Here is a 56,090-nt window from a genome sequence, read left to right as displayed (position 1 = left end):
CACCAACCTTCTTAAATTTATCGTCTTACGAATTTAAAGCACCATGCCTCGTCACGAACAATTCTTAACTCTCCATTTTCATCGATATATGAAGCCTCTATAAATTGAATTTTAGGTATTTCATTCGTTGATTCTGCATATATAGTTGGAATAACTCCAACCACATTAAATACTTGTTCTTTATAAATCATTTTGTAATTACTCATATCAATTCCCATAAAATTAATTCTCCTTTTCTTCTTACTTTTTATAAACTACTTTTGATATTAGCTAAATAAAATCAATCGATTTAGTTCTCACTATTGTTCTCTTGCATCCACACATATATTCCGCAACTAAAACATAATCTAAAGTAAGTCTTGCAAATTCTATTTTTGCCATTTTCCCACAGTTTTTGCACTTGCATTCTTTTGGCACTTTTATCTTTATTATTTTATTAAACATTTACTGCACACCCTTTCTACAACTACCGTTCCTCTTAGTATTGAGAACTATATATCTATCTTTTGTATGTGAGATACTTTAAACAAACAAGATACACAGTTTAAATTTTCATCTACTACAAAATAATAATTTTTAGGAATAAACAAATTGGGATTATTTTTAAAGTCATCTTCTCCACTTTTTCTCAAACGACCTTCAATTTCTTCTCCATCAAATAATCTTATCCTTACTTTCTTTTTTAAATATTTTTCTAATTGTTCTCTGTTCATTTTACTTCACCCTTTTTACAAATTATTAGTATGACGTATTAACCACATGCACTTGATGAAGTAATATATTGCTTTTTACTTTCAACTTTTTTTATTTCTAATTCAATTCCAACAAGCTCTGTGCTTAATGCATCTTCCATTTGAATAGTTTCTACTTCTTCAAATCCATTTTCCACTAACAACCTTAATATATTATTTTGTATATCCCAAAACTTATCTTGTGGAATATTCTCAACTACTACTTTCATTGCACTACTGCTCCTTTATTTTTTTAAATTTACATTCACCTTCTATACATTCATTGCATATATTTGAATTCAGCTTTTCTTTATGTTTGCAATGGTCGCATGGTGCTTCATCAGTATTATTGTATTCACATTTTTTAGAACATCTATTGCACTCCATACTCTTTGCCCCTTCTACATACTGAAATACTTTTTTATTTGTTCACCAACCCATTTTCCCATAGGTACTGCAACTGCATTACCTACCTGTTTATATATTGCTCTATCATTCCCACTAAATTTAAAATCATCTGGGAACCCTTGAAGCCTTGCCCATTCTTTAGGAGTATAAGGTCTTATATTATTACCATCTTTAATTAACCTGGTACTTAAATCCTTTGAATAATGAGCTACACACGTTGGTGCTAAATCATCTAAGTTTGGATCACTTATTATTGGCTTATCTCTGTACTTTCCGTTTAATCTGCTATAGACATAATCAGGAATATCTATAGCAGCATCTTTTTCAATAATATCTTTTAGCCTTATTGGCTTTGTAGCTGGATATTCTAAATCATCAAAAGGCTTTTTACTACCTATCACAACTAACCTTTTTCGCTCCTGCGGCAGCCATATGTTTGCATTTACTGGACATTCAACTCTAACATAATATTCAGGAAGTTTAGTAAGAGCTTCCATGACTACTCTAAATTTTTTCATCCCTGGAACATTCTCAACAATGTACATTTCAGGCCTTGTTAATGCTACATGTCTAAAGAAATGCAAGAATAAATCATCACCATTTCTAGTCCCATGAATATCAGCTATAGCTGAATATCTAGTGCATGGAAATGTACCAACATAAACATCTGCATCCTGCTGATCTAATACTGTAATCTTACTTATATCTGTCTCATGGACTTCATGAGAAAAGTTATTTCTTAAAGTTTCACAACAAGTTTTATCAATCTCATATGATTCTAGAATGTTTATTCCTGCTTGTACTAATCCTAAATCCATTCCTCCAGCTCCACTAAAATAACTCTTTGCTGTTATCAAGATTTTCACCTAACTTTCTATTTTAATTTCCTCTAGTGAAATTGTTATTATCTCTGTATCATATTCCGTTCCATTCTCTGAGGTATTTTCAGTTAAACATTCCAGACATGCTTCCTTGTATCTTCTACCTTTTAGCCTTTCTGTTGATTTGATATTTCTATAAAAAACTGGCTTTTCTCCATATCCTTCATTTTCACTAACTAAATCAGCTTTATTCCTATTGAATAACTTTTTAAAATATCTCTTAGCTTTCTTCAAAGATGTAAAATATTTTGTATCTCCTGAATATCCCATCATATCCGTTTCTTGAACTTTGATTACTCTAACCATTCACTACACCCTTTTTACATATCACGAGCAATCGTAATGTTATTTTTTAATGGACATTCACTATTATGTCTATCTACTCTTTCATTATTGAAAATCATCTTATCTCGTAACATGCAATAAGATTCTTTTCTATGAATAACACATGTCCCACTAAGCTTATCAATGCTGTCTACATTTTCAAAATGTATTTGTTCCTTCCTAAAAGGACAATTTAAACAATTTTCAACCTTAAATGGTAGCGTAAATTTATATTCAAATTTTTCATTCATTTTACTCACCCTTTCAATTTAACTTCTACAGATTCCATACTATTCCCAGTTAATCGCTTGACCATAATCTTCACAATGATTAATTATTAGCTTTTTTCAATCTATAGCTTATGCTCAAATGAGTTTTATTTAATATCTGCGCTATTGCATAGTTGTCATAACCTTTATTATGAAGTTCTATCATTAATGCATTCTCTTCAGAAGTCCATTTTACTTGATTGTTTATCAGTAGTCACATTCATACACATTTCTTTAATATTTTTGTGCCACGCTCTAAATTTAATCTCTCTACTCATTTATTTACCTCCACTTTTAGTATTGCGTAGGACTAGCTTTGCATTATTTCATCAATTAACTTATCTAAAGCACCAATGCCATAGAACTTTTTAATTTCTTCAAAGTCCTCTCTATCTCTTAAATCATCTAATTCACATACTGTCTCATATTCTCTTCTAAAATCATCATCCATATCAATTTTTACTCTTGAAAATTCTTGTGTTTCTTCATCATAAGTTGGCAATGTATATGCATCATATGGTTTTGGATATCCATATACAACTCCTTCATCAAACCAATATGATTCTATTTTTAACAATCCAGTTATAGGACAAACTTCTGGAGCTTCTTCAACTCTTTTTCTTGCTTCATCTTCTGGTAATTCACTTAAGTTTATAAATTTATCTATTTCAAACATTTCTTTTCTGCTCATTGCTCTACCTCACTTTCTATAAACTATTTACTAATTGGCACATAATACTGCATTCTTCCATTACTTCATCTTCAATTCTGCCAACGCCAGGATCTAATTCATCTAGGTAAATCCCTTTAATACATGTATGTCCAACTTCTCCCTTTATTTCTTCATCATTAAGCCTTTCCAATTGAGCAAATAAGTGATTGTTTAAATCGCCTAATGTATTTTTCATATTTTTTCACCCTCCAAATTATTTAATAACTTTTAAATCAGGTTTATTCTTTTCCTTTTCATAGCCTTCTGAAAATTCATTAATGTAATAATCATAGTTACATTTAACCTTTAATAAGCCTTTTCTTTCATCCCAACTTAGTCCATATATTTTATTAATTTTTATTTCTGTATCATTTCCATAAAGGGTCCATCCATCACTCCACATATTTAGAGGAGGAATTTCTCTATACAAACTAAATGGAATGTTTGAATCTTGGTTTCTTATACAACCCCTTTCATCCATTGTAAAAAATAAGCATCCTTCTTCATTCCTATTTATACTTTTACCTTGGCACTCTCCACCATGTTTATTATTTCTTTTACAATAAGCACATTCTAAGCGGTTAGGCAAATCATTTGGTCTATCCATCTCTAATATCCCTCTACTCTATATAAATCGTGGTAAAAAGTTATTTTCCATCTTCTTTGATGATCTACTTAAATTACTTTGTATACCGCATATATCATGAGTAAAATTAACATCGTCAGCATTTAATAGATCATTTAGCCTTAAATTAAATTCTTCATGTGTATACTCTAAATCCATGATAAGCGATATTCTATCAAACCTAAGTAATCCTTTTTGTTCTGCTCTTTTTGCAATCTTTATAATAACTTCAACATCATCTTTCTTCATATTTCACTTTCTCCTCTAATACTCATTTTTTGTTTTTAACGAGGGGAAAACTCCCCTCATGATTTGCAGTAACCTTAACATTAGCAATTTGTAATCCCTGCCAACGCTCCTAGTCCTGCAAGATTTAAACTTTAATCATATGGTTTAGCTTCAACCTCTACTTCATCACTATCATTTTCATTATCTAGATCTATGTCACAAAATGCTTGTTTTATCTTCATCATATAAATTTCAAAACTTTTTAAATATCTTAATGATTCTAAGTCATGCTTTTCATAATAATGCAAATCAAAAGTCTTCTTATTTGATTTTTTCCATCTTGATATTTCGAACTCAAAATTTAACTTTTCATCCTGCTCACACTCAAAGGTAACCATATACTTTTCATAATCACTCCATGATGAACTAACATCTTCACATGACATACGTACTTCTAAATATTCATATTCTCCGCAATCTTCTTCTAATTCAGATGTATCAACTTCTTTAGCAGCATACTTTTTCCACTCATTAAATATATCTGACATTTTAATTAACTTAGGTATTTCTTCATTCGTCATTAGCTCCTTAAAGTTTTCTAGTAATTTTTTATTATCTAATGCTGAATTTTTTAATACTTCAACCAAAACATTATCTAACTTTAATAAATATTGACTATAATCATAGTTTTCAAGGTATGGAATCATAACATCTTTGACTTTACCTTCTATTACCTTTTTTACCTCTCCACCATAACTAAATAATCCCTCAACAGCTTTTCCAACACATTCTTCTAATTTCGCTGCAATTACTTTTTCAATTACACCTTTTTCTAGTTCATTTGATATACAATCTTTTAATTTATCTTCTAAATTCATTTTTCATTCCTCCAAGAATCCAATTTGTAATCCTTCTTTAAAATACTTTTTACACTTGTCCGTTCTCTGCTTATAAGCACCAGTAATTCTGCAATGTCCACGACATAATTTAATACTGTTTTTATATTGTGGCTGATAGTTCATGCAAAAGTGGCACCTGTGCTTGTCTGTTAAAATCTTTCTTGAGGTATCCATTAAAGTTCTAACTCCAAAATTTCATCCTCTGTGACCTTCTTATCTGCCATACATTTAATAATTACATCTTCCCTAGCATATTTACCCTTATGCATTGTTATACTCTTTAAGAGCCTATCTAAAGGCTTATCTTTTATCTCTAAAACTGCTTTTATTTCTTCTCTAGTTAAATAATCTTTTAAAAGGTGCATTTCTAAATAATTCTGAAATATCAACCTATACTTTAAATACAATTTTCTATTATGATGAATCCCTGTTTTATGATCTCTATGGTGGTTATAGCAAAGATTCACATGATTATGCTTACAATCTTCTAATGGTTTAAGCTGCTTTCTAGACATTATGTGATGCAGTTCTACTCCATAGCTTGTACCACATTCATTACAATACTTTTCACTCATACAATCACCTTCTCATAATCCATAAAGGCTGATTTTACTTTTTGAGCAATTCTTTTTTTTATTCTTGATACTTGAACTTGAGTCGTATTTATCATTTCCGCTATTTCTTTTTGAGTACGCTCATTTATGAAATATAAATTAAATACTTGTCTTTCTCTTATATCAAGTTTTTCTATAACTTGGCTTAAAGCTGTTCTGGTAATAAGGACATCTTCAAAGCTATCTGTTCCAATCCTGCCCTCTAAATTTCCGCAATCATATTCAGCTTCATAGGATAAGAATTTATATTTATGAGGTACTCCTTTATTTTCATTGAACTGTTTATCACGAGATATAAAATTCAATAGTGCTCCTCTTATTGATGGAATAGCATATGTTGAAAATTTAATATCTTTACTCTCATCAAAATTTTTGCCCGCTTTTACTAGTGCCAAATAAGCAACTTGAACTACATCTTGAAATTCATACTTTAAATTTATTTTGGGATATATTCTCTTAGCTTCTGTATAAGCTAACCCCATGTGTTCTGTTACATCAATCATCTTCTTCACCTCTCAAAGCTTTTATAACTCCACTTAATCCTTGTAATTTATTTAAATTTCTTTGTGCTTGTAGTACTGCAGCTTCTATAGTTAAAGTTCCGGTCATATCATTTTGCTTAATCTCTGCTGCTTGCTTGGCTATTTCTAAGTTAATGTTTGCCCCCATAATGTTTTCTCCCTCCTACCTTAATCTATAATTATTTTCTATTCCTTCTATTTCTACCAAAAAGTTTTTAGACATTTCATATATCCTACTTCCTATTGCTTCATCAAAACTTAATAATTTTTCAATTGTGAACTCTGTACTAACTATCATTGGCAATCTATTTAAGTATCTATAATTAATCAGTTCAAACATTATGTTTACGTCTGTTTCATTTACTTTTCCTTTATATAAATCGTCTAGCAAAAGAATCTCGCATGTTTGATATTTGCTTAAAGTCTTTTTGTAATACTCTTCATCTATCATGTTTTGCTTAAGACTTGTAACTACATCCCTATAAGGCATATATACAACTCTTATATCTTTTTTTAAGAAATTATTTGCAAGTGCCAGCGCAATATGTGTCTTGCCTGAACCTGGATTTCCACAAAGTAAAATTGAATTTCTTCTTTCTGCTCTTATAACATTAAATGCTTTATAGTATTCAATTGCTTTATTTTTCATTTCCTTTGACTTATTAGACCACTCATCAAAGTTTCCAAAAGATTTATCTAAATCATCAGTATTAATTCCACTATTAATCCATAATCGCTTTACCTTTTCAACTTCTAAGCATTCACATGGAGTCATTAAAGGTTGACTATGTTCTTGGTGCTTAATTATATATCCTGTATCTTTACATAAATCACATTTAAAATGGCTCATCGCCTGTTGAGGTTCTTTCGCTTGGAGTCCATTCTGGGATTGAGACGTTGTATTTTTTACTTGTGCTAGAATTCTTGTTAAACTTACTGGCAGATCCATTATTTTTTTCCCCCTTAAGTTCATATATGCTTTGCCAACTATTCTCTATAGATTGATTTAGTACTGCTATTTTAACTTCATCAACATTCTTAGATATATTGGTGAGTTTTGTTAACATTAGCTGCAACGCTTTAACTGTCAAAGGTTTTTTAATCAACTTACGCATTTTTATAAATTCATAAATTGTATCTTTTAATTCTTGATAGTTAGTATAAGAATTAACTAAATCGTCATATGATGTTGCTTTCTTACTTTCTTTCTTATTATCCTTACCTATACTATCCTTACCTAACCTAACCTGTGTATCCATTTGTGTAACCATTGGTATGTCATTTGGTATGACATTTAAATCATATTGACCATTTTCTTCAGTTAACTGATATTTTTCATCTTTATAAATTGTTTCTGTATATCTGTCTGGTCTTATATAATTGTGTATTCTCCAATGTTTGATCACACATACTCCACTTTCAAAAGGTATAATAAACTGTTTGGCTAATAGCAATTTAAAATCATCATCAGATGCGCCAACCATTCTTTGAATTTTTTTAGGTGATGATACAAATCCATCATCATCCGCCCTCATAGCTAAGTCGTAATATAATAGCCTTGCACTCATAGGCATATCCAAGAATAGATCTGTATCTATAATTTTCAACGAAAACATTCTTCTTTGAGCCAAAATATCACTTCCTTTGTTGAATATTTTTGTGAAATTTGAGCATAATAAGAATATGATATTTATATATGCTCATTATTTTGTGTGCCCCTATGACTAGGGGCTCATTTAATTTACTCTTCTTGAAATGGTGAACCGTCATATATATCTTTTTGCTCTTTATTAGGTGTTTCTTGATACTCAGCATCAACTATGTTTTCATTATTTTCAGAGTTATCAATATATTCTGCACTCGAACCATCTATATCTGAATTTGATTTAAGTACATCTTCTTTTACATATGCCTGATCCATGGTAACTGCTTTTTGCATTTCAATACTTAACGGTCCATATTTACTTAGTAATAACTTAATTACTGTCTTAGTCGCCATTGAATCAAAATCTGTATTCCATAGACTTGCTTTAACAACCCAATCTTTATTGCTCTTATATGATTGGCTATATTTCTTACCATGTGCTTCTAACTGTTCTCTAGTCATATATAACGCTTTTTCAAATCCATTGAGTAAGCTAAAATATGCTATATATCCTACTACCTTAGTTGATGGCTCTGGATTATCTTCAAGTTCAATTTCGCCTGTTAATCTATTTACTTTTTTTATTTCATGTTCATATACTTCTATTGCATTAATTGTCTTATATTGACCACTTCTTTGAGCCAATTGAATAAATCCCTTATATCCCATTTGAAATTGTGCTATTTTCCCTTTATTTTTGTCATTGTAAGGTACTATATAGGCAAATCCTAGGTTTGGATCAATAGGTAAATCTAATGTGGCTGCAACTACTGCAGCACTGACTATTGATTTGGGTTCACAATCTTTTAAGCCTACTGAATTAGATATATTAATAACTGAACTGATAAAGCCTTGCGCTTTCTTACCTAATATTTCTTCAAATCTTTTCTTATAATCAACATTTGCTAATATACTTTTTACTGTTGTTTGTGGACTTCTAGCCACTTGATTACTATTATTAGCAACTAAACCTCCATTAACATTTGCCATCTATTATCATCCTTTCTATTTACATTTACTAATTCTTAAATTTACAAATTCTGTTGTACCTTTTAAAAACGATTCATAAGTTACTGGGTATAATTCTTTAAATCTTTTTGTATCAAAACTATCTCTTTTAACTTCGAATCTGCTAATATTGAACAATCCATCTGTACCTTTTTTTGAATTACCCATTTCTAAGAAAATCTCTTGTTTTATTCTTTCTTTTTCAGTTTCTAGCGTTTTGATTTCGTCAGATATTTTGTTATACTTAGATAATTTATTTTCAGATATGTTAACTTCATCATCATCCTCTAAACTTTGTTGATAGTTTATATCCTCAGTTTCTTTAGCATTTCCTGTTGGAGCTGGCGGAATCTTAGTTAATATATGATTGTTCCAAAAGGCTTTACCTATTTCTCTTAGAGCTTCTATATCTCCATCATTTCTAGGAATCACTTTCCAATTCACCTCTTTACCCAATAAGTAAATTATTAAGAAATACTTTAATCCTGTAACCCCCATATACCATTGGCATTGACAATAGTAGCTATCTGGAATTTCTTCACATGCCCACATCTTTTTTAAGAACTCTGAACCAGTTTTAATTTCGAGTCCAAATAACTCATTGGCTGATATATACTTTACTTCTCCTGTATCCCTATTTTCCCAATAAGTATAGTTATCTTCTAATATGCCAATACCATCAATATTGGCACTGAAATACTCAATTTCTTTGTCTACCATCATGTAAGGATACTCATAAGTCTTTAGCTTAATATTTGTAGCTTTTTCAAAATCCTCCTGGATCCATTCCCTTATGTGTGGTTCCATTCTATTGCCGAATATTGTATGAATATTACCTTGAAACTTCTTGCCTAATCCTAATTTGTCATTGAATACCGTTAATGAACTTCCATACTTATTAAACCCAGCGATTGAACCTATCTCAGAACCTCCAATTGAGTTAGTTCTAGTTTCTAGCCACTTAGTTCTTTCCTCATTATCTGTTCTAGTATCAAAAATCACCTTTGCAGTAGAAAATAAATCTGTATTTTCTATAAACTTTACTTTACCTTCACCTGTTAAATTTAAATTCATATAAATTCACCTATCCTATCTTTTCAATTTCTATTTCACCATTCTCTGTAGCTGCAACCTCTGTTACAAAGTATTGATATTCATCCTCTGTCATTTCCTTTAATAATACTTCCTGTGCTGATGTATCTAGTGACTCCCACTTATCCATGCAGATAATTTTCAAAGATCCACATTGTGCCTTAGCAACTCTCATAGCTAGTTCTAACTTTTCACCATCACTTAATCCATCAATAAGGGTTCCATTGATTCTCACATTACCATTCTCGTCAACGCTAATACCTTCTATCGGCATCTTAGCGGTCTTAAGCAATTCACTTGGCAATGTTCTAGCCTTTTCTATTTTTACTGTAAGTTCCTCTGAATAACGTTCTTTTGGTGCTAATTGGTTATCTCTAATTTCAATAATCCTATCCCAATCCCTTAAGTAGGAAACCATTTCTTGAACATGATTAGCTTCTTCTTGAAGTGGAGCTATATCAATTTCCTCATGTTCCTCTAAATATTTAGCTGCCTTTCCAATTCTGATTTCTTCTTTTTCAATATCAGATTTAACTTTTTCATCAACTGACTTTTTCTCTGTTTCTTCTTTTTCAACTAATCCAAGTAACTCTTGATGTTTAACTGCAATTTTATTTTCATTTATAGAAATTAAGTCTTTTTGTTCCTCTATTTTTAAAGCTGAACCTTTCTTAGCTGCTTCAATACCTTTTGATAGACTTTCCTTGAGAAATTCAACATTAGAACTGTAAGTTTTAGTTATCTCTTCTTTCTTTCTTTTAAATTCTTCTTCAAGATCTTTTAATGCATCACTGTAATTTTTAGCAGCTATGTTTTCTTCTGAAACATTATAGTTGGTTAATTCTTGTATTTTAATTTCAAGTTCATGATCCGAATTTGTTATAAAATCTTTTGCTTTTTCTATCTTTGAATTAGAAAGAGTAATAATATCGTTTATATCTTCTGTTTCACCTTTGTATTTAAGTGTTATCCTAGCTTTTTCTGATTCAGCATTAGCCTTAATACTTTCAACTTTAGAATTAAAATTCTCCTGAAGTGATTTAGCTTCGGATATCCATTTATTAATATCCTGCGCTTCTTTAACTTTTGCATAATACTCTTGAACATTTTTATCTTTCCATTCTTCACCGTTGTATTCTGGTGGTAAATCAACATAAATGCTATCTATACGTGCTCTAAGTTCCTTAACTTCCCTATTGACTTCTTCACGTGTTTTATAGTATTTTTGTTCTATACTCTTTAGAATGAGTAGAATGTGTTGTGAATAGTCGATATCGTCTACCAGGTCGCCAAACCAGCTTACGATATCTTCCTCACTCCAACCAATTTCTAACATACTAAGTAATGACTTTGTTTGCTCTTTAGAACTTAAGTTAACCCAATCTAAAGGCCTAAATATGTTTCCGTTAACCAACGAACTTATAAACTTTTCTGTGCTATCCGCACCTTTTCCATCCTGCCTTACCTTTATGTAATTACCTTTTTCATTCCTTACTCTTCTATCAATGCTCAAACCATCATCTAATTCAACAAACATTGTAGCTTCATCCTGACCATGCTTAATTACTTCTGTTCGCCTGTTCTTATTAGTGAAAGTTTTTTCTATAACTTCAAGTACTGACGTCTTACCTTTACCATTTGGACCTTTGAATATATTAATCTTTGATGCTTCAAGTTCCATTTCATCTATTCCTAAAAAATTACTAACTCTTAAAAAATTTATTTTCGACATCCTTCAATACCTCCTATTAGTTCAAAATTACTTACTCCATTTAAAGCTTCATTCCAGCATCTTTTACAATCTAATGAAAAGCCACAAACTTTATCTTTCTTTTCAACCTCAATTTTCATATCACTAGGACATAAAATACTTCCAGCTAATGCTTTGATGAATGCATCTTTTTCAATTTGCATCAATATCCCTCCTATTTGACTATTCTTAAAATCGGAAATTGCTTTAGATTAATTTAAAACTCATTAATTGCTAAAAATGAATCTCTATAGATTTTTCTAATTTCCCAATTCTCACCTTTATGCCTGAAACTTCTTCCTATTTCTAAGCAGAACATTAGGTATAACTCCTTTCCTTAATTGCATCATTTTCTTATCTTTGGTTCTACACTTAGGACATACATATCCTTCGCTAGGTATTTCGGTTTTAATACTTATGTTCCAAATCAATCCGCATTTACATCGAGCAACCATAAATCATCATCCTCTGTTTATGTGCAATAAGCGGATCTAATTTCTGACTTAACTTAACTGTTTCTTCTGATGTAAGGTTTGGATTCTTAGCAATACTCATTTCCATCTCTGCTCTGGCTTTTTCGATAGCTGCATCAATCTTGTTTATAGCTTTTTCTTTAGATTCATTTGCCTTAAAATTAGTCATAAATCCTTTCATTCTCCCATCCCCCTTGGTTATAATATTTAATTTTCAAAGACTAACTTTCATTTGAGGTAATTCAGCAACATTTTTCGCAGACAAGCCATTTTTTTAAGGCTTATCGCCTTTTGAATTATTTTACATTTATTACCAACACATTTTTACAGCATTTTTCGCAGACAAGCTATTTTTTAAAGGCATTTCTGCCTTGCTATCATAAGTTTTTAGTTTACTTCTCTTGCTTTGATTCCTGAAAGATCATAAACATATATTCCTTCTTCTTCATTTAAGAAATAATACTCCATTTCTCTTTGTGAATATTCTATTCTTCCAGATATCCAAACATCATCATAAAATATTTCAATTCGCTCTCCTGATGTAAAATAAGTTACCCCTGGTATCTCATATCTACCTTGTGAATTATGTTGTAAATACCCTTCTCTCATATATCCTCCTTGCCTTGTTTTTCTTCAAGATACTTAATAATTGCTTCTACTTGTTGAGGTGTACATTCTCTAATGATTTTTTCAGCTTTAAATTGGTTCATCTTTTTATATATTTCTGTCATGTCTTCTGGTAAATGTACCTTAAACTTCAATCTGCTCACCTCGATAAAAATTCATACTATTTTATTCATTTGCTTTAAATTTGGTTACTGTTTAAATCTGATACAATTTCTTTTAATAATGTTGTTATAAAAATACTTGTGATTTCAATACCTTCAAGCTCTGTCGATATTGTTTCTAATATCTTTTCTTTAACTTTTTTTCTTTCTTCATAAGTTACAGTGGATTTTGATTTTTCCATATTCTTCTCCCTTCTCCCTTTACATATGGTAAAATTATGTTGAAAGGGGGTGTATTTTTATGGATAATAACTTTTTGAATTTTAAACAACAATGTTTAGAAAAATTCATGCCAGAAACTCTTAATAAAATGTCTCAAGAAATTAAAGAAAAAATTAAAAATGCTAATCCAAATGAATATAAGGATTTAGATCCTTTAGAATTTCAAGCTTATATGATTACCCTAGTAAATAAACCTACTGTATTTAATTCACTTATGGCTAATATCAATCTACTTGAGAGTTATCATGCTTGGTTAATTGAGAATTATGATTTGACTCCGAAAAAGAAGTAGCTAAATAATCCAGTGCCTTTTCTTTTTCAATTAGCTGCTCTTGAACTTGCTCTTCAAGCACAGCTATTCTATTTTCTAGCTCTTTTATTTTTTCTTCCATATTTTCATCTCCTTTACTAAATAATTTTAAGTTCTGAATAAATACTTAAAATAGTTCTAGTATTTTCTCTTAAATCTTCAAGTTCACATTCTTTAGATTTCTCTGCAAGCAACTCCACTTGTTTGTAGAGAATTTCTTCAATATCGCGTAGTGTTTTAGGTGTATTTTTTTTATTTTCCATTTCTACCTCCCATTTTTTAAAATAAAATTTTGTCGATTGTACAAACTAATTATGCGGTATCTAATAAGCTAGTTACTTCTACCCCTAAAGCATTAGCAATTTTTTGTAGTACATTTATTGATGGATTTTTTGATATTCCCTTTTCAATGTAATATAAATAGCTAGGACTTATATCGCTTTTAACAGCTAATTTTCTAAGAGATAAATTATGATTTTCCCGTTGTTGTTTTATTTTATCTCCGACCATTGCCTCACCTCCTGTTTATATTTTATTCTAAATATCGAACACTTAAAACCTGTATTTGTTCTCAATATAGAACATTAGAAGTAAATATCTTTATTTTTCTTTAATTCTCTTGAAATCTCTTACAATTTTAATTATTATTAAATATATAAAGTGTTCTATATATATAACATTTGAAAGGAGCTTATACTTATGGATATTGGTACTAAAATTAAAACTCTAAGAGAAACTGCTGGCATTTCTTTAAGAAAACTTGCCGAGCTTTCAAATATTGCTCCTTCACATTTAAGCTATATTGAAAGTAATAAAACTAATCCAACCATTGAAAAACTTGATTCAATATGCAAAGCCTTAAATATATCATTGATTCAATTTTTATCTGATAATGAACTCGAACCAATTGCACTTACTCCAGATCTTAAAGAGCTTTTAGAAAGTGCTAAACATTTATCATCTTCCCAAATTGAAGCTTTAAAAATAACTGCTAAAGTTTTCAAAGAAGGGAGGTGATTATATTGGATAAAAATCAAATTCATGATTTAACAATGCTGTATTTAGACAAATCTCTTAATATGAGTGATTTTCAAAATCCTAGTGACTATGTTGCTAAATACAACGAAATATTTTCCGCAATTAGTTCTGAAGCAAATAAAAATCAACAAGCACCAGTTTTTCCATCAACTGATATGGAATTTGACTTTTAAAATTACCCAAAATCACTCTTTTATTAAGACACTTAACTAGGTGTCTTATTTTTTTACTCAAACATAGACACTTGACTAGGTCTATCCAACTTTATAATCCTTATAGATTCATCGATTATATTCAATGACTCTTTTAGGGTTTCAATAGGTATATCTTCCCATTTCGTAGCACCAAGTTTAATTAATACTCTTTGCTTAACGCTTTCATACTCTTCATCAGCTCTTAAAATACCAAGTCTTTGCTTTATATATCTGGCAATATTTGATTTTTCAAAACTGGAAGGTCTATAATAATTGGAGCATTTATCTTCTATTTCATTTATTTTAGATTCAACTAAATCGTTTATTTGAGTTTCAAGTTGAACTTTAAATTCATTTATTGAAAAATTATTGTTGATTACCTTTTCCATCATTGCGAATTTATCCATGTACCTATCTGTGAATAAATTACCTTTAGTTCCTGTGGTCTTATGTGCTAGGAATTCACAACCTCTTTTGGTGATTAAAAACTCTCTATAATCTTTATTGTTTCCTTCAACTTTATAAGTGCTTTCTATCCAATATTTTTGAAAACTGATTTTTGAGTTTTCAAAATCCTCATTAATAGCATCTATTTTAGCTAGTAAATTTGTGTGCTTAACTTCCATCATTTCAGCAACTTCTCTTGATGAAATTTTGTTTTCTAATTGTTTATTCATTTTTTCTCCCCCATTTTTGATTTGCATTGGTAAATTTTCTTCAATTGGTTTTTCAATAATTTTATTTTCAGTAAATCTTTCATTTACAACTTTGATAGCATCATATAAAATGCACCTCATTAGTAATCCAGTACAATTAACTGTTCTAAAATCTTTAATTGTTTCTTCATATTCTCTTTCAACTAAACCTATTATCTTTTCTATAGTTTCTAATTTCTTCTCAGGAGTAAAAGAATTTTTAGATTCTTTCATATTCCCTCCATGAATTTATTAATTTTAAAGGTTTCTGTAAATATTTGTAGAATATACCACCTAAGGAGGTGATATTTATGAATTTAAGGTCTGTTTCATCAAGTCGAATGAATGCAGTCGGTTGGGAAAACAACACAATGTATATTAAATTCAAAGATGGTTCTGTTTACGCATACATGAATGTATCTGAATCACAATACATTGATTTTATTAATTCTCCATCTTTAGGATCTGCTTTAGCTCGATTTGATAAAGTACATCCTTACCATAGGGTTTAATCTCTTAGTGGTGGCTAACTAGTACTTAGTCATCACTTCCTACTGGAATGCCAATTTCATCTCTAACTAATTTAATATGATTATCTGTGATAACCACTGTACAATGTGGGTCTAAATTCTCTTTTAAATAATCTGCTACTGGTTTACACAATTTTTCTAGTTCTTTAATTTTATTTTCCATCTCTTCCTCTCCTTCCTTAATAATTTTTGATTTACTGGACAAACTAAATTAAACAACTTTAGTTGTCGTTATGACGTCCAAATCTTTAAAAAAAATTTCTTCCAACGGTGTGCTGTATCTTTGTGATATTTTGTAAGCTTCTTCTAATGTAAACTTATACTTACCATTTTCCTTAAAACTTAAGGTATTTACTGTAATTCCTAAAAATTCAGCTAAATCTCGTTGTGTATCTCCATGTTTTGCTCTAAGAGATCTCAATACCTTATTCATATTTCCCCTCCCTTCAGTTGTCGTTTTGTTGATTGGTATATTTATATATTAGTCGTCATTTTGTAGATTGTCAATAACTTTTTCAAGATTTTTTTAGATTTTATATAAAAATAATCTACATTTTGACGTTTAAAAGGTTTTTGAAAAGATTATATATTATAATTTTAGTATAGGAGGTGTCATAATGAATACGTTAGGCGATAGACTTAGAGATTTAAGAAATGAAATTAAATTAGAACAAAAAGAATTTGCTAAAATACTTAACGTGCATAAAGGTACTGTTTCTAATTGGGAAAACAATAAGAGAAGTCCTGATAAAGAAATGATATCGAAAATTGCATCATATTTTAATGTTACTACCGACTATCTCTTATGCAGAACAAACGATAAAAATATTACAGTTGAAATTGAACCAGCTAAAGAATTAGCTTTTCAAATGATAGATGAATTATTAAAAGATGGATATACATTAACAAAAGATGATATTCCAGATTTAGTTTTAGCTGCTAAAATTACACTAGCTCAAAAGAAAAATAGACAAGATGGATAATATTCACCTTGTCTATTTTTCTTTATTAAGAATAAATCTATTTTTTATTTCCGAAATACTTTTCATTAATTCTACAATCTCACAATCATTAAAATTCTCTTTTAACTTTTCTTCTAATAATTTAACCTCTTCCATTTTAATTCCCCCTCAACTTTAATATAATTCTACACCAAATTTTTCATATATTCAATAGTTTTACCGAACGTGTGTTCTGATAATAGTCAATAAATTTTTCGATAATTTACTATAGTGTAAGGATTATCCTTGCAAAACTATTATAAACCCAAACTTGAATTCCATCCTGGAATACTTTCGACATTTGGACAAGTTTCGTTTTACTAAATAATACAATAATCTAAATAATGTTCCATATATCCCAACAATAATTCATTAAACTATATATTCCAATAGTGTATATTTTAATTGGTAGCTTCTTGACAAGGAGTAACAAAAGATGGAAAACCATATAATTGAATTAAGATACTATAGAAAAATGAGAAAAATATCCCAAAGAAATCTGGCTAAAAAAATGGACCTTACTCAAGGATATATCTCTAAAATAGAAAACGGTATTGAATCTCCTACTATTAGAATGTTATACAGATTTGCTGATGCGTTAGAAATTTGCCCTCGATTACTTTTGCCGTGTATAATAAAAATAGAGTGTAAAGATAATAATTATATAAAATGTGAATGTGAGTTGAATGTAAATGAAAATTGCAATATATAAAAAAGAATACCTCATAATTACAAGGTATTCTCAAACATTAAAGTTTTTTATGTGACCAAATAAAGCCTTTATGAGATTTATTTTTTCCCGAGCATACTTTTGATATTAATGTTCTAGTGAATCCATTTCTTCCGCATTCACAAAGAGATGGCCATTCTTTAATTAATTTTAAATCTTTATTATATTGGTATACTGGTTTTGAAAGATTAGGATGATTTTTTCGAGCATTAGAGTTATTTTTACTTCTATTACCATAATTAAGGTTATATTTAGAATTGCACCACTCTAAATTATTAGATTTATTGTTTGATCTATTTTCATCAATATGGTTTATTTGGGAAAAGTTATTCGCATTCTGTACAAATATTTCTGCGACTAACCTATGTACTCTAGAATACGAAGATTTACCGTTAATTGACAAAGTTACACCTAAATATCCTTCTTCATCTGGAGTGGGTTTTAATATTCGTTCTCTATATGTGTGTTTTCTGCCTAATGAATCTATTATGATTCTTTTACAAGATTTAACTCTTCCTAGGTTAGATACTTGATAATACCCAGAATAACCAGGTATGTCTTTCCATTTTTCCATGAAATCACCTCTTAATTATATTATATCAAGTTGTTATCAGCTTGTAAAGTCTTTTAAACATTGATATACTTTAAACGAGGTGATTTTATGGGTAAAATATCAGACAAAAATACAAGAACTTTAATAACATTAGAAAAAGATTTGAAGATTGAACTTGAACAAATAGCTAAGGAACAAAATAGAAGTTTTAATAATCTAATAGTGACAATTTTAAAAAAATATGCAACTGAGGAGAATAATAAATGCGAATAGCAATTTACGCTAGAAAATCTGTAATAGTAAAAGATAGCGATAGTATAGATAATCAAATACAGATGTGTAAAGATTATGCTATAAATAAGTTCAAAGATGAAAAATTAGAGTTTGATATATATGAGGATGAAGGTTTTAGTGGTGGGAATATCAATAGGCCTAAATTTAAAGAATTAATGAATTGTATAAAAAAATATAATATTTTAATATGCTATAGATTGGATAGAATAAGTAGAAACGTTAGTGATTTTTCATCTACTTTAGATATGCTTCAAACAAATAACTGTGACTTTGTTAGCATTAGAGAACAATTTGATACAACTAGCCCTATGGGAAGAGCTATGCTTTACATCGCTAGTGTATTTGCACAGTTAGAACGTGAAACTATTGCAGAACGTATAAGAGATAATATGTTACAGATGGCCAAGAAAGGCATGTGGAGCGGAGGACGAACACCTTTAGGTTATGATAGCGAAACTTCTACTTACACTGATGATGAAGGTCAAGAAAGAAAATTAGTTAGATTAGTTAAAAATGATGAAGAATTAAAATTAGTACAATTAATTTACGATACTTATTTAAGGGAAGGATCTCTTCATAAAACGGAAATTTGGTTTACTCAGCATAATATAAAATCTAATGCTGGGATACTATTAGAAAAAACTTCACTTAAAGTTATTCTTCAAAACCCTGTTTATGTTAAAGCAACTCCTGAAGTTTTAGAATTTATGAAAAGTGATGGTTGGAATGTTTATGGGACAGCTGATGGAGTGCATAGTTTACTAAGTTATAATAAAACTGAAAGTGTCACTATTAAAGGGAAGCCTACAAAGAGAATGAAGGATAAGTCTGAATGGGTTGCTGCTATTAGCAATGTTGAAGGTGTAATTGATGCTGAAACGTGGATTAAAGTTCAAGAGCAATTTAATAAAAATAAAGATACATTTCCTCGCCTTGGGAAAACAAATAATGCTCTCTTAACCGGAAAGCTAAAATGTGCTTTGTGTAAAAATAATATGAGGGTTTCTCATGGTACTGCTTCAAAAAAAACTGGTGAGCAATTTTATTACTATATCTGTAGCATGAAAAAAAGATCTAAAGGTGAAGTATGCAATGCTAAAAATTTAAAAGCTCGTGAAGTCGAAGAAGGCGTATTAATCGAATTGGAGAATATCGCAAATAATAAGCAAACATTCTTGGATGAATTGAAAAGTAAAAATAAACAAAATTTAAAATCAACTAATTCAGAATCTAAAAAGTTATCCTTAGAAAAAGAAATTAAGGCAAATGAAAAGAGAATTGATAATTTAATGGATGAATTATCTGATGAAGTTGATTCGGATATGAGAGATTTATTAAAAGAAAAAATCAAATCACTAAAATCAAAAAATAGAGCTCTAGAAAGTGAATTATTAGAAATTAATAATAATATCGAAGCTATTAAAGAAGATAATATAAATTTAGATTTTATTAGTAGCATGTTAAATAAATGTGAAAACATAAGAGATCTTCCAAGAGAGGAACAAAAGCAGCTTATAGATATTTTTATTGATAGTATTACTTATGATTCAAATACAGATCTAGTTGATATATCATTCATTGGAGCTAATTCTAAAAAAAAATAGACTATGAAATGGTTGACTTTGGAAAAGATAGCTTGTCCTTTTGTCCACCTAGCACATGCCAAGTTAATGACAACATATTATCCATTGCATAAATTAAGAAAAATTAAAGGCTTGGAAAATGCTAAATATGTTGATCCTTATGCAGGCAGCAAAGGTAATTCAATTAGATATTTATCTGTAGCGCCAAGAACTAATGATTTAAAGGTATCGGGAGTTGATAATTTATTTTGCGCTGGTGAAAAAAGCGGCTTATTTGTTGGACACACTGAAGCTATATGTACTGGTACTTTAGCTGGACACAACGCGGTAAGATTAGGGATGGGAATGCATCTTTTAATATTACCATCTTCCATTACAATTGGTGATATAATAACTTATGCAAATGAGAAGGCCAGAACAAGAGAAGGAAGAAAAGATCGATACACCTTTGCTGGTTCAGTTTATTTTGAACGAATGAAAGAATTAAACCTATATACTATAGATGTTAGCGAAATAAAAAATAGAATACAAAAAGTTAATTTAGATAATGTGTTTAACCAAAAATTATGTTAATTTTATAATTAATATCTAAATAAGGTGTTTAAAAATGATTATCTACCATTCTTAAACACCTAGGCATTTTGATATTATACTAATTCTTTAACAGTGTGACTTCCGAAAGCAACTTTTTCAATTACATGATTATAAATCTTATCTGTTACATTCCATCTATCTGGACAATTTAATACAACAATAATGATATCTTTACCATTATTATTAATGGATGAAACCAAGCATTTTCCTGCCTGACCTGTATATCCGGTTTTAACACCATTTGCTCCAGGGATTTTCCATAATATTTTATTTATATTTGTATAATCTCTTGTAAAATTATATTTTTCCTTAAGTATTTCTTTACTTCCAACAATTTCTCTAAATAAATCATAGTCCATGCCCTTTGCTGTGAGTATAGCTAAATCATAGGCAGAAGAATAATGATTACTGCTGTCTAGTCCATGGGGAGACTCAAAATGAGAATCCAAAATTCCAATTCCTCTAGCATAATGATTCATAATATCAGCAAATCCTTCGATGGATCCTCCTAATTCTTCAGCTATAGCTATAGCTGCATCATTTCCTGACTTAAACATTAATCCAAAAATTAATTCTTTCATGGATATTTCTTCATTTTCTTTATATCCAACTCTAGACCCTCTAATGCTTACTGCTTTCTTACTTATAGTTACTTTTTTATCTAAGTTCCCTTGTTCAATAGCAATAAGAGAAGTAAGTATTTTTGTTGTGCTTGCCATTGGAACTATCTCATATGCATTTTGTTCATATAGAATTGTTCCACTTTCCTTATCTAAAGCAATTGCGCATCTTGCATTTACCCTAAAATTTAAATCTGTTTTATTTTTAGCATTAACACCAAAACTCATTACTTGAGTTAAAATAAGGCTTAGTAATAATAATGATATATTTTTAATACCCTTCCTCATAATTAATCACCTTCTAAACTTACTATTTGGTTCTAGTTTACCTTTAAAATAATTTTTTAAACCTAGTTTTAACATAATTTTAGGTTTAGTTTTTTAATAATTGTCAATAATTATGAAGTATATATACTTTGGAGGAATTTTATGAAATTATTTATTTTTATTTTTTGGATTTTATTAATACTTATTATACCTCTTCCTATCAAAATTAGTATTTACTATTCTACTAAAGATTATTATATAAAATTATACAAAATAACTTTAGTTTCAAAAAAAAAGCGTGCTAATAGAATTCGATATGACGCAATAAATAAGAAACCCATAATAAAAAAGGAACGCAAATTTTTGTCACGGTTTTATAGAAATATTAATACTAAAACTTTGATGAATAATTTATATAATTTAAATTTAAAATTCAAACCTCTTTTGAAATTAAGATTATCCCTAGATTACTCGTTAAGTGATGCTGCTAGAACTGCGTTATTTTACGGCATATTAACACAATTTCCCCCAATAATATATACACTGTTAAAAAGGTATTTTAAAATAAATAAATTTAAGTTTAATATAAATCCTATTTTTGAAGATATATTTTTACTAAAAATTGAAACTACAAGTATAATTTTCTTATCATTTGCAAACATTATATATATAACAATAATCTTTTTCAAATTAATAAAAAGCAGAGGAGGTGACCCCTAAGCATTAGGGGGATAAATTATGTCAAGTGAAAAACATGTTGAAAACTTAATGGCAAGTACAATGGAAAATCTTAAAGATATGATTGATGTAAACAAAGTTATAGGTGAAGCAATTGAGACGAAAGACGGAACCTACATAGTTCCCGTTTCTAAATTAAGTTTCGGTTTTGTTTCAGGCGGAAGCGAGTATCAATATGAAAATACAGATATTAGCAGTACAGTTTTTCCTTTTGGAGGCGGTTCAGGAGCAGGTGTTTCTGTAAAACCAGTTTCATTTTTAGTTGTTAAATCAGATGGTGTTAGAATGCTGCCAATAAATCAAGATAATACTTATGATAGAATCGTAGATACCGTTCCACAAGTATTTGATATGGTAAAAGGTCTTATAAAAGATATGTGTACTAAAAATAAAAATAATTCAAGCGATAATAATGCTAACACTACTACTACTCAAACTACTTGTGCTACAACTGTTGATGCGACTACAAATTCTGAGAACAATAATGAGGAAATCTTAAATAATCACGAAGATATTATGTAATTTACTCTAACTCTTAGAATAAAAGAGAAATAGTTTACCTGATTTTATCTAAATAAACTATTTCTCTTTTAATTAATTATAAATTTTACATATTACAATTCTGTTTCCAATTCTTTTTCTTTTATATCTTCATCTTGTAATTCTTCTTGGCCAAATAAATCCAAAGAAGGAAGGTCCTTTAAATCTCTTAATTCAAATTGTCTTAAAAATTCATCTGTAGTACCATATAAAATTGGGCGTCCTGGTACATCAAGTCTTCCAACCTCTTTTATAAGTTCTTTTTCCATAAGTCTTTGTATAGCGCTCTCCGATTTAACTCCCCGAATTTCATCAATATCTATTCTAGTTATCGGTTGTTTATAAGCTATTATTGCTAGGCTTTCGATAGAAGCTTGTGATAAGGATTGTCTCTTATTTTTTTTCAAAAGCTTTTGAATATAATCGGAATTTTCTGCTTTAGTAACTAGCTGATAACTTCCTTTAATACAAATTATTTTTATTCCTCTACTTGAAATTTCATATTCCTCCATCATTTCTTGAATAATTATTTCAAGAAGTTTTGGTTTTTCTTCAATATGATTTACCAAGTCTTGCAAGTTTAAAGGTTCTCCACTTGCAAATAACAAAGATTCGATTATTGATTTTATAGAATTCCTTTTTGAGTCATCCATAAATGGAATTTGAATTCCTTTATCTTTATGCATCTTCTGTTCTCCTCTCAATTAATATGTTTGTAAAATTATCACTTTGATAAACCCTAACCATTCTTTGCTTAATCATTTCAAGTAAAGCTAAAAATGTTACAACACATTCCAATTTACACTCGCAATTTTGTATAATATCAGAAAAACTATTAATATTTTCATTTTTCAGCTTGTCCATGATGTATTCTAATTTATCTTCTATTTTATATTTATCCACATATATTTTCTTTTGAATTACATTATTTCTATTTTGCTTATTATTATAAATCTCCAATAAATTATTATAAATATTATACAATTCTATAAGACTTATATTTTTAAACAAATCTTGTTTAATATTTTCTTCTTTCTTCTCTTCTATTACCTCTGGTTTTTTTCCATATACTTCACCAGCACTAATATACCTTTCTTTAAAGAACGCAGAAACACCTTTTATTTTCTTATAAACAATAAGTTTTTCTAAAAGATTTTTTTCTTCATCCTCTTCATTTTCATCTTCTTTCTTAGATCTTGGTAACAAATGCTTAGACTTAATTTCTATTAAAGTAGCAGCAACTACTATAAATTCAGATGTAATTTCTAAATCCATTTGTTTCATTTCATTTAAGTAATTTAAATACTGATTCGTTATTTCAAATATTTTTACATTATATATGCTCATTTGATTTTTTTTTATCAAATGTAGTAACAAATCAAAGGGTCCTTCAAAATCATTAATTTTAATTCTTGGAAGTTCCATAAATTAATTTTATACCTCCGCTAATTTAATTCATTCACACTATTATGCTGTCTATTTACTTCAATATATATAATACCAATATATATAAATCAAAACAAGAATGTTTATTTCATCTTAGAAAATTCTTCGTTTCCAGTTAAAATAAATATAGCCTAATAAAGAAGATTTTATCTTAATTATTAAGCTATATTTTATGTTATATTTGTGATTTTCAGAAATATAACTACATATTAATGATATGTAAATTACCTATACACCTTTTTCGAATAGGTTTTTAATATTATATTTGATATTGTCAAATATATTACCTTTCTTAATATCTCGATCACAATAAATTTCTACTTCTCCAACCTTTTCATCACCTAGATAAACTTCATACTTACCAACTATGTCACCAGCTTTGTATTCTTTTTTCAACTCTTCGATGACGATTTTCTTTTCTAATTCTTTATTATCTCCTTTTGGCAGTATAACAACTAAATCATCTTTTGCCATTGCATTAAAGAATTTGTCTGTTTGCTCATCCATATATACTTTATCTATTTCTTGATCTTTTGATATGAGTTTTTTACCTTCATACTTTGAGAATCCATGATTAAGCAATACACCTGCATCACGATTTCTTATTTTGTAAGTTGGAGCTCCCATGATTACAGATAACATTCTTACTCCATTTCTTGTTGCAGTTGCACTTATACAATACTTAGCCTCATCTGTAAATCCTGTCTTTAATCCATCGCATCCTTCGAAAAATCTTACTAGCTTATTATGATTTACAAGCTCTATTGGAGATTTTCTTCCCTCGGATATTGTTTCCATATAAGTACCTGTGTATTTTAAAACTTTTGGATGTTTTAGCAATTCTCGAGACATTATAGCAATATCCTTTGCTGTAGATAGGTGCCCTTCTGCTGGCAAACCATTGCAGTTTTTAAATGTTGTATTGCTCATTCCTAATTCTTGTGCTCTCTTATTCATCATGCCAACAAAATCTTGCTCTGTACCTCCTAGATATTCAGCAAGAGCAACTGCAGCATCATTTCCTGAAGCTATGGCCACTCCTTTTAAAAGTTCTTCAACAGTTCTTATTTCTCCTGTATCTAGCAGCATTGTACTTCCGCCCATTTTTTTAGCATTTTCACTACATGTTACTTTATCATCTAATTTAATTTTACCGTTATCAACTGCCTCCATTGTAAGTAACATAGTCATAATCTTAGTCACAGATGCAGGTGCAAATTTTTCATTTGCATTTTTCTCATATAGTATTTTTCCGCTCATAGGTTCCATTAATAAAGCTGATCTAGCTTCAATATTGGTTCCATCTGCTTTAGCTTTTTCATCTCCCTCTACAGCACTTGCTAAGTTAATTGGTATAAGTAATATTGCAAAAATACATATTAAAGTAAATGATAAAATTCTTTTCATATTATTTTTCATTTTACTGCCTCCTTTCAAAATTAGTGTTACCATAAGAACAAATAATATTACAGGTAATCCAAAATTCCTCAAGGATTTGACAGGAAATTTACATAATATTTGATTGAATATTCCATTTCAACGTCTTTCTTTAATGCCAAACCTTAAACTATGCTTATTTAATATTATTTTTTATCAAAGTCCAGATTATTTAGAAGTGCTGCAAATGGATTTTCATTAAATTCCTCTGCCTCTTTTTTCATTTTCTTCATATAATTATTTACTTCCCTTTTATCGACTTTTCCACTACTTTCAAATCGCTTTTTAAATTGCGAAGCCTTTTCTCTAAAATTACAGTTGCTTCCAGGGCATACATAAATAGCTCCTTCACCATGTCCTCTAAGTTCTAATTTCTTTTTACATTCTGGGCATCTTGCATTTGTAAGTCTTGCAACACTTTCCCTATATCCACATTCTCGATCTTGACATACATTCATCACACCGTTTTTACCCTTAACTTCCAAAAGATATTTTCCACAGTTAGGACATTTCTTTCCTGTTTTATTGTCATGAACAAATTTTGTACTGCCGCCTTTAACATCTTCTACAAGTGCAATAGCATAATTTCTCATCTCTCTAATAAATTCATGGTCGCTTGACTTCCCTTTTGCAATTTCATCTAATCTCTTTTCCCACTTTGCTGTTAGTAATGGTGACTTTAATTCTTTAGGAACTAATTCAATTAACTGCTTTCCTTTAGAGGTTGGAACTATATCCCTTCCTTGTTTTTCAATGACAAAGGAGTTAAATAATTTTTCGATTATATCTGCTCTAGTGGCAACAGTACCAAGACCACCAGTTTCACCTAATGTCTTAGCTGCATCCTTGCCTACATTCACATACTTATGGGGATTTTCCATAGCTGATAATAATGTTCCTTCATTAAATCTTGCTGGAGGGCTGGTTTGACCTTTATTTAATTTAACATCATCTACTTTAAATTTATGTCCCTTATTAACCTTTGGCAATACTTGTTCCTTAATATCATCTTCAGAAGAATCATCTTCAACTTTGTCATAAAGCTTTTTCCACCCTTTAGACGTTATAACCTTTCCTTTAGCTATAAATTTTTCATCTTCAACTTTGCACTCAATAGTGGTTTGTATATATTCAAAAGGAGGAAGCATTACACTTAAAAATCTCTTAACTACTAAATCGTAAATTTTTCTTTCTTCTGAGCTTAAAACTGCTAAATTAGGTCTTTGCTCTGTTGGTATAATAGCATGGTGGTCACTTACCTTAGAATCATCCACAAATCCTTTATGACCATTAATTTTCCCTTTTAACAGTTCATCTGCAACAATTCTATATTCACCAATAGAAATGGCTCTTAATCGTTCTGGAATTGTACCAACAATATCTTTAGTAATATATCTTGAATCTGTACGTGGATAAGTTAATATCTTATAATTTTCATATAATCTTTGCATTATTCCTAGTGTCTGTTTTGCTGAGTATCCCCATATTTTATTAGCATCTCTTTGCAGTTCAGTCAAATCATAAAGTGCTGGTGAAAATTTCTTTTTACTCACTTCACTTATGTTTACTATTTCACCCTCTGAGCCCTTAACTTTGGTTACAATTTTGTTCGCAAATTCTTCTTCAAAAATTCTAGAATTATTATCTTTATTTACCCATGAAAGATTAAATTCTTTAGTCTTTGCGTTGATAGTAAAATAAGTTTTCGGTTTAAAATTCTTAATTTCTTCTTCTCTTTCAACTATCATTGATAATGTCGCTGATTGAACGCGCCCTGCAGATAATTGGGCATTATATTTACATGTTAATGCTCTAGTTACATTTAAACCAATAAGCCAATCTGCCTCAGCTCTGCAGACAGCAGCTTTGTATAAACTTTCATATTCAGATCCAGGCTTAAGATTTTTAAATCCATCTAAAATTGCTTTATCTGTTTGAGACGATATCCATAATCTCTTAAGAGGCTTTTTTACACCTGCCTTTTCTATGATCCATCTAGCAACTAATTCTCCTTCTCTTCCTGCATCTGTTGCTATAACAATTTCATTTACATCATCACGCAGCATTTGCTTTTTAACTTCATTATATTGTTTACCTGTTTTTTTAAGAACGGTTAGTTTCATATGCTTAGGCAACATTGGAAGTGTGTCCATGCTCCAAGTTTTATACTTTATATCATATCCTTCTGGATCCATAAGTCCTACTAAATGTCCCATTGCCCAAGTTACTATGTATTTATTACCTTCTATAAATGAGCCTTTATTTTGTGAACATTTTAAAACCTTTGCTAAATCTCTGCCAACACTTGGCTTTTCTGCTAATATAAGAGTTTTACTCATTTGATTTTTTCCCTCTTTCAGATGACATCAAAGTCAATTTATATTTTTGATTATATTTATTCATTATATCATATAAAATTACGGCTACATTTCAAATAATGAAATAAATAAAGAGTTACTACTATAAAACAAAATAGTAACTCAAACTTTATTATTTTCTAATATATTTTAATTTTCTTATTCCAAACAAATATTTTTTAATTTCTTCTTTATCTTCCAATTTAAAAAATATTTTCTTTATACCTAAACTTGTTTTAAAACTAACTATATATTTATTATTTTGTTCTTCTAAAGAATAGTTCAAAACTTTATCCCAAGAAGTCACATATGAATTAAATAAGAATCCATTTTCGACTATACCATTCTTATTTCCAACAAATATAAGGGGAAGTAATATTAATATAACTATAATATCCTCTAATTTAAAACTATTTAATATATATGTATATATAAGAAATACAATAATCGCTACTGTTGTTAACATTTTATATTTATTTCTGGCTCCAGTAAAGATAAGTTTTCTTCTCATATCTCTTATAATAAGAACCACATCAATAATAAAAACTAATATAATTAATAGTATGTTTGCAATTTCCAAACTTGCCCACTCCTTACTTTTTTATTCCTTTTTCTCTTTTTATTTTTTCTATGTAATCTTTTAACTGATTTTCATCTTCTTTCTTAAATATTAATCTTCTTTTTATGTTTTTATTTGAATAGAATAAAATACACTTTTCTCCTTGTATCTCAACATAAACATCATCTATCTTTCGCCAAGATGTAAACCAAGAACCAGTTAGTATTCCTTTCTTTCCAACTCCACTCTTATTTCCAAGAAGCATAAATATAATGAGTCCAATAGTAAGTAGAATATTTTCTGCGCTAAAATCTTTTCCAGCAAAAAGTGATGCAATAAATAATATAACTATCGCTGGAATGACAAATCTATATTCATTCGTTCCTTTGAAATCTAATTTATTATTTCTAATTGTTGTAAAAAAAAGTATGTCCGCTGCAAATATGCACACTAGTGGTAACATCAAAGTAATGTTCATCTTTTAAATCCCTTCTTTCATTGTTAATTTAACTTTTTAATTATAATACCAATTTTAGCATCTCATTATAGCATATTTTACTATATTTTTCTTCAAAAATTTTATTATGTTAATTCTATATTTTTTAATAAATTCATAGTATTGCATATCAAAATCATTATAGTCATGATTTTAATTATTAATACGCAATTACTTATGTTAAACATACGTACATTATTCTATTTATATTATATAGTGTGTATATATAAAGTATATCTAAGTATGTGTGAATATTTATTGCTATAATTTATGTTCGAATAGTAATTTCATTATGGAGGCATTTTATGAGAACTAAAACTTGGACAACAACAATTGATAATATAACATATAACATAAAATACACCAAATACTTTCTAAAAAAAGAACTATTAGTTAATAATAAGCCTATTAAACTCCAAAGATCAAATACTTTTGGAATAACACGAGAAACAATATTCAATCTAGGAAGTAAAACTGCCATTTTAGTAAATATAGATAATGATTGTGATATTTCAATTGATGGTTTTTATTTAGATTCCGGAGAAAAATATATAGAAGTTAAAAATATGCCTATCTGGAACTTAATTTTTTTAGGATTGATTTTACCTATACTTATACTTTCTCAAGGAAATATATGTTCTGGACTTTATACCCTTATTTGCTTTTATTTCTTAATAAGAGTAAGTATTGAACCATCTTTTAATTTGAAAAAGCGTATTATTTTTTGTTCATTTATTACTATTTTTATGCACTTATTCTTTTGGGGAGTTTTATTTATATTACTTTCTCAGTTAAAAATTCTATACTAAGTTATAACTTACATTTATTCTTGTTATGATGTATTTATCTTAGAAACTATATATTTGATGCAAAATTTATTTTAATTAATTTCAGCAAATAGGACATACTATATATGATTAAAATAAAAGGAGATGATTCTATGGAAAATAATAACAACAAAGATTATTCTAAAAGTAACTATTTAAGAAATGGAAGTAAAACTCAAAATCAATATGGAAAAAGCAGTTTTAACACAACAATAAAAAGACCTGGTAGAAATGAAAGTGGCCTTGAAGCAGAAAGAAGAGGTTTTTAGTTAAATAAAACCAATATTTTAAAACTACAATTTAAGATATATAAAAAAGAGTTTACTTATAGAGAATACATATTCTATAAGTAAATCTCTTTATTTCCAAATAAGTATTTTAAAAATATCAGCAATTTTAATTATGGAGCTATATTATAATCGTCCAGTAAACTTAATATTTTTTTTACAGCATTTTTAGCATCTTTGGGAAGCTTGTCTAAAGCAGCTTGTTTTTGAGACTCATCATTTAATTGTGCTATTTGTATTACTTTTTGTTGAAGACCTGGTATTTTATTTAATTCTGTTACAGCTTTATTAAATTTGTTTGCAAAATCCGGATCTTGCTGCATTTTTTGTTGAACCATAATAATCAATTGAAAAGGATTCACTTATATAACCCTCCTGTATATCCTTTTTACTTGATATTATTTTATTCAAATATAGATTAAGTGTGCACCTTATATATAGAATTTGTAAAACACTTATCTATAAGTAAAGAGGCTTCATCTTAATTAATGAAGCCTCTTAGTATTAAATTATTTATATAATGGATGTCTATCGCATAAAGCTTCTACTCTAGCCTTAAGTGATGATAAATCTCCATCTCTATTATCTACTGCTTCTCCAATAATAGCTGCAATTTCAGCCATATCTTCCTTTATGAAACCTCTAGTTGTAATTGCTGCTGTACCAATTCTAATTCCTGAAGTTACAAATGGACTTCTAGTTTCATTAGGTACTGTATTTTTATTAACTGTTATTCCAACAGAATCTAATAAAGCTTCTGCTTCTTTTCCAGTAATATCTTTATTATTTAAATCAACTAAGAATACATGGTTATCTGTTCCACCAGAAACTATTTTAAATCCTTTAGCTATTAATTGATTTGCAAGTTCTTTACAGTTCTCAACAACATTTTCACCATATGTTTTAAAACTTGGATCTAATGCTTCTTTAAAACATACAGCTTTTGCAGCAATAATATGTTCTAACGGACCTCCTTGTATTCCAGGGAAAATATTCTTGTTTAAAATTTGTGCATATTTTTCTTTACAAAGAATTAATCCACCTCTAGGACCTCTTAAAGTCTTGTGTGTTGTTGTTGTAACAAAATCAGCATATGGTACTGGTGATGGATGAACACCAGCAGCAACAAGTCCTGCTATATGAGCCATATCTACCATTAATAGCGCTCCAACTTCATCAGCTATTTCTTTAAATTTAGGGAAATCTAAAGTTCTTCCATATGCACTAGCACCAGCAACTATAAGCTTAGGCTTATTTTCTATTGCAAGTTTTCTTACATGTTCATAATCAATCATTTCAGTTTCTTTATCAACTCCGTAAGATACAAAGTTGAATAATTTCCCAGAAAAATTAACTGGAGATCCGTGAGTTAAGTGTCCTCCATGACTTAAATCCATACCTAAAACAGTATCTCCAGGTTCTAACACTGCAAAGTATACAGCCATGTTTGCTTGTGATCCTGAATGCGGTTGAACATTTGCATGTTCAGCACCAAATAATTCTTTAGCTCTATCAATAGCAATTTGTTCTATTTCATCGACTACGTGACAACCACCATAATATCTTTTATTAGGATAACCTTCAGCATATTTATTAGTTAAGTAAGACCCCATAGCTTCCATAACAGCTGGACTTACGATATTTTCTGAAGCTATTAGTTCTATTCCTTTTTGTTGTCTAACTAATTCTTTTTGAATTAAATCATAAATTTCTTTGTCTTCTCTTTGTATATTTTCAAAATTCATCTTTATTATCACCCCAATATAATATTTGCTCTTAAGGGTTCAGAGTTTATAACTCCAACCAAAAGCTGCACTTATATTCAAATTATATGATTTGTTGCTATATTAATCAACTATTTTTTAATATTTTATATTAAGTTTAGTAAAATTTGTTACATATTTAGTATATTTATTATTGCCAAATTTTCTTTATCAGCATATTTATTGTTTAATTATATTATATATCACTTAGACATAATATATTAAATTAATTTACTTATATTAGATTTTTATATAATATGCTATAATTCTTTTGTTATAAAAAATATATTTGGAGAAGAGATTATATGGATTTAAATAGATTACTTAAGGTTTCGACTCTTGCTGGAAAGATTATGCTTGAAAGCGGTGCAGAAACTTATAGGGTTGAAGAAACTATCAGTAGAATCTGCCTAGCTTTTGGAGCTCACACAGTGGATAGTTTTGTAATACCAACGGGGATAATTGTTACTGTTACATATTATGATGAAGTATCTACCCTTGTACAAAGAATTATATCAAGAGGTGTTGATTTATACAAAGTAGATAAAATAAATGATTTATCTAGGAAAATTCAAACTGAAGCTATTGATATGAATGATTTTTATAAAGAAATTTTGAGCATTTCTAATTGTAGCAGATATTCTTTTTTAATTACTTTAATATGGTCAGCTATTACAGCAGGATCTTTTACTATTATGTTTGGTGGAAACATAAAGGATTTCTTTTGTGCCTGCTTAATTGGTGCTTGTATTAAAATGGTGGTTGAGATATGTCAAAAATTAAATATAAATGAGTTCTTTGTTAATTCACTAAGCGGAGGTTTATGTGCTGTATTAGCAATAACACTTATTAAACTTAATTTATCAAGTAATCTTGATAAAACAATTATTGGCTCCATAATGATACTTGTTCCTGGACTTACTATTACAAATGCCATACGGGATACTATTGCTGGAGATTTTTTATCTGGTATTACAAAAGCTTCTGAAGCTTTTTTAGTAGCAGTATCTATTGCGGTTGGAACTGGTGCAATCTTAAGTTTATATTTAAACAATGCAGGATAATAAACAAAGAGTTGATAATTTAAGCTTTATTAGTTGGAGGTATTTATGATTTTGCAAATAGTGGTCTCATTTTTATCATCTTTAGGATTCGGAATAATTTTTAATATTAAGGGTAAGAACTTATATTTTGCAGCTTTGGGCGGAACCTTAAGCTGGATATCTTATTTATTTTTTACTCATAATAAGATAAGCACCATATTATCTTTATTTATATCTTCCATTATTTTTAGTATATACTCAGAAATTTGTGCAAGATATTTAAAAACACCTGTAACTACCTTAGTTGTTTGTGCACTAATACCATTGGTTCCTGGATCCGGCATGTACTACACAATGTATGAAACCATAACAGGCAATGTCCGTGGCGCTGTAGAAGTTGGACTTAATACTATATTTAGCGCTGGTACATTAGCTCTAGGGATTATCTTCGTATCTACAATAACAAAACAAGTGACAAACTTAAAAAAGGTTAAAGAAAAGTTATTTCAAAAATAATTTTCTTTAACCTTTTTCTTTAAATTTCTATAAAAATAAATACTAAATCTATTTTATTGGCCTAACCTTCGCTCAAGCTCAGATATACCATCCTCAACTTCTTCTAGTGGTAAATCACCTAATTTTAATGTTTCAGGTTCTTTTTCTTTAAGTCTATTATAAAATCTCATTCCTTCTAGAATTATACTACCATCATTATTTGTTTTTCTAAGCATATAAAATAATGTATCTTCAGCTTTATCAAATTTATTGGCAATTTCATAAACCTTAAAGATTTTTTTATCTAAATCTAATGAGAGATCATAACTATTTAATTCATTTGCTACTTTAACAGCATCATCTAAATACTTTGAATTTATTTCATCATCTTCAATATAAGCCTTGTAGAAACTCTCTAAAGATTTTTCGTAATATTGAATTTTTGAATTTTCATTATTTTCTTTATCACTGACTAATCCATAAAGCTTCATTAGACAACCAAAAGCAATAAATTTTTCAGCATTATAATGCATTTCTTTTGTTATAAATCCTTCTAGGCTGTTAAAAGAAAAAATATCAACTGTACCTATATCTATTCCTACTAAAGATTTTAGTTCCTTATTTATCCTTTCTTTTGCTTCATTTATCTTACCATTAATTATATCCATATGGACTTCTTCTGTTACTAAATTTAATGTTATCTCTAATTCTTTCATGTAATCATTTTTTATCATCTTTGGACACCTCAATACCATAAATATATTATTTTTAAAACTTAAATTATATATTAAATTATATTAATAAAAAACTGTTAATTAATACTTATTTACACTTTTATAATTAATTTAATAATTAATTATGCTTATCAATGCTATATTATAAATTCTTATAAATTATTGTATATAAAATTTGTAAAATATTCAACTTGCTTATACAGCACACTTTTATATATTTTTCATACAATATACTATAAAAAGAATCTCTAATAACAATTACGGAGAAAACTTTGATAAACTTATGATAGTAACGGAGGTATTTTATGAGTACTATGTATGAAAATGAACGCGATTATGAATCTTATGATAATCATCCTTGCTACTGCACTTGCAAGCCTTACAATAACGCTCCAGAACCAGGTAGAGCTTTATTAAATGTTGGTTCTGGTGGAGTTGGACCTCTTCCTATAATTTCAACACCACTATCTAGACCAATTCCTGTAGTTAGTGTTTCTATAGATACAAGTAATATGTGCAACCCTAAAGTTCTTTTAACATTTACTAGCATAATTTCCTTACCAATAGGTGCTTTAGTAAATTTAAATTTTATAGTGTATAAAACAGTAGGTGATGGATCTCCTCAACCAATAGGTGGAACTTTCACTTTTGCTGAAACAGCTCCTGAATTATTGGAATCTGAGTCATTTAGTTTCCAATTATGTGACTGTAATCCTGCTTATGATAATACAACTTATACAGTTCAACTTGAACCAACTAGTTTAATTGCTGTAACAGCTGGTTTAACAATAACTAACGCAGTACTATCAGCTTTGGCTGTTGAAACTTTATAATTAGAAATAATTATATTATTAGGGAGCTCTTTTTAAGAGCTTCTCTTTTATTTTTGCATAAATTCACTAGCTAATATGAATATAATGCTTTGAAGGAATAAGCTGTTTTAAACATTAGTATTATACTTATGTCAAAACAGCTTAATTTCTTAAATTAGTTCTAATACTTTTAACACTTCTACTCCAATTTTTCTTTCAGTACCATTATAAGGATAACAATGAATATGAATAGCTGGATTGAAATTAAGTTCAATTATCGCGTAATTAGAATTTTCATCATTGTAAGCCTCTAACATCATGTCAACACCACAAATTCTCGCATTAACAGCTTTAGCTGCTTTAATTGCTATATTTTTAAACTTCTCTGGAATATCATCAGTATAATCTATACTATCTCCACCTGTACTTATATTAGAATTTTCTCTTAAATAAATAACTTCATCTTTTTTAGGAACATAGTCAAAATTTTTATTTTGTTGTTTTAAAAATAATTTCGCATTTTCATCTAAAATAATTTTTTCAAGAGGAGTAACATAATGATACCCCCTAAGTGGATCTTGATTTTTTATTTCAACCAATTCAGCTATAGATTTTACTCCATCACCTTTTACATTGGCTGGAACTCTATGAAGAATTCCAACAACTTTATTATCTATAACTAAAAAACGATACTCTTTTCCTTTAATAAATTCCTCAATAAGGATTGTATTGTCATATTTAAATGCAATTTCTAAAGCTTTTATTATGCTATTTTCATCTGCACCATCCTTAAATATACTAATACCTATGCCAAAGTTTGTAGATTTAGGCTTAATTACTATTGGTAAATTAATATAATCTTTAACAATATTTAGTGCTTCATCTATTGAATTAACTTCTATTCCTTCTGGAACTTTAATATTATTATCAGCAAGTACTTTTTTTGTAACACTTTTGTTTTCCATAATTAAAACAGTAACATAATTATCTTTTGAGGTTTTAGTAGCTTGTTTAATGTATTCTACTTTGCCATTCTTTTTTAGTGAAATAAAATTCTCCGATTTATCTAAAATTTCAACTTTAATGCCCCTTTTTATTGCTTCTTTTATTACAATTTGAGTAGATAGTTCCAAGTCCTCATAACCTTCTAATCTAAACCTATTGTTATACGAATTCTTTTTATATTCTTTTGCTATATTTAAATGAGCATTAATATAGCCTTCTTCCTTAACTTTTTTTTCAATTCTGTACGCATAAGTCAATTTGTAATCTTTAATTTTTTCTATCATGGAATTTATTATATCTTCTTTTCCGAGATTTAACTCTTTATCTATGTTTTTAATTTTTTCTAATATTTCTAATCCCCATTCTTCTTTTGAAATGGAATATCCATTTTTCAATAACATAATATCTTTTTGACCGAACCTTGATATTGTTTTTTGATTTTCAGTTCCTTCTTCCTGCCACTTATCATAATCATTCTCTTCATTTATAAGTAAGAATAAATTAAACAATTGAAGAAAATGTAAATCTTCTAAACTTATACCACCTTTTTCGAATGGATTAATATCTATACTTCTATATTCTAAATACTGAATGCCATCTTGGTTTAGCGAATTAAAAAAGTCATCAGGATTCTTAGGCTTAGGTCGTATGCAGCTGTATAATTCTTTATAACTATCTATAAGCTTATCATCTATAAATTTCTTTAAGCTTTCAATATATTCATCAACAGAATTATAATTTGGGAATAAATCAATTTTATTTTTATAACCACATTCACTGTTCCTATAAGATAAAGCTCCTTCATTTGAAAAACTATCTTGGGCTATTTCTTTAGATGAATTAACACAATTTTTTATATAACTTTTATCTACGACTCCACTTGCGCCTAAAAGATATATTATAAGCCATCTAAATCTTAGATAATTCCTTGTAACTTTTAAATATAAATTATTTTTAAAATCTTTATATTCAAGATTTTGCTCTTTATAATCAGGATTCTTAAATAATTCCTTAATTTCATCACTGCTATATAATTTTTTTATAAAATCATCATTGAAAGAAAAATTATAATGTATACCACAAATAAGCTGCTTTTTTCCACCATATTTTTTGATTAAACTTTCTCTATATAATCTTGCTTCAGTCCCTTTAAGATTATCTCCATATTCTGCTATTTTAATTTTATCATCATCTGGCACAACACCCGGCATAGATTGAGGCCATAAGTATTCTTCACCAATCTCCATAGCAACAATGTCATAAAGAGTATTGGCAAAATTATAAGTTTCTTTTATTGTTTGAAGTGGTGGCGTAATAACTTCTATTTGACTTTCTGCGAAATCTGTAGTTATATATGAATTCTCGACTTTATCACCAAATACACTTGGATGATTACTAATTGATAATTCTCCCATATTATTGACTCTTAAACTTTCTCTTTCTATACCAAAGTTACCTTTTAATATTTCATAATTAGTACATAATTGTTTAAGTTTTTTTAACATTGCTTGCCTCCTAGCAGTAATTAAATTATAAATACATCAATTTAGCTTTCTTTTCACTTCTATAATATATAATAAATAAGATACACATCCCTTCAAAATGCTTGAAAGAGAAATGCTTATCCAAATACCAGTTAAACCAAAAGGTCTAATTAAAACCAAGGCCATTGGAATCCGTAATGCTGTGAATACAACACTAATAATAGATGATATTTTAGGCTTGCCAATGCCTGTAAAAAGACCATTTGATACTGTTTCTATAGTACTAAATATTTGAGAAAAGGCTACTGCCTGTAAATATGCTTTTGCAATAATTATAGTGCTCTCTTCACTAACAAATATTTTAATAAAAGGCACATTAAAAAACATGAATAATAATGCCATAATTAAAGAATATACAATTCCAATTTTTATTGCTGTACTATATCCTTCTTTTATTCTATGATATTTTTTAGCGCCAAAATTTTGACCTGTAAAAGCAGCTATTGCACCATGTAATCCACCGATAACCATATATGTAATTGATTCAATTTGAAGCCCAATTTTTTGAGCCGCTATGGCATCAGAACCAAAAATAGCAATTATTCTTGCTAAAAAAATATTAATTACAGTAAATAGAATTCGTTGAAGTGCCATTGGAAATCCTAAAGTTATTATTTCTTTTACTTTTTCATATTCAACTTTTACATTTATATTATATTTAAGTATACCTGAAGATTTAACTAAATATAATATAAACATCAAAATATTTGCTAGCATAGTTGCAATTCCGGCTCCTAGAACACCTAATTTAAATGTATATATAAAAATTGGATCTAATACTATATTTGAAATTACTCCTATACTATTAATATAAAATGCTAACTTATTATTTCCGAAACTGCCTAAAATTCTTGCATATAAAATATTATAAAATGCAAAAAATATAGTAGGTCCACTTACGACTAAGAATAAATATGCATCTCTCTCTACTGTAGGATTATTAAGGTTCAAAAAGTCAATGAGACTTCTTCCACCTAGTATAAGTACAAGTGAAAAAATAATAGCAATAATTGTATTAATTAATAATCCAGAATTTATATATGCTTTAACTTCCATTTCGTCTTTTCGTCCAATAGAATGAGAAACCTTTATTCCCGTTCCAATTACAACTAATGAATTAATGGAGTATCCTAGTCCCATATAAAAGCTTGATGAACCGATGCTAGCAACAGCTCCACTTCCTAATCCACCAATCCATAACATATCAACTAAGTTATATGTAAATTGCAATAATGAACTGCCCATTATAGGTACAGATAGCTTTGTCAATACACTTAGTGTTTTTCCTTCAGTTAAATCTATTTTTTTCATGTTATCTCCATTCAAAATTCTTATAGTCTAACATTCCTGTGTTTTTCTTAATTCATTCTAAATACTTTAACATTAAATAATATTTCTTTCTAAGTATATTCTTCATTGCTTTTTAGATTATCACATTTTATAGGATTTTGATTACTACAAATACATTCATTTTTTTCTGTAACTAAGTTTAGCAAAAACAACACTAGCCTGTTTGCATTTTTCATATTAAGCCTATATTGACTCCATATACTATCTTTTCTCATTTCAATTAAACCGCAATCTATCAATACTTTCATGTGATGAGATAAAGTAGGCTGAGTAAAATTAAAGCTTTCTAATATTTCGCAAGCACATTTTTCTCCGCAAGATAATAAATCAATTATCTTAAGTCTATTAGGATCACTTAATGCTTTTAATATTTTGGCATTCATTTCATATTCAGTATTCACATTATGCTCCTTTCACAATATTATCCATATTATTTTATATATATAGTATAGATATTCATCTATATGTAGTCAACATTTTTATTTATATCATTAAATTATCATCAAGATTACATGCATATTCATCTATTTCATTAACTTTCATTTAGTGATTATGAGTCTTAAGATCTTTTTATCTAAATATAATTTTTTTTTATTTCTGAGTATCTCTTTTAAAATAGCCTGAAATATACAAAAGTGATTGAATAAATTTTTCAACCCCATCTTATTAATTATGATTGAATTTACTTTTAATCTTATAAATGAAGTTTCCCTGTTAAATTAAGTTGTTTTATCAAATTTCGGTTCAAAAAAGAGCCAAGGTTTATTTTTGGCTCTCGTTTTCTTTAATAAAATCAATGTGAATCTAATTTGTGCTTTTAGTTAAGCATTTACAATTTCCCCACCATTAATATGGATCACTTGACCAGTAATATATGATGCGTTTTTAGAAGCTAAAAATACATATGCGCCTGCACATTCAACTGGTTGACCTGCCCTTCCTAATGGAGTATCTGATCCAAATTTAGTTACTTTGCTTTCATCAAAGCTTGCAGGAATAAGCGGAGTCCAAATTGGACCTGGTGCAACGGCATTCACTCTTATTCCAGTCTTTCCCTTAGCTAAAGCAGTTGATAAAGATCTGGTAAAGGCAACTATAGCACCTTTTGTTGCCGAATAATCAATTAATGTTTCGTTGCCCTTATAAGCAGTAACTGATGCAGTATTTATAATGCATCCACCTGATTTCAAATGATTTAACGCAGCTCTTGTCATATAAAAAGTTCCATATATGTTAGTTTTAAATGTCTTATCTAAATTTTCATTTGTTAATTGTTTGAAATCTGTACATTCAAATTGAACAGCAGCATTATTAATTAAAATATCTAACTTTCCATACTCATCAATAGTTTTTTGCACCGCATCATCACAAAATTTAGAATCACCAATATCACCTTTAATAAGTGTACATTTTCTACCTATGCTCTCTATAATTTCTTTTGTTTCATCTGCATCTTTATTCTCATTAAAATAAACAATTACACTATCTGCACCTTGATATGCATATGCAATTGCAGCTGCTTTACCAATCCCACTATCTCCACCTGTAATTATAGCTACTTTATTTTCTAATAGATTTCCTTTTTGATTGTAGCTTGGATCATCATATATTGGCGATGGATTCATCTTATACTCAAGTCCCGGTTGTTCGCTTTGCTCTTGTTCTGGAAATGAAGTTGGAAAATTCATTTAAATTCCTCCTTATATACAACTATATTTTTTCTAAAACATAGTTTTGCCAATACATTAAAAATTATTAATATATATAAAGAAGCTTCTGAAAAGTTAAAAAAGTTATAATTTATTTTCAACTTTACAGAAGCTTGTTATAATATTATTAATCTATTCTCTCTATTGCTAGACCAACCAATCCAGGTCCAGTATTTACTCCAAGTGCAGGTCCAATTGTTCCAGCTATTGTACACTCAACTACATTTGGAAGATCTTTAATTGATTCATATAAACTTTGTACTTTTTCCATTCCATATCCATCTAAAATCCATGCTTTATATCTTCCCTTTTCTAGATAACTTTTAAAAATATCTGTTAACTTTGATACGGCTTGTTTTGAGCCTCTAACTTTAGCTGCTGTTCTATAAGTGCCATCATCAGCAACAGTAATTATAGGTTTAAGATTTAAAAGTTCTCCAACGGTTCCTGCAACCTTACCTATTCTACCTCCCTTTTGTAGATATTCTAAAGTATCTATAGTGAAAAATAAGTCTATTTTTTCTCTATATATTGGCAGCATTTCTATTATTTCATTATATGATTTTCCCTCTTTTATTAGTTTTGCAGTTTCCAAAACCATTGCACCTTGTGCCATTGTAAGTGTTTTAGAATCAAATACATGTGTTGTAATTTCTGGAAAGTTCTCACTAACCAACCTGACAGCATTAAAAGTCCCTGAAAATGCTGCTGAAATAGTTATGACAATAGCATGAGAATACCCTTCACTAATTATTTCCTCAAATATATTAGTTATTTTTTCTATACTAGGCAGTGCCGTTTTAGGAATTTCTGTTTTTAGACGCTCATACATCATTTCAGGAGTAATACTTATTCTATCTTCATACTCACCATCAGAATATAAAAGCTTGAAAGGTAACATTTTAATATCATTTTCTTCTAGTAATTCAATACTTATATCGGAAGCACTATCTGTTATTAATGCTATTTTCTCCATAATATTTCCTCCTATTTTTATATAATTAAATCGCTGTTAATCTTTATGCAACTGATAAGTAAACATATTGCATCTCCCATCCTAAGTTTACACACCGTAATAATTTTATTTCAATTGTTATTACAAAATAAATCTTAAATATCTAATTGAGTTTATTTTATAACAACTCCAAGTAGTTTAGCAAGTTCAACAGCTTGCAAAGGTGAAACTATAGCACCTTTTAACTCAGTCCCAGTTAACAAGATTTCTGTTATATCACTATCTCTAAAGTCTATACTTTTAAGAGGTGTATTTGTAAATTCAGAATTACTTAGTTTACATCCTTTATAAACTATTTTATTGAAACTGTTCTCAATAAATATCGAACCTTCCATATTACATTCATTGAAATTTACATTTTTTATTTTAGAATATCCAAAATTCATGTAATTCCCAAGCACTTCGTCGAAATATACATCTTGGATATTACAATCGCTAAAATTAGAACCCGTAAGTTTGCAGTACTTAAATTGAACTCTATGTATACTGCCTTGAGAAAAGTCTATATTAGATAAATCGCAATTTTCAAAAACCACATCTGATAAATCTATGCTTCCAAAGGAACATTTATCAAAAATTACGTTTACAAATTTACAACCCTTAATCTCTATTTTTTCATCATTTATGTCATTTATGCTTCTGTTCTCAATAAAAGTATTCTCTAAATATCTTTCATTAACTAATTCTTGAATAAAGTCAATGTCGTCTCTTAATTTATTATCTAATCTCGGTGTTAATATTTTATTAAATTCTGCCATTAATAAATTCCCCCTTTATCAAAATCACCTTACATTTAATATAAATCAATCTTTAATTACTGATTTATATTATATCAGATAATTAATAATAAAACGGGAATAATTTTTACTTAATGGTTTCATTAGCCAATAATCTTTTCAACTTTAATCGAAGGAGTTTTTGTAAAATTCTTCAACTCTTGACCAATCAATTACGTTCCATATGTTTTTAACATATTCAGCACGTAAATTTTTATATTTTAAATAATATGCGTGTTCCCATATATCTATTGTTAATATTGGGGTAAAACCCATGCTAAGAGGTGAATCCTGATTAGAGGTACTAATAATTTTTAGCTTACCATTTGCATCTTTAACTAACCAACCATAACCTGATCCGAATTGATTTATAGTTACTTTATTTAATATCTCTTTTAATATTTGCAGATTTCCAAAAGTTTTGTTTATTTCACTTTGTAATTTTCCTTCAGGATTTTTCTTGGGGTGCGGAAAAAGTATTGAAAAATATAGATTATGATTTGCTACACCACCACCCTGATTTATAACATCCTTTCTAATTTTCTTTGGTATTTTATCAATTTTTAAAAGTATTTCTTCAAGGGATTTTCCTGCCGTAATTTTTTCATATCCTTCAAGAATACTATTTAATTTATCAACATATCCTTGAAGGTGTTTTGTATAATGTATTTTGACAGTTTCCTCATCTATGTAAGGTTCTAAAGCATTAAATGAGTAGGATAATTCTACTTTATCAAACTTCATCTTTCTCCTCTAAGATATAAAATTATTACAATTTAAAATATGCATAAATATAATAAAGGTTACTTTCTTATAACAAAAAAATATAAGTTACATAAAATACTTTATATAACTTATATTCCAAACTATCTTCATATATATTACTTTTTAATCTTTATTAATTAGAATGATAAAAAATATTGTAGTTAAGCGGAAATATTCTGACCATTGCCACATACAACTTGTTCATCGCATATATTCACATTACTATATAATTCTGCATTTCCACAAACTTTTGCACGATGAGATACTATAACATCATCATAAATTATTGCTGTGTCACACACAATTGCTTCATCACATACATGTACATTACCTGATAATTTCACATATCCATATATTTTTGCATTACCTGAAAGAATTACATAATCACTTACAATAGCATTATTAAATACTAAAACATTATCACAAACTCTTACATTTCCTAATAGCTTAGCATTATCGTATATACTAGCTTTCCCTGAAACTATAACTTTTCCTGAAATGTTCACATTATCACTTACAATAGCTTCATCACATACCCTTGCTTTTCCAGATATATTTGCATCCCCAGCAATAACTGAATCACCAGATATTTCAGCGTCATCATATACTCTTGCATCATCATATATCCAAGCATTGCCATGTTGGGATAAATTCTTTAAGCTTTCTACATAACCTCCCAGCTCACCTTTTTTAACATCACTAAAATTTTTTAATGCTTCAATTCTATATAATTTTTTTCCCCCTGGTTCTACCTCTATAAACTCCTCGCTTAATTTGTATTTACTCATAATAACCCTCCTAAAAAATAATAATTTTTTATTAAATATAATTATATTTTTTACATACCATTTTAAAAACTGTTTTGTACTCTCAGTACAAAAACGCTTAACTATATTATACATTATTTATTTACCAAATGTAAATATTTATAAAATCAATAATTTTTATGGAACAAATTATAATTTAATCTATAAACCTTAAATATATCCACAAAATAGAGAAGGAAATATAATCTCCTTCTCTAATATTATTCAAATTATGTTAACCTGTTAAATCTAGATTAATGTATCTATAGATTATCATAAAGCAAACTTTTCGATAATTATCTCACCCTCTTTGTTTAAATAAGCCTTAACTTTTCTACCTGAAACATCTAAAGTTTTTGATCTTTTTCCAAAACAGAATATTGTACTATTATATGCAATATTTGCAGTTATAACACCTTCAGGTAATACCTCCAATTTTGTAGTTACGCCTGCCGGACTACCAACAATTCCAAGTTTAATGTTCCCTCTTGCAGATAACACCCCTCCTCTGGCTACAGCATCATCTCTTAAAAAGATTATATCTTTTAGAGCTGTCAAATTTGAAACATATTGTCCTTTACGAGTTATAATAATACTTCCTGTGGACTTTACCATACAATCTTGACAATACCCAATATAAATATCAGCTGGTATTATCATATCATCCTCTAAAAAATCTATTTCATTTTCAATTAATTCTTTTAGAATATTTAAATCATCCAAAGAATTTATTTTAGTTATATTTAATCCCATCATTTTAGATCTAATAAAATCTACTAATTGGCTTTTCTCATTATCTTTACAAATATTGTGTGTTATTATCCCCAAGGAAAGCTTTGGAATACTTTTGTACCTGTTTTCAATAAGAATTTTAACTAATTCAGATATCTTTTTAGAATTATTACTAGATTCGTTTAACTTTTCCACAGCATTGATCAGCTTTACTATATTATCCTTATACTCATTTATTTGTTCTAAATACATTTTCTTTTCCATATCAATTTGTCCAGTCAGAATAGTTGAATTTATAGCATTTCCTCTAATATTAATCTCCCCACCAGCAATTATTGTAGATGCATCAACGTTTTTTTCTACAATTATTGAATTACCGCATTTAACTTTCATGTTTTCAGTAACATTGCCAGAAATTTGAACATCTCCAATAAAGTTAATATTTCCAGACTTCATGTCCACATCTTGAATTTTATAAATATTATTTACACTTAGTATTCCATTTTTTGACGATGGTCTTCCAGTCTTTGTAGCAATTATATTATTCCCTTCTATTTTGCAGCCTTCACCAACTTTAATAGGCCTGCTTTTTATAGTTTTTCTTTTTAAAATTTCACCCAAAACATTCTTGCCATCTTGTCCAGTCTCCCCTGGAACTATTTCTGCTAATATTTGACCTTCTTCAATATTCGAGATTGAATATAAATTTTTGTAATCTATCTTATCTTTTGAAGATTCATCAACAATTTTCTTTTCACCCAACTCAAATAAAATTTTTACTTCACTTGGAGTATCATCTATAGGTTTCGTTCCTTTAGCTATTAAAAATCTCTCACTTGATCCCAGTGCACAGGCCTCGATAAGGTTCTTATAAATTATCCCTTCAACAACTTTGTTTTGTCTTAAAATTTCCTTTACTTCTGTAACAGTATATTTTTAAGGATATTCACCTTGAACTTTTATAGTTTTAAGTGCTAAATTTCTATGAGGTGGTTTATCTTTAAGTTTATATATATATTCTGGAACATATTCAATACATAGATATGCTTCCATTTTGTCATCTGATATGGTTACTAAAGCGCTCTTAACGGCTTCTGTGTTTTTACTTTCATAAGTAATTTCGTCATATTGTGTTACTCTATACGGTCTTTTCTCCGTACAAAGTTCTCCATTAATATATAATTTGATATTCTCACTTGGCTTAATTGTTATTGCTTCATTTTCATTTTCAATTACAATTATTTCTCCGTTCTCAACTCTTGCTCCTATTTGACTTATTATCTTATTAATATTGCAATCTTCATTAACTTCATCTCTTATATAGTTCTTATCTATATCCATAAAGGAGTGACTACATTCTTTAGAATTTAATGAGTCTAATTGAAGTTCTTCAACTTCTATTTCAATTTTGTTATTAATTAATGAATGTTTTTCTTTAGTTATTTTATATTTTAAATCCTCTTTTTCAATATTTAATTCTTTAGAAGCAATTTCTAGACATTTAGCTAAAGAGTTTCCTGTATAAATTAAACTCATTTTCCTCATCTCCTTAATATTGATATGCTTTATTTTATTATACCATTAATCGATTACATCTGATACCTTATTACTAACATTACTTTATTTTCACAAAAAAGACTTATTCGAATCCTGAATAAGCCTCTAAAATCATATATTTATTGTAATTAATTATAACATCAAGTCATATTTTCAAATATTTTCGGAACATTTAAGATTCCATATCCCCAATATGGATTAGGTATGATATCACCACTTCTAGAAACAGCGCCTTTTGCAAGGTATGCTTTAATAGTTTGAGCATACATATTAGGTTCATGTCCATTAACAATTCCCCATTGAAACAGCATAGCACAAACTCCAGAAACAACAGCTGCAGATACGCTAGTACCATTCACAATAGCTGTTTTATTATTAGGTGCAACAGTTAATGCATTTACTCCCCCGCCAGCAACATCGATTCTATCCACATATGATTCTAAAGATGCCATACCAGAATACTCAACAATATTATTGTTATTTTGGTTGTATGCTGCGACAGTTATTGTATATAATGAGTTTCCGGGATTTGTTATAGTTCCAAAGGGATCAGGGAAACTAAACCTTGTATTTCCTACAGTTAAACCTCTTTGTGGAAGCCAAGCATCAAATCTACCGGATAAGATATAATTTGCATATAACCTAAGTCTCCATATTCCTGGTTGTAAGTTATAAAATCTAATTCGTATTAATTCATCTCCAGTAATTTCTTCAGGGAAATAATAATTAACTTTTAAATTTGTCTTCTCGAATATGAATGTATGATTAGTTGTATAATTTATTATTACTGGAATTGTACCAGTACTTTCACCTGAAGGTGACACTACTTCTAAAGACAATATATCTGGTAGACCTGCCCAAATTTGAAGTCCCCATAAATTTTTTTGTTCAGGAGCTGCTTCAAACTCTACGACTCCAGCTCCAGGTCCTGGTACACCACTAATTGGGGCTACAGTTGAAGAAGCGTGGCCACCCGCATCTCTTTGATTTCCAGTTCCCGTAACTATGGCTATTCCAACATTGGTAGATATTAAACTTATAAAATCCTCCAAAATCCCCTGACCTTTGTGGTTTCCTAATGTACTACCAAGTGGAAAGTATATAACCATTGGCTTATTAGTAACCATTTTATACTCAAATAAATACTGAAGTGCCGCAAAAATAACAGTTATATTAAATACCGGAACAGTCGTTTCTGGGAATTGAATTTCATATGAAAAGTCTCTTAACAGCTTAACTACAACAAAATTACAATCAGGAGCAACTCCTCTTAAATTCTGGTTTTTTCCCGTTGCTCCAATTATTCCAGCCATATTTGTGCCATGCCCAATTTCATCTCTTGTTGGCACTATGTCATAAGGCGATTTGCCTTCTTTAGAAGCTCTAATTGCATCATTTATCTGATCTTTTCCATATACTATTCCAAATGGTACAGGATCATTTGGCTTTTCTAGTGTAGTCGTTAATGTTTGATCCCATATACTATCAATTCTTGTCTCACCATTAGTATCCATAAATTCATCACTTAAATAATCAATTCCTGAATCAATAATTGCCACATTGATACCTTTTCCAGTTAAATTTAAAGGAGATCCAGCCTGAACAAAGCTTGCTTGTGATGCTTCTAATGGAGAAACTTGTTGTAATGTATAAAATTCTGCAGGTATAACATATGTGATTGACTGGATATAAGGTTCATCTCCCATATTTATTTCAACATTTTTTTTAACAGATACTATTGCAAACCTATCGTTAATTATTGTTACATAGTAATCTGGTATTTTTGAAATCTCTGACACAATATCCCCCTGATATTGAACAACATAATTATCATAATTAATATTATTAAATATCTTCTCTATCTCTAGGTTTTTTTTCATTTAATCCCTCCATATTTAACGCATTAAGTTTCGCCTTAGGAATTCTTATGAATAACTTTTTAACATAATATTCATTGAAATCATCATCTAAATTTAAATCAATTCTATAACTTCGGCTGATTATATTAAAAGTACCTAATAAGTCGAAAAATCCATATCCTATGTCTCTATTAGGATATCTATAGATATTATTACTTCTGTCTGCGCCAAGTATAAAATATGCTATAACTTTTGTTGAAAACATAGTTTTATCATTTCCATTGATTATTCCCCATTGTAATAATAATGCGCAAGCTCCTGCTATAATTGCTGAAGCTGCAGAACTACCTGATACATTTGTAGTTCCACCTAAAGGTTTTGTTGTAATAATATCTACTCCTAATGTGGCAATATCTGGTTTGTTTACATAAGCATTAACGCTTGGCCCTTTTCCAGATGCAGCAATTAAGGCATTATTATTCCCATAGTATGCAATGGCAGCAACATTTCTAGCAGTAGAAGGTATTGTTAGTGTGCTATATGGATCTGATTGAAGAAAACGAGTATTTTCTGGCAATGTTTTTTGTGGTGCCAGCCAAATATGATACCTGCCATCTGTTACATAATCGCCTCTTAATTGAAAGGTCCAAATTCCTGCTTTTATACTTTCAAAATTTATTGAGATACGCTCATGCCCTGTAAAATGTTCTGGAAGAAAATACTGCACATTCATCACAGTTCTAAAAAATACAAAATTAATAGTTTGCGATTCATTAGCTTTTGCTTTAATAAAGTTAGATGCTTCACCATTTGGCGAAACTACATTAACAGAAAATATATTAGGTTTTATAACCCATATACTGAAGGAAAAATATTTAATTTCTTTAGGTATCCTTAATTCTACAGTTGCTACACCTCCAACTTGTAAAATTGACCCAGATGCATGCGCATCTGATGCACCTTCATTTCCAACACCAGTAACCAAAATTATTCCTCTAATTCTACCTATTGAAGTAATATATCTTGAAATTACATTATTGCCATCATGACTTCCTTCTGTGGTACCTACGCCAAGATATATAACCATAGGTCTATTAACTGCTACTGAATAATTTTTTAAGTATTCAATGCCAGCTAGCACTTCAGATGTATTATAAATTGGAGTATAAGGAACCCCATTAGCTTCTAATTCTTTTCTAAAACTTACAGATTCAAGAAGTTTAACTATTACAAACTCACTTCCTGAAGCAATTCCTTGAAATTGTTGATTATATCCTCTTGCTCCTATAATTCCAGCCATTTGTGTTCCATGTCCAATATCATCTTTGGATGGTACAATTGAATACGGGATTTGATTGCTTCTATAGGCTTTTATTGCATTGTTTAGATCAGTATTTGAATAAGTTTTTCCTATGTATACTGAAAGATCAGTCGTATCTTGAATACTTTGATCCCAAATACTTACAATTCTCGAAGTATCATCTTCATTAATAAACTCTTCATTTAAATAATCTATTCCTGTATCAATCATTCCTATTAATACTCCTCTGCCAGTTAGATCTAAGTAAGGGTTTATTTTAATGGCATTTATATTATCTACACTAGATGGAGATATCTCTTGAAGTACATATTTGCTTCTCGGATCAACATAACTAATTGATGGTACATCTCTTAATAGTTGAATCAAATTTTGCGGAGATGTTGATATAACCCCAATGTTATTAGTTATTACATCTCCACAAGCATATGAAACTCTATCAATTTCTTCTTTGAAATTACCTTGATATTCAATTAAATAAGTAGGTGAATCCCCATAATATAAGTCACATTTCTTTGAAACTGGCACATTTAACTCCTTAGTATTACTCACATTTAATAATATTTATTAGTAATATAAATTATTCATTAAGGCACAATCAAATAAATAATAAGTCTATTTGCCAGCATATTTTCCATCATCCTGCTTCAGTGAATTGACCTAATAGACCCGCTATGAGGGCAATTCGCTTCATTGCCTGATGAAAAATATTCATGGCAACTTTGGACTTCTTATTTATTTTCATGTGCCTAAGAAAACAGCGTACTAACTAAATATGAATCTATTTAGCCAATATGCTGCTAATTATTTATATTAAAATAATATAGATATTATTTTTAGACTAAAAATTATTTATTGCTCAGCTGAAATTTTTTTATAAATTTCCAAACGCTCCATTGCTTCACCTTTAGTTTTTTCAAATAATTTTTCTGCTTGTTCAGGGAAAGCCTTAGTTAGAGAGGAATATCGCACTTCTCCCATTAAGAACTCTTTAAAATCACCCTTTGGGTCTTTAGAATCTAATATAAATGGATTTTTTTCTCCTTTTAAAGATGGATTATACCTATAAAGATGCCAATAACCACAATCTACAGCCTTCTTTTCTTCTTCCTGGGTATTTGACATTCCTACTTTAATACCATGATTTATACATGTAGAGTAAGCTATTATTAGTGATGGACCATCATAGGCTTCTGCTTCTGTTATTGCCTTAATTGTCTGATTTTTATCTGCCCCCATGCAAACTTGAGCTACATAAACATAGCCATATGTCATTGCCATTCTTCCTAAATCTTTTTTCTTAGTTCTTTTACCAGATGCGGCAAATTTGGCAATTGCAGCGGTTGGAGTTGATTTTGAAGATTGACCGCCAGTATTTGAATATATTTCAGTATCAAATACTAATATATTAACATTTTCATTCATTGCAATTACTTGGTCTAGTCCGCCAAAACCAATATCATAAGCCCATCCATCTCCACCAAATATCCATTGGGACCTTTTTACAAAGTATTCCCTGTCTTTTAATATTTCCTTTGCAATGTCACTCTCCTCTTTTTCAAGAACTTCTACTAATCTTTTTGCTCTATCTCTTGTGCCCTCTCCAACATCTTTATTTTCTAACCAATCCCTTAGGACTAGTTTAGAGTCTTCTGAGATATCACTTTCTAACGCAATTGATACATTGTTTGCTATTCTTTCCCTTATAGTCTTAACTCCCAAATACATTCCATACCCAAATTCTGCATTGTCTTCAAATAGGGAATTTGCCCAAGCTGGCCCGTGACCATGCTCGTTGACAGTATAGGCCATTTCATATGAGCCAGCTGCCCAAATTGAAGAACATCCAGTAGCATTGGCAATCATCATCCTGTCACCAAATAATTGTGTTACAAGTCTTGCATAAGGAGTTTCACCACATCCTGCACATGCTCCATTAAACTCAAGTAATGGTCTTTCAAACTGACTTCCTTTGAGAGTATACTTGCTTAATGGATTTTTAGGTTTAACTTTCTCAAGGTAATAATTCCAAGCCTCAATTTGTTCGTGCTGACTATCTTGAGATTTCATTACTAAAGCTTTTCCTGGTGCTGGACATACTTGGGCACAGTTTCCGCATCCAGTACAATCAAGAGGGGTAACTCCAATTGAAAAGTAAAGTTTTTCTTCTCCTTTTATTCCTTTAGCATCAAGAACTTTAACACTTTCCGGAGATTTTTCTTTTTCTTCATCATTTAACAAGAATGCTCTTATTGTTGCATGTGGACACACAAATGAACATTGATTACATTGAATACAATTTTCTGGTATCCATTCTGGTACATTTACAGCAATTCCTCTCTTTTCATACGATGTTGTTCCTGTCATAAAAGTACCATCTTGAATTCCTGCCTTAACAAAAGTTGATACCGGCATAGAATCTCCTTCAAGTCTATTCATAGGTCTAGTAATTTCTTTAATAAATTCTGGAAAATTCTCATCAAGCTCAAGTTTATCATCTAAATCTGTATTCCAACTATAAGGAACTTTAATTTTTATTATACCTTCTAAACCCGCATCAATTGCAGCGTGATTCATATTAACAATTTTTTCACCTTTATTACCATATGATTTTACAACAGCTTCTTTTAAGAATTTAATAGCATCTTCAACTGGTATAATATTGGCAATTTTAAAGAAAGCAGCCTGCATTATCATATTTATTCTTCCGCCAAGACCGACTTCCTGGGCAATTTTTACAGCATTTATTATGTAAAATTCAATATGATTTTGGGCAATATATCTTTTTATTGATGCTGGTAATCTCTCATCTAACTCTTCAGGCGTCCAAATTGTATTTAATATAAATTTACCATTCTTTTTTAATCCTCTAATTACATGATATTTATAAACATATGACTGATTGTGACATGCAACAAAGTTCGGTCTATCAATGGGGTATCTAGATTTAATGGGTTTATCACCAAACCTTAAGTGTGATACAGTAAGACCGCCTGACTTTCTTGAATCATAGTCAAAATATCCTTGTGCATACATTTCAGTATTATCTCCAATGATTTTAATTGCACTTTTATTAGCACCAACAGTACCATCTGATCCAAGTCCCCAAAATTTACATGATGTAATTCCATCTGGAGTTGCATCAATATGTTCAAATGTCCTTAAAGATGTATTAGTAACATCATCAATTATTCCAATAGTAAAATTATTTTTTGGTACATCTAAAAATAAATTATCATAAACTGCTGCAATATGGGCTGGTGTTGGATCTTTTGATCCCAAACCAAATCTTCCGCCAATAACAATTGGAGCATCTTTCATACCAAAAAAAGCTCTAGATACATCTAGATATAACGGCTCACCAACAGAACCAGGTTCTTTTGTTCTATCTAAAACTGCAATTTTTCTCACTGTTTTAGGAATAACTTTTAATAACTTATCAACTGAAAATGGTCTGAATAATCTTACTTTTACGAGCCCTACCCTTTGTTTATTATTATTTAAAAAGTCCACTGTTTCCTCAACAACATCATTAACAGCTCCCATGGAGATTATAATCCTATCTGCATCAGGCGCGCCATAATAGTCAAAGCAATGATATGCTCTTCCAGTAAGCCTAGTAATTTCACCCATGTACTCTTCAACAACTTCTGGGATATCATTATAGTATTTATTTACTGCTTCTCTCATTTGAAAATAGATATCTGGATTTTGAGCAGTTCCTCTTATAACAGGATGATTAGGATTTAAAGCTCTTTTTCTAAACTCTTCCAGAGCTTTATAATCTAATACTCTAGCTAGTTCTTCTGGTTCAATAACTTCTATCTTTTGTATTTCATGAGAAGTTCTAAACCCATCAAAGAAATTCATGAATGGCATTCTTGCTTTTATAGATGCTAAATGCGCAACACCACTCAAATCCATTACTTCTTGAACAGATCCTTCACAAAGCATTGCAAATCCTGTTTGTCTTGCAGCCATTACATCTTGATGATCACCAAAAATACTTAATGCTGATGTCGCAAGTGCTCTAGCAGCTACATGTATAACACATGGTAATAATTCTCCTGCTATCTTATACATATTAGGTATCATTAGTAATAATCCTTGTGATGCAGTATAGGTAGTTGTTAATGCACCTGCCTGAAGAGATCCATGTAATGCACCTGCTGCCCCTGCCTCAGATTGCATTTCAACTACTTTCAATGGCTGACCAAAAATGTTTTTTTTGCCTTGCGCTACCCACTCATCCACATGTTCTGCCATTGGAGATGATGGGGTAATGGGAAAGATTACTGCTGCTTCTGAGAAGCCATATGATATATAAGCTGCAGCTGTATTACCATCCATAGTTTTCATTTTTCTCATCGCATTTACCTCGTTTTCATTATGTATTTAGTAGTTATACTAACTTTTTTTATTATTTGCTAAGTAAATCTCAGTTATTCATTAGCTCATCAAATAATTAGTATGCGAATTGTAGTCTCACTTATTTTACTTTCAAAAAATATAAAAAACACAATTTTTATTCATATTGCATCAGAATAAAAATTGTGTTTTCTGTTTAATTATATTTTTTCTCTAAATTCTCTAAAATTGCTATATTCTCATCTTTTACATTAGTATTTGTACCTTCAAATTCAGCACATTGTTCATCAATATTTTTTAATATTTCTTCGTTCAATTCTCTTTGAGCAAATTTATATATTACTTTATCTTCTTTATCTATATGCCTTTCCAATAAATGAGTATAGGAAATCGCATTAGCTATTACATCTAATACAGCTTCTTCATTTCCTTTCTTTAAATCCTCTAAAGCTGTATCTAGACTTGCGATGTACAATCTTCCTAAATCATGTTCAACCAACATGCCATACTTTACAATTTTTTCTGCTGTTTCTCCTATTTCATCTACCATTTTATTAAAAAGCATTACTTCTTCCTTTTTATGATGATGAGAATCTGCATAATTTCTGATAAAACTTATCATTGAATAAAAATCCTCATAGTCAATTTCATTACCTTTAAATACTTTAAAGCAGGCTTTTCTTACAACAGCTAACATTCGCTTTATATACTTATGTTCTTCCATCATTAAATCTATAACATTCATAGTTACCCTCCTATACCATTTTTCTTTTATAAATCAAAACACCCTAAGGATGATTATTTTTTTGATATCACCTTAATTTCATCTTCTCTATCTATATATTCAAAATTTGAATTAACTTCATTAACGAAAGCTTTAACCCATAAATTTCTTAACTCATAAAAATATTTTACATCTCCCTCTTCTTTATCCCAAATATTTTTATGAACACAAATACTTCTTCTCCATTCTACAACATCTTCTTCAGATTTTAGTATTTCATTAACTCTGTCACATGGCATACCATCTAAGATATAATCATTTACACTGTTAAATATGTCTACAGCCGTTGTAAGCTCTATGCCTTTTTTCTTAACTTCTTTGGCTGCTTCAATGCCTTGAGTAGTATAAACTTCCTCCATTTTCGATTTAACATCTTTATTATTATTGATTACTTTAGTGGTCCAAGCAGCCATTCTTCCCTCAGCTGAATTAATTTTTTCTTGAAGCCATCCGTGGATGTTATTTGTATCAATCATTTCTTCTAATGGAAGATCAGGAGTTGGTTCACCATATTTTTCATTAATTTCTTCTCTTAATTTATCAACATCTAATCCTTCAGATTTTGCAAGATTAACTATTTCTTTTTCTAATTTTTCAAACCATAAAATTTTATTAAATAACCAATAATGAATTTTTCCTAAGTATAAGCTCATTATATCTCCTCCTAAAATTAAAATAAGTTTTATGCCTTTATGGGCCACTTCTTTATTTTTAACGTTTTTTTCAATCAAGTAAAATACAATAAATTTATTATTAGTATTTCGCTTTTTCTAATCAAATCATACTATACTAATCACTTTTTTTATGTAACATATGTTACTAAATAGAAAATTTTCATTATTTATCCCTTGAGTTTTTGCTCCCTTACACATAAAAATAAAGACTATCTTAAAATAATGTGTTTATTTTAAGATAGTCATATAGGTATTAAGGTTATATTATATATTATTTCTGCTGTTTTAAATTTTAATAAGATTAATATGAATTCTATTATTTAATTTCTGCGAAAATTTCATATTTCAAATTATTGCAATATTCCAGAAGCTACTCCTAAAATTCCAATTGCAAATAATCCAAAGATTATTAATAACGGATTTACTTTTTTCTTTAATAAGTACATACATGCAAATGTTAATAGAAGTGGAACTAGTCCTGGCATTAAGCTGTCAAGAACGCTTTGAACAGTTGTAACTACTTCTTTTCCATCACTTTGTGTATATTTAGAAAGTACAAATGGTATATTAATACTTGTCCATTTTGAAACAAGACCACCTATAACAAGTAATCCAAGCACTGAAGATCCTTCTGTAAGATATCTAAGTTTGTTTCCACCCATATCAGCAACTAATTGAGTTCCTTTTTCATATCC

At 29.2% G+C, this 56,090-nt stretch carries 75 protein-coding genes and 2 pseudogenes; 16 read left to right on the top strand and 61 right to left on the bottom strand.

Features of this window, described 5'->3' with window-relative positions; genetic code table 11:
• Positions 1 to 17: 17 nt before the first annotated feature.
• From COL3_RS12795 to COL3_RS28755, 28 genes are all read right to left on the bottom strand, one after another.
• Complete coding sequence (locus tag COL3_RS12795; RefSeq protein WP_008422171.1) at positions 18 to 218, bottom strand: hypothetical protein; 201 nt, start codon at positions 216 to 218, stop codon at positions 18 to 20.
• Positions 219 to 270: 52 nt separating this feature from the next.
• A complete protein-coding gene (locus COL3_RS28785) occupies positions 271 to 444 on the bottom strand; it encodes a hypothetical protein (RefSeq protein ID WP_008422172.1) in 174 nt (57 codons plus the stop codon).
• 47 nt (positions 445 to 491) lie between these two features.
• Positions 492 to 713 carry a hypothetical protein gene (locus COL3_RS12790; RefSeq protein ID WP_008422173.1) on the bottom strand — a complete coding sequence of 74 codons (222 nt, stop codon included), beginning with the start codon at positions 711 to 713 and terminating at the stop codon, positions 492 to 494.
• 38 nt (positions 714 to 751) lie between these two features.
• Positions 752 to 961 (bottom strand): hypothetical protein, encoded by a 210-nt coding sequence (locus tag COL3_RS12785; RefSeq protein WP_008422174.1) that lies wholly within the window; start codon positions 959 to 961, stop codon positions 752 to 754.
• Between the two features lie 4 nt (positions 962 to 965).
• On the bottom strand, positions 966 to 1,118 hold the full coding sequence (locus tag COL3_RS28780) for a hypothetical protein (RefSeq protein ID WP_008422175.1): 153 nt from the start codon (positions 1,116 to 1,118) through the stop codon (positions 966 to 968).
• A 14-nt stretch (positions 1,119 to 1,132) separates the two neighbouring features.
• The gene (gene dcm, locus COL3_RS12780; RefSeq protein ID WP_242982125.1) at positions 1,133 to 2,005 is read right to left on the bottom strand and encodes a DNA (cytosine-5-)-methyltransferase; all 873 of its coding nucleotides are present in this window, start codon (positions 2,003 to 2,005) and stop codon (positions 1,133 to 1,135) included.
• Positions 2,006 to 2,326 carry a hypothetical protein gene (locus COL3_RS12775; protein ID WP_008422178.1) on the bottom strand — a complete coding sequence of 107 codons (321 nt, stop codon included), beginning with the start codon at positions 2,324 to 2,326 and terminating at the stop codon, positions 2,006 to 2,008. It lies immediately after the preceding gene.
• A gap of 14 nt (positions 2,327 to 2,340) precedes the next feature.
• Complete coding sequence (locus COL3_RS12770; protein WP_008422181.1) at positions 2,341 to 2,595, bottom strand: hypothetical protein; 255 nt, start codon at positions 2,593 to 2,595, stop codon at positions 2,341 to 2,343.
• A gap of 328 nt (positions 2,596 to 2,923) precedes the next feature.
• Complete coding sequence (locus COL3_RS12765) at positions 2,924 to 3,304, bottom strand: hypothetical protein (RefSeq protein ID WP_008422185.1); 381 nt, start codon at positions 3,302 to 3,304, stop codon at positions 2,924 to 2,926.
• Between the two features lie 16 nt (positions 3,305 to 3,320).
• Positions 3,321 to 3,521: a hypothetical protein gene (locus COL3_RS28425; RefSeq protein WP_008422187.1), complete on the bottom strand. Its 201-nt coding sequence runs from the start codon at positions 3,519 to 3,521 to the stop codon at positions 3,321 to 3,323.
• A gap of 18 nt (positions 3,522 to 3,539) precedes the next feature.
• Positions 3,540 to 3,932 carry a hypothetical protein gene (locus COL3_RS12755; protein ID WP_008422189.1) on the bottom strand — a complete coding sequence of 131 codons (393 nt, stop codon included), beginning with the start codon at positions 3,930 to 3,932 and terminating at the stop codon, positions 3,540 to 3,542.
• Positions 3,933 to 3,950: 18 nt separating this feature from the next.
• Complete coding sequence (locus COL3_RS12750; RefSeq protein ID WP_008422190.1) at positions 3,951 to 4,199, bottom strand: hypothetical protein; 249 nt, start codon at positions 4,197 to 4,199, stop codon at positions 3,951 to 3,953.
• A gap of 131 nt (positions 4,200 to 4,330) precedes the next feature.
• On the bottom strand, positions 4,331 to 5,056 hold the full coding sequence (locus COL3_RS12745; protein ID WP_008422191.1) for a hypothetical protein: 726 nt from the start codon (positions 5,054 to 5,056) through the stop codon (positions 4,331 to 4,333).
• A gap of 3 nt (positions 5,057 to 5,059) precedes the next feature.
• On the bottom strand, positions 5,060 to 5,251 hold the full coding sequence (locus COL3_RS12740) for a hypothetical protein (protein ID WP_035283113.1): 192 nt from the start codon (positions 5,249 to 5,251) through the stop codon (positions 5,060 to 5,062).
• Entirely contained in the window at positions 5,251 to 5,652 is a 402-nt protein-coding gene (locus COL3_RS12735) for a hypothetical protein (RefSeq protein WP_008422192.1), read from the bottom strand. The genes COL3_RS12740 and COL3_RS12735 overlap by 1 nt, the downstream gene beginning before the upstream one ends.
• The gene (locus COL3_RS12730; protein WP_008422193.1) at positions 5,649 to 6,194 is read right to left on the bottom strand and encodes a sigma-70 family RNA polymerase sigma factor; all 546 of its coding nucleotides are present in this window, start codon (positions 6,192 to 6,194) and stop codon (positions 5,649 to 5,651) included. Before COL3_RS12730 ends, COL3_RS12735 begins: the two co-directional genes overlap by 4 nt.
• Positions 6,187 to 6,360: a hypothetical protein gene (locus COL3_RS28775; protein ID WP_008422194.1), complete on the bottom strand. Its 174-nt coding sequence runs from the start codon at positions 6,358 to 6,360 to the stop codon at positions 6,187 to 6,189. Before COL3_RS28775 ends, COL3_RS12730 begins: the two co-directional genes overlap by 8 nt.
• Before the next feature lie 15 nt (positions 6,361 to 6,375).
• A complete protein-coding gene (locus tag COL3_RS12725; RefSeq protein WP_099716638.1) occupies positions 6,376 to 7,161 on the bottom strand; it encodes an ATP-binding protein in 786 nt (261 codons plus the stop codon).
• Positions 7,049 to 7,843 (bottom strand): hypothetical protein, encoded by a 795-nt coding sequence (locus COL3_RS28770; protein WP_008422197.1) that lies wholly within the window; start codon positions 7,841 to 7,843, stop codon positions 7,049 to 7,051. Before COL3_RS28770 ends, COL3_RS12725 begins: the two co-directional genes overlap by 113 nt.
• Positions 7,844 to 7,953: 110 nt before the next feature.
• A complete protein-coding gene (locus tag COL3_RS12715) occupies positions 7,954 to 8,847 on the bottom strand; it encodes a recombinase RecT (protein ID WP_008422199.1) in 894 nt (297 codons plus the stop codon).
• Positions 8,848 to 8,862: 15 nt separating this feature from the next.
• Positions 8,863 to 9,939, bottom strand: a complete 1,077-nt coding sequence (locus COL3_RS12710) for a lambda-exonuclease family protein (protein WP_008422201.1) — start codon at positions 9,937 to 9,939, stop codon at positions 8,863 to 8,865.
• Between the two features lie 10 nt (positions 9,940 to 9,949).
• Positions 9,950 to 11,689, bottom strand: coding sequence for a hypothetical protein (locus tag COL3_RS12705; RefSeq protein WP_008422203.1), 1,740 nt, complete (start codon positions 11,687 to 11,689; stop codon positions 9,950 to 9,952).
• A complete protein-coding gene (locus COL3_RS12700) occupies positions 11,677 to 11,871 on the bottom strand; it encodes a hypothetical protein (RefSeq protein ID WP_008422204.1) in 195 nt (64 codons plus the stop codon). The genes COL3_RS12705 and COL3_RS12700 overlap by 13 nt, the downstream gene beginning before the upstream one ends.
• A gap of 117 nt (positions 11,872 to 11,988) precedes the next feature.
• Positions 11,989 to 12,162, bottom strand: a complete 174-nt coding sequence (locus COL3_RS28765) for a hypothetical protein (protein ID WP_008422206.1) — start codon at positions 12,160 to 12,162, stop codon at positions 11,989 to 11,991.
• Positions 12,146 to 12,361 (bottom strand): aspartyl-phosphate phosphatase Spo0E family protein, encoded by a 216-nt coding sequence (locus tag COL3_RS12695; RefSeq protein ID WP_008422207.1) that lies wholly within the window; start codon positions 12,359 to 12,361, stop codon positions 12,146 to 12,148. The genes COL3_RS28765 and COL3_RS12695 overlap by 17 nt, the downstream gene beginning before the upstream one ends.
• 206 nt (positions 12,362 to 12,567) lie before the next feature.
• Positions 12,568 to 12,789: a DUF5348 domain-containing protein gene (locus COL3_RS12690; RefSeq protein WP_008422208.1), complete on the bottom strand. Its 222-nt coding sequence runs from the start codon at positions 12,787 to 12,789 to the stop codon at positions 12,568 to 12,570.
• The gene (locus COL3_RS28760) at positions 12,786 to 12,941 is read right to left on the bottom strand and encodes a hypothetical protein (protein ID WP_008422210.1); all 156 of its coding nucleotides are present in this window, start codon (positions 12,939 to 12,941) and stop codon (positions 12,786 to 12,788) included. Before COL3_RS28760 ends, COL3_RS12690 begins: the two co-directional genes overlap by 4 nt.
• A 44-nt stretch (positions 12,942 to 12,985) precedes the next feature.
• Entirely contained in the window at positions 12,986 to 13,150 is a 165-nt protein-coding gene (locus COL3_RS28755; protein ID WP_008422213.1) for a hypothetical protein, read from the bottom strand.
• Positions 13,151 to 13,209: 59 nt separating this feature from the next.
• On the opposite strand from COL3_RS28755, the gene COL3_RS12685 reads away from it, so the two are divergent.
• Entirely contained in the window at positions 13,210 to 13,482 is a 273-nt protein-coding gene (locus tag COL3_RS12685; RefSeq protein WP_008422214.1) for a hypothetical protein, read from the top strand.
• 116 nt (positions 13,483 to 13,598) lie between these two features.
• On the opposite strand, the gene COL3_RS28750 is transcribed toward COL3_RS12685, so the two are convergent.
• Both COL3_RS28750 and COL3_RS12680 read right to left on the bottom strand, forming a co-directional pair.
• Positions 13,599 to 13,763 carry a hypothetical protein gene (locus tag COL3_RS28750; protein ID WP_008422219.1) on the bottom strand — a complete coding sequence of 55 codons (165 nt, stop codon included), beginning with the start codon at positions 13,761 to 13,763 and terminating at the stop codon, positions 13,599 to 13,601.
• Between the two features lie 49 nt (positions 13,764 to 13,812).
• Positions 13,813 to 14,010 (bottom strand): helix-turn-helix transcriptional regulator, encoded by a 198-nt coding sequence (locus COL3_RS12680; RefSeq protein WP_008422221.1) that lies wholly within the window; start codon positions 14,008 to 14,010, stop codon positions 13,813 to 13,815.
• Between the two features lie 189 nt (positions 14,011 to 14,199).
• Here COL3_RS12680 and COL3_RS12675 point away from each other — a divergent pair, with 189 nt between their 5' ends.
• Both COL3_RS12675 and COL3_RS12670 read left to right on the top strand, forming a co-directional pair.
• Complete coding sequence (locus COL3_RS12675) at positions 14,200 to 14,517, top strand: helix-turn-helix transcriptional regulator (RefSeq protein WP_008422222.1); 318 nt, start codon at positions 14,200 to 14,202, stop codon at positions 14,515 to 14,517.
• A gap of 5 nt (positions 14,518 to 14,522) precedes the next feature.
• Positions 14,523 to 14,711, top strand: coding sequence for a hypothetical protein (locus tag COL3_RS12670; RefSeq protein ID WP_008422223.1), 189 nt, complete (start codon positions 14,523 to 14,525; stop codon positions 14,709 to 14,711).
• A 53-nt stretch (positions 14,712 to 14,764) separates the two neighbouring features.
• Here COL3_RS12670 and COL3_RS12665 read toward each other — a convergent pair whose 3' ends face one another.
• Entirely contained in the window at positions 14,765 to 15,661 is an 897-nt protein-coding gene (locus COL3_RS12665) for a Rha family transcriptional regulator (protein WP_008422224.1), read from the bottom strand.
• 77 nt (positions 15,662 to 15,738) lie between these two features.
• Between COL3_RS12665 and COL3_RS12660 the strand changes: the two genes are divergently transcribed.
• Positions 15,739 to 15,939 carry a KTSC domain-containing protein gene (locus COL3_RS12660; RefSeq protein ID WP_008422225.1) on the top strand — a complete coding sequence of 67 codons (201 nt, stop codon included), beginning with the start codon at positions 15,739 to 15,741 and terminating at the stop codon, positions 15,937 to 15,939.
• A gap of 25 nt (positions 15,940 to 15,964) precedes the next feature.
• On the opposite strand, the gene COL3_RS28420 is transcribed toward COL3_RS12660, so the two are convergent.
• The gene (locus COL3_RS28420; protein ID WP_143327539.1) at positions 15,965 to 16,162 is read right to left on the bottom strand and encodes a hypothetical protein; all 198 of its coding nucleotides are present in this window, start codon (positions 16,160 to 16,162) and stop codon (positions 15,965 to 15,967) included.
• 6 nt (positions 16,163 to 16,168) lie between these two features.
• Entirely contained in the window at positions 16,169 to 16,390 is a 222-nt protein-coding gene (locus COL3_RS12655; RefSeq protein WP_008422227.1) for a helix-turn-helix domain-containing protein, read from the bottom strand.
• Between the two features lie 184 nt (positions 16,391 to 16,574).
• Here COL3_RS12655 and COL3_RS12650 point away from each other — a divergent pair, with 184 nt between their 5' ends.
• The gene (locus tag COL3_RS12650; protein WP_008422228.1) at positions 16,575 to 16,940 is read left to right on the top strand and encodes a helix-turn-helix transcriptional regulator; all 366 of its coding nucleotides are present in this window, start codon (positions 16,575 to 16,577) and stop codon (positions 16,938 to 16,940) included.
• A gap of 12 nt (positions 16,941 to 16,952) precedes the next feature.
• Here COL3_RS12650 and COL3_RS29585 read toward each other — a convergent pair whose 3' ends face one another.
• Positions 16,953 to 17,075 (bottom strand): hypothetical protein, encoded by a 123-nt coding sequence (locus COL3_RS29585; RefSeq protein ID WP_008422229.1) that lies wholly within the window; start codon positions 17,073 to 17,075, stop codon positions 16,953 to 16,955.
• A 319-nt stretch (positions 17,076 to 17,394) separates the two neighbouring features.
• On the opposite strand from COL3_RS29585, the gene COL3_RS12645 reads away from it, so the two are divergent.
• Positions 17,395 to 17,670 carry a helix-turn-helix transcriptional regulator gene (locus tag COL3_RS12645; protein WP_008422231.1) on the top strand — a complete coding sequence of 92 codons (276 nt, stop codon included), beginning with the start codon at positions 17,395 to 17,397 and terminating at the stop codon, positions 17,668 to 17,670.
• A 37-nt stretch (positions 17,671 to 17,707) separates the two neighbouring features.
• On the opposite strand, the gene COL3_RS12640 is transcribed toward COL3_RS12645, so the two are convergent.
• Complete coding sequence (locus COL3_RS12640) at positions 17,708 to 18,262, bottom strand: NUMOD4 domain-containing protein (protein ID WP_008422232.1); 555 nt, start codon at positions 18,260 to 18,262, stop codon at positions 17,708 to 17,710.
• Positions 18,263 to 18,349: 87 nt separating this feature from the next.
• Here COL3_RS12640 and COL3_RS12635 point away from each other — a divergent pair, with 87 nt between their 5' ends.
• The 3 genes and pseudogenes from COL3_RS12635 to COL3_RS12625 all read left to right on the top strand — a co-directional run.
• Positions 18,350 to 18,514 (top strand): hypothetical protein, encoded by a 165-nt coding sequence (locus COL3_RS12635; RefSeq protein ID WP_008422233.1) that lies wholly within the window; start codon positions 18,350 to 18,352, stop codon positions 18,512 to 18,514.
• The gene (locus COL3_RS12630) at positions 18,505 to 20,139 is read left to right on the top strand and encodes a recombinase family protein (RefSeq protein ID WP_008422234.1); all 1,635 of its coding nucleotides are present in this window, start codon (positions 18,505 to 18,507) and stop codon (positions 20,137 to 20,139) included. Before COL3_RS12635 ends, COL3_RS12630 begins: the two co-directional genes overlap by 10 nt.
• A 54-nt stretch (positions 20,140 to 20,193) precedes the next feature.
• Positions 20,194 to 20,691 (top strand): annotated as a pseudogene (locus COL3_RS12625) (FAD-dependent oxidoreductase); the annotation flags it as partial.
• A gap of 74 nt (positions 20,692 to 20,765) precedes the next feature.
• Here the strand turns inward: COL3_RS12625 and COL3_RS12620 are convergent.
• Positions 20,766 to 21,620, bottom strand: a complete 855-nt coding sequence (locus COL3_RS12620; protein ID WP_008422236.1) for a D-alanyl-D-alanine carboxypeptidase family protein — start codon at positions 21,618 to 21,620, stop codon at positions 20,766 to 20,768.
• A 141-nt stretch (positions 21,621 to 21,761) separates the two neighbouring features.
• Between COL3_RS12620 and COL3_RS29700 the strand changes: the two genes are divergently transcribed.
• Positions 21,762 to 22,319 carry a DUF2953 domain-containing protein gene (locus COL3_RS29700; protein ID WP_008422237.1) on the top strand — a complete coding sequence of 186 codons (558 nt, stop codon included), beginning with the start codon at positions 21,762 to 21,764 and terminating at the stop codon, positions 22,317 to 22,319.
• An 18-nt stretch (positions 22,320 to 22,337) separates the two neighbouring features.
• Complete coding sequence (gene ytfJ / locus COL3_RS12610) at positions 22,338 to 22,859, top strand: GerW family sporulation protein (protein WP_008422238.1); 522 nt, start codon at positions 22,338 to 22,340, stop codon at positions 22,857 to 22,859.
• A gap of 92 nt (positions 22,860 to 22,951) precedes the next feature.
• Here the strand turns inward: ytfJ and scpB are convergent, their stop codons facing one another.
• The 6 genes from scpB to COL3_RS12580 all read right to left on the bottom strand — a co-directional run bounded on the left by scpB (position 22,952) and on the right by COL3_RS12580 (position 29,154).
• Entirely contained in the window at positions 22,952 to 23,563 is a 612-nt protein-coding gene (scpB, locus tag COL3_RS12605; RefSeq protein ID WP_008422239.1) for an SMC-Scp complex subunit ScpB, read from the bottom strand.
• Positions 23,556 to 24,302, bottom strand: coding sequence for a segregation/condensation protein A (locus COL3_RS12600; RefSeq protein ID WP_008422240.1), 747 nt, complete (start codon positions 24,300 to 24,302; stop codon positions 23,556 to 23,558). The genes scpB and COL3_RS12600 overlap by 8 nt, the downstream gene beginning before the upstream one ends.
• Before the next feature lie 249 nt (positions 24,303 to 24,551).
• On the bottom strand, positions 24,552 to 25,742 hold the full coding sequence (locus COL3_RS12595) for a D-alanyl-D-alanine carboxypeptidase family protein (protein WP_008422241.1): 1,191 nt from the start codon (positions 25,740 to 25,742) through the stop codon (positions 24,552 to 24,554).
• Positions 25,743 to 25,906: 164 nt separating this feature from the next.
• Entirely contained in the window at positions 25,907 to 28,099 is a 2,193-nt protein-coding gene (locus tag COL3_RS12590) for a DNA topoisomerase III (RefSeq protein WP_008422242.1), read from the bottom strand.
• A gap of 151 nt (positions 28,100 to 28,250) precedes the next feature.
• Positions 28,251 to 28,697: a DUF5673 domain-containing protein gene (locus COL3_RS12585; RefSeq protein ID WP_008422244.1), complete on the bottom strand. Its 447-nt coding sequence runs from the start codon at positions 28,695 to 28,697 to the stop codon at positions 28,251 to 28,253.
• A gap of 13 nt (positions 28,698 to 28,710) precedes the next feature.
• Positions 28,711 to 29,154: a DUF5673 domain-containing protein gene (locus COL3_RS12580; protein ID WP_008422245.1), complete on the bottom strand. Its 444-nt coding sequence runs from the start codon at positions 29,152 to 29,154 to the stop codon at positions 28,711 to 28,713.
• 323 nt (positions 29,155 to 29,477) lie between these two features.
• On the opposite strand from COL3_RS12580, the gene COL3_RS12575 reads away from it, so the two are divergent.
• Positions 29,478 to 29,981 carry a hypothetical protein gene (locus COL3_RS12575; RefSeq protein WP_008422246.1) on the top strand — a complete coding sequence of 168 codons (504 nt, stop codon included), beginning with the start codon at positions 29,478 to 29,480 and terminating at the stop codon, positions 29,979 to 29,981.
• 104 nt (positions 29,982 to 30,085) lie between these two features.
• Positions 30,086 to 30,268 (top strand): hypothetical protein, encoded by a 183-nt coding sequence (locus COL3_RS28745; protein ID WP_008422247.1) that lies wholly within the window; start codon positions 30,086 to 30,088, stop codon positions 30,266 to 30,268.
• A 131-nt stretch (positions 30,269 to 30,399) separates the two neighbouring features.
• Here COL3_RS28745 and COL3_RS12565 read toward each other — a convergent pair whose 3' ends face one another.
• A complete protein-coding gene (locus tag COL3_RS12565; protein WP_008422248.1) occupies positions 30,400 to 30,648 on the bottom strand; it encodes a hypothetical protein in 249 nt (82 codons plus the stop codon).
• Positions 30,649 to 30,795: 147 nt separating this feature from the next.
• Complete coding sequence (gene glyA, locus COL3_RS12560; RefSeq protein ID WP_008422249.1) at positions 30,796 to 32,031, bottom strand: serine hydroxymethyltransferase; 1,236 nt, start codon at positions 32,029 to 32,031, stop codon at positions 30,796 to 30,798.
• 323 nt (positions 32,032 to 32,354) lie between these two features.
• On the opposite strand from glyA, the gene COL3_RS12555 reads away from it, so the two are divergent.
• Positions 32,355 to 33,113, top strand: a complete 759-nt coding sequence (locus COL3_RS12555; RefSeq protein ID WP_008422250.1) for a threonine/serine exporter family protein — start codon at positions 32,355 to 32,357, stop codon at positions 33,111 to 33,113.
• A gap of 45 nt (positions 33,114 to 33,158) precedes the next feature.
• Entirely contained in the window at positions 33,159 to 33,608 is a 450-nt protein-coding gene (locus COL3_RS12550) for a threonine/serine exporter family protein (RefSeq protein ID WP_008422252.1), read from the top strand.
• Between the two features lie 53 nt (positions 33,609 to 33,661).
• On the opposite strand, the gene COL3_RS12545 is transcribed toward COL3_RS12550, so the two are convergent.
• Positions 33,662 to 34,321, bottom strand: a complete 660-nt coding sequence (locus COL3_RS12545) for a DUF6483 family protein (protein ID WP_008422253.1) — start codon at positions 34,319 to 34,321, stop codon at positions 33,662 to 33,664.
• A 305-nt stretch (positions 34,322 to 34,626) separates the two neighbouring features.
• Between COL3_RS12545 and COL3_RS12540 the strand changes: the two genes are divergently transcribed.
• Positions 34,627 to 35,154 carry a DUF4489 domain-containing protein gene (locus COL3_RS12540; RefSeq protein ID WP_008422254.1) on the top strand — a complete coding sequence of 176 codons (528 nt, stop codon included), beginning with the start codon at positions 34,627 to 34,629 and terminating at the stop codon, positions 35,152 to 35,154.
• A 149-nt stretch (positions 35,155 to 35,303) separates the two neighbouring features.
• Here COL3_RS12540 and gshAB read toward each other — a convergent pair whose 3' ends face one another.
• The 16 genes and pseudogenes from gshAB to COL3_RS12465 form a co-directional block, all read right to left on the bottom strand.
• Entirely contained in the window at positions 35,304 to 37,643 is a 2,340-nt protein-coding gene (gene gshAB, locus COL3_RS12535; protein WP_008422255.1) for a bifunctional glutamate--cysteine ligase GshA/glutathione synthetase GshB, read from the bottom strand.
• 36 nt (positions 37,644 to 37,679) lie between these two features.
• Complete coding sequence (locus tag COL3_RS12530) at positions 37,680 to 38,993, bottom strand: MATE family efflux transporter (protein ID WP_008422256.1); 1,314 nt, start codon at positions 38,991 to 38,993, stop codon at positions 37,680 to 37,682.
• An 89-nt stretch (positions 38,994 to 39,082) separates the two neighbouring features.
• Complete coding sequence (locus COL3_RS12525; protein WP_008422258.1) at positions 39,083 to 39,433, bottom strand: metalloregulator ArsR/SmtB family transcription factor; 351 nt, start codon at positions 39,431 to 39,433, stop codon at positions 39,083 to 39,085.
• A gap of 420 nt (positions 39,434 to 39,853) precedes the next feature.
• Positions 39,854 to 40,720, bottom strand: a complete 867-nt coding sequence (locus COL3_RS12520; RefSeq protein WP_008422259.1) for an SDR family oxidoreductase — start codon at positions 40,718 to 40,720, stop codon at positions 39,854 to 39,856.
• Between the two features lie 148 nt (positions 40,721 to 40,868).
• Positions 40,869 to 41,717: a DegV family protein gene (locus COL3_RS12515; RefSeq protein ID WP_008422260.1), complete on the bottom strand. Its 849-nt coding sequence runs from the start codon at positions 41,715 to 41,717 to the stop codon at positions 40,869 to 40,871.
• Positions 41,718 to 41,869: 152 nt separating this feature from the next.
• Positions 41,870 to 42,514, bottom strand: a complete 645-nt coding sequence (locus tag COL3_RS12510) for a pentapeptide repeat-containing protein (protein WP_008422261.1) — start codon at positions 42,512 to 42,514, stop codon at positions 41,870 to 41,872.
• Positions 42,515 to 42,658: 144 nt separating this feature from the next.
• Positions 42,659 to 43,276 (bottom strand): superoxide dismutase, encoded by a 618-nt coding sequence (locus COL3_RS12505; RefSeq protein WP_008422262.1) that lies wholly within the window; start codon positions 43,274 to 43,276, stop codon positions 42,659 to 42,661.
• 182 nt (positions 43,277 to 43,458) lie between these two features.
• Positions 43,459 to 44,085, bottom strand: coding sequence for a hypothetical protein (locus COL3_RS12500; RefSeq protein WP_008422264.1), 627 nt, complete (start codon positions 44,083 to 44,085; stop codon positions 43,459 to 43,461).
• Between the two features lie 291 nt (positions 44,086 to 44,376).
• A pseudogene (locus COL3_RS12495) lies at positions 44,377 to 45,756 on the bottom strand (FapA family protein); the annotation flags it as partial.
• Positions 45,757 to 45,771: 15 nt separating this feature from the next.
• Positions 45,772 to 46,371: a hypothetical protein gene (locus COL3_RS29305; protein ID WP_008422266.1), complete on the bottom strand. Its 600-nt coding sequence runs from the start codon at positions 46,369 to 46,371 to the stop codon at positions 45,772 to 45,774.
• Positions 46,372 to 46,532: 161 nt separating this feature from the next.
• Positions 46,533 to 48,272 carry a S8 family peptidase gene (locus COL3_RS12490; protein ID WP_008422267.1) on the bottom strand — a complete coding sequence of 580 codons (1,740 nt, stop codon included), beginning with the start codon at positions 48,270 to 48,272 and terminating at the stop codon, positions 46,533 to 46,535.
• Positions 48,238 to 50,097, bottom strand: a complete 1,860-nt coding sequence (locus COL3_RS12485; RefSeq protein WP_008422268.1) for a S8 family peptidase — start codon at positions 50,095 to 50,097, stop codon at positions 48,238 to 48,240. Before COL3_RS12485 ends, COL3_RS12490 begins: the two co-directional genes overlap by 35 nt.
• A gap of 324 nt (positions 50,098 to 50,421) precedes the next feature.
• The gene (nifJ, locus tag COL3_RS12480; protein ID WP_008422269.1) at positions 50,422 to 53,937 is read right to left on the bottom strand and encodes a pyruvate:ferredoxin (flavodoxin) oxidoreductase; all 3,516 of its coding nucleotides are present in this window, start codon (positions 53,935 to 53,937) and stop codon (positions 50,422 to 50,424) included.
• A 196-nt stretch (positions 53,938 to 54,133) separates the two neighbouring features.
• Positions 54,134 to 54,682: a hemerythrin domain-containing protein gene (locus COL3_RS12475; protein ID WP_008422271.1), complete on the bottom strand. Its 549-nt coding sequence runs from the start codon at positions 54,680 to 54,682 to the stop codon at positions 54,134 to 54,136.
• 53 nt (positions 54,683 to 54,735) lie between these two features.
• Positions 54,736 to 55,374 carry a hypothetical protein gene (locus tag COL3_RS12470; RefSeq protein ID WP_008422272.1) on the bottom strand — a complete coding sequence of 213 codons (639 nt, stop codon included), beginning with the start codon at positions 55,372 to 55,374 and terminating at the stop codon, positions 54,736 to 54,738.
• 371 nt (positions 55,375 to 55,745) lie between these two features.
• A partial coding sequence (locus tag COL3_RS12465; protein ID WP_180277939.1) for a PTS system mannose/fructose/sorbose family transporter subunit IID occupies positions 55,746 to 56,090 on the bottom strand: 345 nt, incomplete at its 5' end.

The sequence above is a fragment of the Clostridium sp. LS genome, from assembly GCF_002760435.1.
Classification (GTDB): Bacteria; Bacillota; Clostridia; order Clostridiales; family Clostridiaceae; genus Clostridium.
The sequence above is the reverse complement of the archived record's forward strand: the minus strand, read 5'-3'. Positions and strand labels throughout refer to the sequence as shown.

Coding starts and splice junctions, on each gene's coding strand:
- COL3_RS12795 (WP_008422171.1), bottom strand. CDS start 218: ATGGGAATTGATATGAGTAATTACAAAATGATTTATAAAGAACAAGTA.
- COL3_RS28785 (WP_008422172.1), bottom strand. CDS start 444: ATGTTTAATAAAATAATAAAGATAAAAGTGCCAAAAGAATGCAAGTGC.
- COL3_RS12790 (WP_008422173.1), bottom strand. CDS start 713: ATGAACAGAGAACAATTAGAAAAATATTTAAAAAAGAAAGTAAGGATA.
- COL3_RS12785 (WP_008422174.1), bottom strand. CDS start 961: ATGAAAGTAGTAGTTGAGAATATTCCACAAGATAAGTTTTGGGATATA.
- COL3_RS28780 (WP_008422175.1), bottom strand. CDS start 1,118: ATGGAGTGCAATAGATGTTCTAAAAAATGTGAATACAATAATACTGAT.
- COL3_RS12775 (WP_008422178.1), bottom strand. CDS start 2,326: ATGGTTAGAGTAATCAAAGTTCAAGAAACGGATATGATGGGATATTCA.
- COL3_RS12770 (WP_008422181.1), bottom strand. CDS start 2,595: ATGAATGAAAAATTTGAATATAAATTTACGCTACCATTTAAGGTTGAA.
- COL3_RS12765 (WP_008422185.1), bottom strand. CDS start 3,304: ATGAGCAGAAAAGAAATGTTTGAAATAGATAAATTTATAAACTTAAGT.
- COL3_RS28425 (WP_008422187.1), bottom strand. CDS start 3,521: ATGAAAAATACATTAGGCGATTTAAACAATCACTTATTTGCTCAATTG.
- COL3_RS12755 (WP_008422189.1), bottom strand. CDS start 3,932: ATGGATAGACCAAATGATTTGCCTAACCGCTTAGAATGTGCTTATTGT.
- COL3_RS12750 (WP_008422190.1), bottom strand. CDS start 4,199: ATGAAGAAAGATGATGTTGAAGTTATTATAAAGATTGCAAAAAGAGCA.
- COL3_RS12745 (WP_008422191.1), bottom strand. CDS start 5,056: ATGAATTTAGAAGATAAATTAAAAGATTGTATATCAAATGAACTAGAA.
- COL3_RS12740 (WP_035283113.1), bottom strand. CDS start 5,251: ATGGATACCTCAAGAAAGATTTTAACAGACAAGCACAGGTGCCACTTT.
- COL3_RS12735 (WP_008422192.1), bottom strand. CDS start 5,652: ATGAGTGAAAAGTATTGTAATGAATGTGGTACAAGCTATGGAGTAGAA.
- COL3_RS12730 (WP_008422193.1), bottom strand. CDS start 6,194: ATGATTGATGTAACAGAACACATGGGGTTAGCTTATACAGAAGCTAAG.
- COL3_RS28775 (WP_008422194.1), bottom strand. CDS start 6,360: ATGGGGGCAAACATTAACTTAGAAATAGCCAAGCAAGCAGCAGAGATT.
- COL3_RS12725 (WP_099716638.1), bottom strand. CDS start 7,161: ATGGATCTGCCAGTAAGTTTAACAAGAATTCTAGCACAAGTAAAAAAT.
- COL3_RS12715 (WP_008422199.1), bottom strand. CDS start 8,847: ATGGCAAATGTTAATGGAGGTTTAGTTGCTAATAATAGTAATCAAGTG.
- COL3_RS12710 (WP_008422201.1), bottom strand. CDS start 9,939: ATGAATTTAAATTTAACAGGTGAAGGTAAAGTAAAGTTTATAGAAAAT.
- COL3_RS12705 (WP_008422203.1), bottom strand. CDS start 11,689: ATGTCGAAAATAAATTTTTTAAGAGTTAGTAATTTTTTAGGAATAGAT.
- COL3_RS12700 (WP_008422204.1), bottom strand. CDS start 11,871: ATGCAAATTGAAAAAGATGCATTCATCAAAGCATTAGCTGGAAGTATT.
- COL3_RS28765 (WP_008422206.1), bottom strand. CDS start 12,162: ATGGTTGCTCGATGTAAATGCGGATTGATTTGGAACATAAGTATTAAA.
- COL3_RS12695 (WP_008422207.1), bottom strand. CDS start 12,361: ATGAAAGGATTTATGACTAATTTTAAGGCAAATGAATCTAAAGAAAAA.
- COL3_RS12690 (WP_008422208.1), bottom strand. CDS start 12,789: ATGAGAGAAGGGTATTTACAACATAATTCACAAGGTAGATATGAGATA.
- COL3_RS28755 (WP_008422213.1), bottom strand. CDS start 13,150: ATGGAAAAATCAAAATCCACTGTAACTTATGAAGAAAGAAAAAAAGTT.
- COL3_RS12685 (WP_008422214.1), top strand. CDS start 13,210: ATGGATAATAACTTTTTGAATTTTAAACAACAATGTTTAGAAAAATTC.
- COL3_RS28750 (WP_008422219.1), bottom strand. CDS start 13,763: ATGGAAAATAAAAAAAATACACCTAAAACACTACGCGATATTGAAGAA.
- COL3_RS12680 (WP_008422221.1), bottom strand. CDS start 14,010: ATGGTCGGAGATAAAATAAAACAACAACGGGAAAATCATAATTTATCT.
- COL3_RS12675 (WP_008422222.1), top strand. CDS start 14,200: ATGGATATTGGTACTAAAATTAAAACTCTAAGAGAAACTGCTGGCATT.
- COL3_RS12665 (WP_008422224.1), bottom strand. CDS start 15,661: ATGAAAGAATCTAAAAATTCTTTTACTCCTGAGAAGAAATTAGAAACT.
- COL3_RS12660 (WP_008422225.1), top strand. CDS start 15,739: ATGAATTTAAGGTCTGTTTCATCAAGTCGAATGAATGCAGTCGGTTGG.
- COL3_RS12655 (WP_008422227.1), bottom strand. CDS start 16,390: ATGAATAAGGTATTGAGATCTCTTAGAGCAAAACATGGAGATACACAA.
- COL3_RS12650 (WP_008422228.1), top strand. CDS start 16,575: ATGAATACGTTAGGCGATAGACTTAGAGATTTAAGAAATGAAATTAAA.
- COL3_RS29585 (WP_008422229.1), bottom strand. CDS start 17,075: ATGGAAGAGGTTAAATTATTAGAAGAAAAGTTAAAAGAGAATTTTAAT.
- COL3_RS12645 (WP_008422231.1), top strand. CDS start 17,395: ATGGAAAACCATATAATTGAATTAAGATACTATAGAAAAATGAGAAAA.
- COL3_RS12640 (WP_008422232.1), bottom strand. CDS start 18,262: ATGGAAAAATGGAAAGACATACCTGGTTATTCTGGGTATTATCAAGTA.
- COL3_RS12635 (WP_008422233.1), top strand. CDS start 18,350: ATGGGTAAAATATCAGACAAAAATACAAGAACTTTAATAACATTAGAA.
- COL3_RS12630 (WP_008422234.1), top strand. CDS start 18,505: ATGCGAATAGCAATTTACGCTAGAAAATCTGTAATAGTAAAAGATAGC.
- COL3_RS12620 (WP_008422236.1), bottom strand. CDS start 21,620: ATGAGGAAGGGTATTAAAAATATATCATTATTATTACTAAGCCTTATT.
- COL3_RS29700 (WP_008422237.1), top strand. CDS start 21,762: ATGAAATTATTTATTTTTATTTTTTGGATTTTATTAATACTTATTATA.
- ytfJ (WP_008422238.1), top strand. CDS start 22,338: ATGTCAAGTGAAAAACATGTTGAAAACTTAATGGCAAGTACAATGGAA.
- scpB (WP_008422239.1), bottom strand. CDS start 23,563: ATGCATAAAGATAAAGGAATTCAAATTCCATTTATGGATGACTCAAAA.
- COL3_RS12600 (WP_008422240.1), bottom strand. CDS start 24,302: ATGGAACTTCCAAGAATTAAAATTAATGATTTTGAAGGACCCTTTGAT.
- COL3_RS12595 (WP_008422241.1), bottom strand. CDS start 25,742: ATGAAAAATAATATGAAAAGAATTTTATCATTTACTTTAATATGTATT.
- COL3_RS12590 (WP_008422242.1), bottom strand. CDS start 28,099: ATGAGTAAAACTCTTATATTAGCAGAAAAGCCAAGTGTTGGCAGAGAT.
- COL3_RS12580 (WP_008422245.1), bottom strand. CDS start 29,154: ATGAACATTACTTTGATGTTACCACTAGTGTGCATATTTGCAGCGGAC.
- COL3_RS12575 (WP_008422246.1), top strand. CDS start 29,478: ATGAGAACTAAAACTTGGACAACAACAATTGATAATATAACATATAAC.
- COL3_RS28745 (WP_008422247.1), top strand. CDS start 30,086: ATGATTAAAATAAAAGGAGATGATTCTATGGAAAATAATAACAACAAA.
- glyA (WP_008422249.1), bottom strand. CDS start 32,031: ATGAATTTTGAAAATATACAAAGAGAAGACAAAGAAATTTATGATTTA.
- COL3_RS12555 (WP_008422250.1), top strand. CDS start 32,355: ATGGATTTAAATAGATTACTTAAGGTTTCGACTCTTGCTGGAAAGATT.
- COL3_RS12550 (WP_008422252.1), top strand. CDS start 33,159: ATGATTTTGCAAATAGTGGTCTCATTTTTATCATCTTTAGGATTCGGA.
- COL3_RS12545 (WP_008422253.1), bottom strand. CDS start 34,321: ATGATAAAAAATGATTACATGAAAGAATTAGAGATAACATTAAATTTA.
- COL3_RS12540 (WP_008422254.1), top strand. CDS start 34,627: ATGAGTACTATGTATGAAAATGAACGCGATTATGAATCTTATGATAAT.
- gshAB (WP_008422255.1), bottom strand. CDS start 37,643: ATGTTAAAAAAACTTAAACAATTATGTACTAATTATGAAATATTAAAA.
- COL3_RS12530 (WP_008422256.1), bottom strand. CDS start 38,993: ATGAAAAAAATAGATTTAACTGAAGGAAAAACACTAAGTGTATTGACA.
- COL3_RS12520 (WP_008422259.1), bottom strand. CDS start 40,720: ATGAATTTTCCAACTTCATTTCCAGAACAAGAGCAAAGCGAACAACCG.
- COL3_RS12515 (WP_008422260.1), bottom strand. CDS start 41,717: ATGGAGAAAATAGCATTAATAACAGATAGTGCTTCCGATATAAGTATT.
- COL3_RS12510 (WP_008422261.1), bottom strand. CDS start 42,514: ATGGCAGAATTTAATAAAATATTAACACCGAGATTAGATAATAAATTA.
- COL3_RS12505 (WP_008422262.1), bottom strand. CDS start 43,276: ATGAAGTTTGATAAAGTAGAATTATCCTACTCATTTAATGCTTTAGAA.
- COL3_RS12500 (WP_008422264.1), bottom strand. CDS start 44,085: ATGAGTAAATACAAATTAAGCGAGGAGTTTATAGAGGTAGAACCAGGG.
- COL3_RS29305 (WP_008422266.1), bottom strand. CDS start 46,371: ATGAGTTTAATTTATACAGGAAACTCTTTAGCTAAATGTCTAGAAATT.
- COL3_RS12490 (WP_008422267.1), bottom strand. CDS start 48,272: ATGAAAAAAAACCTAGAGATAGAGAAGATATTTAATAATATTAATTAT.
- nifJ (WP_008422269.1), bottom strand. CDS start 53,937: ATGAGAAAAATGAAAACTATGGATGGTAATACAGCTGCAGCTTATATA.
- COL3_RS12475 (WP_008422271.1), bottom strand. CDS start 54,682: ATGAATGTTATAGATTTAATGATGGAAGAACATAAGTATATAAAGCGA.
- COL3_RS12470 (WP_008422272.1), bottom strand. CDS start 55,374: ATGAGCTTATACTTAGGAAAAATTCATTATTGGTTATTTAATAAAATT.